The organism is Delftia sp. Cs1-4, assembly GCF_000214395.1.
Lineage (GTDB): Bacteria > Pseudomonadota > Gammaproteobacteria > Burkholderiales > Burkholderiaceae_C > Comamonas > Comamonas acidovorans.
In genome coordinates, this window is record NC_015563.1 from 6,372,822 (window position 1) to 6,429,941 (window position 57,120).

The window sequence follows — 57,120 nt, forward strand, 5'->3', positions numbered from 1 at the left end:
GGTCACTGGTCTTCTTGGCAGCCATGATGCCGGCGATGCGCGCAATGCCCAGTACGTCGCCCTTCTTGGCGGTACCGCTCTGGATGATGGCCAGGGTGGCAGGCTGCATGGTGATGCGGCCTTCGGCGACCGCGATGCGGTGGGTGGCGGGCTTGGCGCCGACATCGACCATGTGGGCCTGGCCCTGGGCGTCGAAATGGGTGAGGGAAGACATGGCACAACTCCAAAAAATGCACGGGCCGGTCTACGGCAGTCCTGACACGCTGGTCAGTCCTGCCGTGAACGTTCGGCGAACCGAGGCATCATAGTGGGGTGTTTCACCGCCCCGTGCCGATGCACGGGCCCGGCCCCTTGGTTCTTACCTGCCCATGCGCCCATCACGCCTGAAGACACGTATCGCCGTCGGCCTGCAGTTGCTGGCGACCTCTCTCACCATCGCAACGCATGCCCCCGCACAGGCCCAGTTGCGCCTGCCCACGCTGGGCGACGGCGCGGCCACGACGACCAGTGACGAGCGGCGCCTGGGTGACCGCATCATCCGCTCGCTGTACCGCGATCCGGACTACATCGACGATGCGGTACTGCAGGAATATGTGGAAGGCATCTGGCAGCACTTGGTCGATGCGGCACGCACGCGCGGCGAACTGTCTGACGAATTGGAAGAGCGCTTTGCCTGGGAGATCCTGCTGGGGCGGGACCGCTCAGTCAACGCCTTTGCGCTGCCCGGCGGCTATCTGGGGGTGCACCTGGGCCTGATCGGCGTGGTCAGCACGCGCGACGAGCTGGCATCGGTGCTGGCACACGAGCTAAGCCACGTCACGCAGCGCCATATCGCGCGACTCATTGCCCAGCAGGGCAAGCAGACGCCGCTGATGATCGGCTCGATGATTCTGGGCGCCCTGGCCGCCAGCCGCAGCCCCGATGCCGCCATGGCCATGATGATGGGCGGCCAGGCGCTGGCCGTGCAGAACCAGTTGAATTTTTCGCGCGACATGGAGCGCGAGGCAGACCGCATGGGCTACGGGCTGATGGCGCCGGCAGGGTTCGCGCCACAGGGCTTTGTGACCATGTTCGACAAGCTGCAGCAGGCCAACCGCCTGAATGACAACGGCAGCTGGCCCTATCTGCGCAGCCATCCGCTGACCACGGAACGCATGGCCGACATGCATTCGCGCCTGCCGCGTGGCGTTGCGCCTGCGCCAGCACCATCCCTGGAACACGTGATGATGGCCGCACGGGCCCGCGTGCTGTCGCGCCCCGGCGTGGATGTGCTGCGCCAGTGGGCCGAGCAGCCGCGCTCCACCAGCTTTGGCAGCCAAACCCAAACCCAGCAGGTGGCGCAGCTATATGCCGCCACGCTGAGCGCCGTGCAATTGCGCGATTGGGCCGAAGCGCGGGAAATGTCCGGGCGGCTTCAAGTGGCAACCGCCGCAGATGCCAGCGCCCAGCGGCAGGCCAGGCTGCTGCAGGCCGAAATGGAGCTGACGGCCGGCAAGCCCGGCGCCGCGTTGCAGGCGTTGCCACCGCTCTACCTGCCGGCAGCTGCGCCTGCCCAGGCCAATCCAACGGAATCCATCCCCGCCAAGACAACGGAGAGCGGCCCCAGCCTGGCCACCGTCAATGTGGTCGAAAACCGCGCCGTGCGCAGGCCGGAATTGCTGATGCGCACCCAGATCCTGCTGCGCGAGCAGGGCGCCTCCAGCATGGCAGGCCCGCTGCAGACCTGGGTGACGGACCACCCGCGTGATGCCAGCGCCTGGCAGTTGCTGGCCCAGGTGCAGCGCGCCCAGGGCCAGGAGTTGCGCGCGCTGCGCGCCGAGGCCGAGGCCCAGGTCGCGCACTACGACTACGCGGCGGCAGTGGACCGTTTCAAGGCCGCGCAGGACCTGGCCCGCAAGGGCGGGCCCAAGGTGGATTTCATTGAAGCCTCCATCGTGGACACGCGACTGCGTGCCGTGGAGGAGCTGCTAAGGGAACAGGCGCGCGAGAAGTGATTCGATGGCCAGGCCCAGCAGCGAGTAGATGAGCGCGCCCAGCATGGCCGCCCAGAAGCCCGCGACGTGAAAGCCGCTGAGCAGGCCCGAGGCTGCCCAGAACATCAGTCCGTTGACCACGAAGAGAAACAGCCCGACCGTCACGATGGTCACGGGCAGCGTCAGCACCACGAGGATGGGGCGCAGCACCGCATTGAGCAGGCCGATGACCAGCGCCGCGATCATGGCCGAGCTGAAGCTGTTGACCTGCACGCCACCATAAAGATAGGCCACGACCAGCAGGGCACCGGCGCTGAGCAGCCATTTGATCAGGATTTTCATGCGGGCAGCATAGCAGCAGCCGGCAGATCCAGGTTGAGGCGGCGCACTGGAAACCGTGGACCGGAGAGCCCCATGAAAAACGGCATCCCGTTTTCCGGGATGCCGTCCTGAAAGCGATCGCCTGACCAGAGCGGCCAGGCAGACGCCAGCCTCTAGATCATCGCTTCCTCGAACACCAGGCCCATCAGCGCGCCGATGGCCGCCAGCGTTCCCGGAAGATTCCAGCGCCGGCCCAACGGGGCGGCAGGCGCCACGGCGGGAGCCGTGGCTTCCTGCTTGGGGCGGCGTGCATCGACGATCTGGGCCGTGCCGTGCTCCTGCTGGAGCTGGGCCACCAGTTCGGCCAGCGGGCCCTTGGCCAGCACCGGCGTGATCCTGCCAGCGCTGTCACCAAACACCGGCAGCAATTGGGCGAACAGCTTGTCCGCCCACTTGCCGCGCCAGCTTTCGCGCGCGCTGTGGCTCACCCATTTGCTGACCCGGTGGGTAATGCGCGGTGCGCAGGCCACCAGCAGCCAGTGCGAGGCCTGGGCCTGCGGCGAGGCGGCCAGGGCCTGTACCAGAGGCAGAGCGTAGGAAGCGTCATCCACGTAGACGATGATGGGGTTCAAAGCAAGTCCTTGTCGAACTGGGTTTGCGGGAGTGGGAGAGGCAGGCGGCCGGGGCCGCCCTTGCCATGGATTGTCGCGAATCGGCGCGGGCGGCCCATCGGGCCAACCCGGCGCCCACCTCAACTTTTCAGCGGATCAGGCTCCGTGGGCACCGGCCTTGGGAGCAGGACGGCGCGAAGCGATGTACTTGCCCAGTGCCAGCACCAGCAGGGCTCCGAACACGCTGGCACCGTACTTGAGCATGTCGGTCTGGGGCAGCTTGACCATCCAGTCCCACTTCTCCGTATTGGCGAAGACGGGGTCGGTGACCAGCATGCCGCCGGCAATCCAGCCCAGCAGCATGCCGCCGGCCACGATGATGATGGGGAAGCGCTCCATCAGCTTGATCACGAGCTGCGAGCCCCAGACGATGATGGGGATGGAGATCAACAGGCCCAGCACGACCAGCAGCATCTGGTGCTCGCCCGAGCTCTGGGCAGCGCCAGCGATGGCGATCACGTTGTCCACGCTCATCACCAGGTCGGCAACGATGATGGTCTTGATGGCAGCCAGCAGCTTGTCGCTGCCCTGGATGTTGTCGTGGCCGTCTTCATCAGGGGCAATCAGCTTGATGCCGATCCACACCAGCAGCAGTGCGCCGACGAACTTCAGGAAGGGCAGCGCCAGCAATGTCATCGCGAAGGCGATCAGGATGACGCGCAGGATAATGGCACCCGCCGTGCCCCAGATGATGCCCTTCTTGCGTTGCTCGGGCGGCAGCTTGCGGCAGGCCAGCGCGATCACGACCGCGTTGTCGCCGCCCAGAAGGATGTCGATGATGATGATTTGGCCCAGGGCCACCCAGAACGGGGCGTGAGTCAGAAAGTCCAAGTCCATAAGGTCCTCGCTGTTGAGTAAGGCCGGCGAGAACTCCTCCCTCCTGGAGAAACACCCACCGGCACAGAAAGACCGATGCAACGCCGCAGCGCCTACCCGGGCAAGGACATGCCTGGCTCAGGGGAGAACACATTGATCGACCGTCATCAGGTCCATCAAAGGTCTTGCTCGGCTGCGGTATGCACCGCAGCCCGGAAGGCCGGAAGCTTGCGCTTCGTATTGACGACCATTCCGATGCCGGCACGGTGGCTTTGCAAAAACCACCCACGCCGGCAGAGAGCTACTCCCCTTCGAACCTGTGGATTGCAACACAAAGCCGCCACGGCACGCAAGTGAAAAAACCCTTCATTTCCACGGGAAGCACAAGTCGCGCATCCCCCAGACCATTTATCTGCCTACCTCAAACGCTTCACTATCCATAGCAACCCTTGAGCCAACGGAGTGTTGCAGCCATGCCCGGCCGTGCACGGGCAGGCGTCTTATCATCGCTGTCCCTTGCCCCTGACCGTCCATGACCGCACTGCACATCACCGACATCGAAGCCGCCATCAACTACTGGCGTGAGCGCCATCCGTCCCCGGACGGCGTGCTGCTGCAGCCCGAAGTACGGGCCTTGGCCGAGGTGTACGCGCTGATGATCTTCTGGCATGAGAGCGAAGTACAGGTTGAGGGCTTTCCCTCGCACGCCATGGCGGCCTGGCTGGCCTGGTACGACACCACGCCCGATACGCCCTGCATCGCCATCTGCTCCACCAGCCAGGGCGACGAAAGATGCAAGGGCTGCGGCCGCAGCTTTGACGAAGTGCAGCTGTGGACCGCGATGGAGCCGGCACAAAAGCGGATGGTCTGGCGCAGGATCACGGCAGAGGGCGACTCCTGGCGTTTCACCCGCTATGCAGAGCGTGCGGCCGAGCGCACGGACACATCGCGTGACTCTGGCTGATTGCTGGTTGATTGCCGGCTGATCTGCCGGATACCGCACCGGACCAGTGCGATGTTGCAGACGGCCTAACATCGGCCGCCATGCTGCAGACCGCCGCTTACCGCCACAGCCACCTCCGCCTTTGCTTGCGCCTCACGGCACGTGATGCGGGCGAGACGCGCGTGCCGGCCGGCAAGGCCTGGCCCGCCACGGCCACGCGCCTGCGCGAGCGTGATGCAGCACGGCTGAACATCGGCCCCCGACAGGCCGCACGGTCTTGATGCGCTGCCCTGCGCGGAACCGGGCAGCGTCGCTTCACTGAATCCGCTCTTCTTGCGCCGCCTTCATCCGAAAGCCTGAAGGCGGTTGGATTTTCACGCGTCTGCCCGGCCTCAAGGCCAGCCGACGGCCAGCCGACGAAGCGAGCCCTGCCGTGACCTGTCTAGCCCTTGCCCCAGCCGGGCCCTCTTTTGCCGCCCCCTCTTTTTCCACGCTCTTGCGCCATCTGCGCCATCTGAGCGATACCGTGGCGCATCGCGCCCTGCCCCGCTGCGCGCCACGCCACGTCACCGAGCTGCGCATCGACGTGATGCAGCCGCTGGTGGAGGGCGAGCTCGAAGCCATTCACGAGCGCCTGTACCAGCCCGGCAACAAGCTCCATGGCCTGGAGCGCCGCCCGTTGCACGACCCGCAGTTCCAGCTGCACTGGCGTGAAGCCGACGGCGAATGGTTTGCCTACGTGGAGGACATGGAGCGGCGCTGCCTGGCCGGCTACACAGTGTTCAATCGCCTGGTCGAGGTGGACAAGCGCACCGACCGGCGCGTGCGCTCGCCGCATTCGCGCTTTGCTCCGGACTACCAGCGGCGCGGCATTGCCAGCGCCGTGTATCGCAGCGTGCTGGACAAAGGCACCTGCCTGGTCAGCGGCGCACGCCAGTCGCCGGGCGCCCACGGCCTGTGGAACCATCTGGCGCGAAGCTATGACGGCCAATATGTGGGCATTGCGGACAGCAAGTCGCTCATCCATCTGGGCCGCAACGTGCCGGACGATGTCATGGACCGCCTGTCCACGCGCCGCATGCTGCTGGGCGCGGGCTGGACCGTGGAGTCCTTCGCCCAGGCCGTCCGGATGCAGTTGCCGGGTTGAAACGGGGGACTTGAGCGGGAGCCCGTTTACTTCCAGCGCAGCGGCTCGATGAAGACCGTGCCCAGGTTGCTGCTGAGCGTCAGCGCGCCTTCCTGGATGGTGGCCTGCAGCTGCATGCTGCGCTCGGCCAGCTCCGCCAGGGATTGGGATGTTTCGGAGGGAATGCGCCAGACCTGCAGCTTGTTCAGCCGCGCCAGCTTGCCCTCCAGGCCCTTCCACCAGACCTCGGCCGCATGGTGGAAGGCGTAGAGCACCACCGCATCGGACTTGTTGCAGGCCTTGGCGATGGGCTTTTCCTCGGGCTGGCCGACCTCGATCCACAGGCGCTTGGCGCCCGTGAAGTCGGTCAGCGAGACATCGGGGTCTTCGGGATCGGACAGGCCTGCGCCAAACGCCAGCGTGCCGTCGCCCTTGCACATGTCATTGAGCTGGTGTGCATTGAGGGCCAGGGCCACCAGGCGCACCATCATGCGTTCGTCCGTCTCGCTAGGATGGCGCGCCAGGGTCAGCGCATGGTCGGCGTAGTAGCCGTGGTCGATGTCGGCGATGGACAGGTTCGCCTTGAAGATGGTGGATTTGAGGGCCATGAGAAAACCAGGGACAGCGCATGGCCATCAGGAGGACAGATGCGCAGGAATATCGAGGGAGGAGGAGACAGTCGGCTTGCGTGGCTTGAAGGCCAGCGCCTTCTTTTCAACAAGGTGCCAGGACAGCATCGCCAATAGGCCAGCCCCCACAAGACTGCAGGCCAGCGCCGCACCAAAACCGATCCGGCCTGAAAAGTACCAGACCACTGTCTGTTGAACGGGAAAGGCGTAAATGTACAGGCCGTAAGACAAATCACCAAAGCGACCAGCTTGTCGCAGCAGGGGTGTGCTGGCGGAGCCCAGCATCACCGCGAGCACGGCCATTGCCAGCAAAGGCGCTTGCAGCACCAGGATCAGAGGTCCTTTGGCATGCAGCAGCACGCAGCCGGCCAGCAATAAGGCAAGGGCCAGCATCCGCCGGGAGATCCAGAGATGGCGCCAGCATGCCAGCGTGGCGCCGAGCGAGAACACCATCGCATACTGCAGCGCGAACGACCATTCAGGCATGGGCTCGCCGGGAGCGATGCTGTAGCGCCGCCATAGTGCCACCATCAATGCCACAAAGATCAAGGGTGCGGTATGACGCCAACGCAGCAGGCCCAGAGCGCCCGCCGCGGCCAGCGCCACATAGCAGCCGACCTCCAGAGGAATGGTCCACAGCGGGCCGTTGACTGCTGTGCGCAGCACATTCGTCTCAAATACGCCAGGCAGCTCATATCGCGTCTGCAGCCAGAGATTGCTGAAATAGCTCCAGGTCAGCGGATGCGCGAAATACGCATCCAAGGACAGCGAACTCACCAGCGGCCCCAGTGCCAGCGCACACAAGACCACGGCAGCAGTCAAGCCCGGCCAAATGCGCAACACCCTGCGCATCGCGAATCGGCCCAGGTGTGGATCTGCCAGCCAGGACAGCATCACCAGATAGCCGCTGATGGCAAAAAAAACGACAACGCCGACTGCTCCGGGCTCGTCGTAAAGCAGCTTCGGGATAGGCCACCCAAGGACCGCGAACTGGTGGCTCCAAATGACCAGCAGGGCTGCCAGCAGCCTGAAGGCATCGAAATTGTTGGAGCGCAGGGCAGTTTCGGACCCTGGGATCACCTGCATCAACTCAGACGCGGCGGGCCAGCTCGGCAGCCTTGCCCACATAGGAGGCAGGCGTCATGGCCAGCAGGCGATCCTTGTCGGCCTGGGGGATTTCCAGGCCGTTGATCAGGCGGTGCAGGTCTTCGGCCTGCACGGTCTTGCCGCGCGTGACTTCCTTGAGCTTTTCGTAGGCGCCCTGCACGCCGTAGCGGCGCATGACGGTCTGGATGGGCTCGGCCAGGACTTCCCAGGCGTGGTCCAGGTCTTCCTGCAGGCGCTCTTCGTTGAGTTCGAGCTTGTTCAGGCCCGTCATCAGCGAGCTGTAGGCCAGCGTGGCATAGCCCATGGCCACGCCGATGTTGCGCAGCACGGTGGAGTCGGTCAGGTCACGCTGCCAGCGCGAGATGGGCAGCTTTTCGGCCAGGTGCTTGAGCAGTGCGTTGGCCAGGCCCAGATTGCCTTCGGCATTCTCGAAGTCGATGGGGTTGACCTTGTGCGGCATGGTGGACGAGCCGATCTCGCCGGCCTTCAGGCGCTGCTTGAAGTAGCCCAGGGACACATAGCCCCAGACATCGCGCGAGAAGTCGATGAGGATGGTGTTGGCGCGCGCGATGGCGTCGAACAGCTCGGCCATGTAGTCATGCGGCTCGATCTGGATCGAGTAGGGCTGGAAGCTCAGGCCCAGGCCCTGGGGCTCGGGCGACTCGATCACCTTCTTGCTGAAGGCTTCCCAGTCGAACTCGGGCCAGGCCGACAGATGGGCGTTGTAGTTGCCGACGGCGCCATTCATCTTGGCCAGGAGCTTGACCTCGGCGATGCGGGCAGAGGCCTTTTCCAGACGCACCAGCACGTTGGCGATTTCCTTGCCCACGGTGGTGGGGCTGGCGGTCTGGCCGTGCGTGCGGCTGAGCATGGGCACGGCCGCGTAGGCGTGGGCCATCTCGCGCAGCTTGGCAGTGATGCCCGCCAAGGCCGGCAGCAGCACGCTGTCACGACCGGCGCGCAGTTGCAGCGCATGGCTGGTGTTGTTGATGTCTTCGCTGGTGCAGGCGAAATGCACGAATTCGGCGGCCTTGAGCAGCTCGGGACGGCCGTCGAACTTGCCCTTGATCCAATACTCCACGGCCTTGACGTCGTGGTTGGTGGTCTTTTCGATGTCCTTGATGGCTACGGCATCGGCCTCGGAGAAGTTCTTCACCAGATCCTGCAGATAGACGCGGGCGCCTTCGGTCAGGGGCTTGAACTCGGCAAAGCCGGCGTCCGACAGGGCGATGAACCAGGTCACCTCCACCTGCACGCGGCGGTGCATGTATCCCATCTCGCTCATGATCGGGCGCAGAGGAGACAGTTTGGCGGCGTAGCGGCCGTCGAGCGGGGACAGGGCGGAGATGTGCGGCAGATTCATGGGCCGTGATTGTAGGTGCGCGCGGCAAAAACGGGGGCTGTAGGGGGAGATCGCCGGGCAGCGCATAGAATCGGCTGCCCGCCCATGGGCCGCCTCTTCGCCACGGAAAACAGCCATGAAACTGATAGGTTCCTCCACCAGCGCCTACGTACGCAAGGTACGCGTCGTACTGGCCGAGAAAAGGCTCGACTATCAGTTCGTCGAGGAAAACCCCTGGAGCCGCGAGCTGTCGCCGGGCACCGGCAACCCGCTGGGCAAGGTGCCACGCCTGGTCATGGACGGCAGCGATGCCATGTTCGACTCGCGCGTGATCGTCGAATATCTGGACACACTTTCCCCGGTAGGCAAGCTGATCCCCGGCACAGGCCGCGAGCGTGCCGAGATCAAGACCTGGGAAGCCCTGGCAGATGGCGTGCTGGACGCCGGAGCCCTGGCCCGCCTCGAAGCCACCTGGGATGGCCGCAGCGAGGAGCAGCGTTGCCAGGCCTGGATAGACCGCCAGCTGGCCAAGGTGCGCGCCGCACTGAACGTGATGTCCCAGGGCCTGGGCGACAAGCCGTATTGCTGCGGCATCCACTTCACCCTGGCCGACGTGTGCGTGGGCTGTGCCCTGGGCTGGCTGGACTTTCGCTTTCCCGAACTGGACTGGCGCGCCGACCACCCCAATCTGGCCACCTTGCAGGCCAAGCTGGCGGAACGCGCCAGCTTTGCGGCCACACGCCCGCCCCAGCCCTGAAAACGGGTCACCCCCGCAACGACAACTGCAGCGGCAACAAAAAAGGCCACCCGATGGGTGGCCTTTTTGCTGGCATAAAAAAGTTGCGAAGCATCCCGAAACGAATAAAGAGAGGGAGGGAGGAGAAGCGCTTCGGGCGGAACAGTTCAGGACTGTGGCCCCAGAGGCTTCGCAACGTGAAATTCGGTCTGGATACCCTCTCTCGTCAACCTGTCCAATAGATGAGCTACTTTTGCAGAAGTTCCAGGGGTCGGGGGCGGGAAAAATGTAACATTTTGACGAGGAGCGTCATTCTGCTGTAGGCCGTGTTCGATGGATGCTGACGGGACGGCGTCGGCCAGGGCCGACCACCTTCCCTCCCCGCATCCTCACACCAGAGCGGCCCCCGTGAAAACCGCTTCCCACAGGGCCTTGACCGGCGCACTGAGCGGTTCGGCCTGGCCCGGCACCAATTGGGCCGTCCGCTCGTCCAGCCGTGCCACGTGCTGCAGGCGGCGCAGTTCACGGTAGGCCCGGGCGGCCTGCTGGCCCACGCCTGCAGGCAGCAGGCCCGCCTCTTCCGCACGCTGCAGCAGCGCGATGTTGCCAAGATTGGCCATCAGCCCCGGATGCAGGGCCGATTGCGAGAGAACCAGATACTGGACGGCGAACTCCACATCGACCATGCCACCGGGACTGTGCTTGACGTCGAAGAGGCCGCCGCGCACCGGATGCGCGCTGCGCACGCGTTCGCGCATTGCCACGATCTCGTCGCGCAGGGCCGCAGCGTCGCGCGGCGCGGTGATCACGGCCTCGCGCACGGCGTCGAAGCGGGCCTGCAGATCGTCGCTGCCCAGCACGAAGCGCGCCCGCGTCATGGCCTGGTGCTCCCAGGTCCATGCCGTGTTGCTGCCGCGCTGCTGCTGGTAGTTGGCATAGGAGGCAAAGCTGGTCACCAGCAGGCCGGAGTTGCCGTTGGGGCGCAGCGCGGTGTCGATCTCGAACAGATCGCCCTCGCCCGTCTTGACGGCCAGCCAGTTGATGAGCTTGCGCACAAAGGCGGCATAGATCTCGGAGGCGTGCTCGTCGTCGTCATCGAAGACGAAGACGATGTCCAGGTCGCTGCCGTAGCCCAGCTCCTTGCCGCCGAGCTTGCCGTAGCCAATGATGGCGAACTGCGGCGACTCGCGGTGGCGGTTCTTGAGCCGGCTCCAGCACCAGCTGGCCGTCACGCGCAGCACGCAGTCGGCCAGCGCACTGAGGTCGTCCGCCACCTGCTCGACCGTGATGCGGCCCTCGATATCACGCGCCAGCGTGCGAAAGACCTCGGCATGGTGGGCGCGGCGCAGCAAGTTCAGCAGGGTTTCGTCGTCGTCCTCGCCCGTGGTCTGCAGCGCGGCCAGGCGCAGGGCCAGCTCATGCTCGAAATCCATGGGAGAGAAGCGCTCGCCCAGCATGGCGTCGTTGGCCAGCTCGTCGATCACGCCCGGGTGCTGCTGCAGATAGCGCGCGGGCCAGCGCGCCGCGCCCAGCAGGTCCAGTAGCCGCTCGTGCACGGCAGGGCGCTCCAGCAGCAGGGCCAGATAGCTTTCGCGGCGCAGCAGCGGCTCCAGCCAGTTCAGAAAGCGCACTGCGGCGTCTTCGGGCACGCTGCGCTCGGCCACCCATTGCGCCGTGCGCTGCACAAGGCGGAAAAGCCGGCTGCGCGCCTCGTCGCGCAGGTTGGCGATGCGGGCGTTGCCGCGCCAGTCGGCCACGTGGGCGGCCAGGGCGGGAGGCAGCTGCTCCATGAGTCCATCGATCTCGCGCGGCGTTCCTCCCTGGGCAGGGCTGCGGGCGCCGTTGCAGCGGCCCGCGCTGCATTGCGGCGGGGCCGAGCCGCCGAGCAGGGTGTCGAACTCCTCGGCCACCTTTTCGCGGTGGGCGTCGAACTGGTGCAGGAAGGCGCAGGTATCGGCAAAGCCCATGGTGCGCGCAATCCATTCGAGGTCGTCATCGCGCGTGGGCAGCACATGGGTCTGCTGGTCGTCCAGGTACTGGATGCGGTGCTCGACACGGCGCAAAAAGGTATAGGCCGCGCCCAGGGCGTCGGCCACTTCCTGGCTCATGAGGCCGGCGCGCGCCAGGCGCCCCAGCGCCTCCAGCGTGGGGCGGCAGCGCAGCTCGGGGAACTGGCCGCCACGCACCACCTGCAGCAATTGCACGGTGAATTCGATCTCGCGGATACCGCCGCGCGAGAGCTTGACGTCATTGGAGCGGCCGGGATGGCCCGCGCTGCGCCGCGCCGCATGCTCGCGGATCTGGCGGTGCAGCGAACGCAGCGCATCGAAGACCGCGTAATCCAGATAGCGGCGAAAGACGAAGGGCAGGACCACGGCGCGTAGCGCCTGCACCTGCGTGGAGCGCACGCTGTCCATGGGCGCCACCACCCGGCTCTTGAGCCAGGCGAAGCGCTCCCACTCGCGGCCATGGGTCTGCAGATACTCTTCCAGCGAGGCCAGCGAGACAGCCGACGGCCCCGAGTTGCCGTTGGGCCGCAGCGCCAGGTCCACGCGGAACACGAATCCGTGCTCGGTGGTGTCGCCGATCAGGCCATAGATGCCTTTGACAACGCGCGCGAAGTACTCATGGTTGGAGAGAACGCCGCGCCCGTCAGGCAGGCCGGCCGTGTCGCCGTCCTGCTCGTAGACGTAGATCAGGTCGATGTCGCTGGAGACATTGAGCTCGCGCGCGCCCAGCTTGCCCATGCCGATGATCCACAGCTGCACGGGCCGGCCCTCGGGGCCTTGCGGTGCGCCATGGCGCGCATCGAGTTCGGCGCGCACCTGGATGCAGGCGCGCTCCAGCGCCAGCTCGGCCAGCTCGGTCACGGCCCGCGTGACCACGGCCAGCGGCGCCTGCTGCTCGCAGTCGAGCACCATGGTGCGCTCCATGACCAGCTGGCGCAGCACGCGCAGCGCGGCCGACAGGTCCAGCCCGCGCTCCAGCAGCGCCGCCAGGGCCTGCTCCATGGACGCGCGCTCGGGCGGGCCCGGCGGCAACAGGCTCAACTCGTCGCCATAGCGACGATGCAGCCGTTGGTGGAAACGGGAATAGGCGGCCTGTGCGGGGACATTCAAGGCCGTGTCTGCCATTGCGTGCTCTGAGGATTGCATACGGAACGCGAAAGAAGCGGCCACTCACGCGCAGAGGGATCGCAGCAACCCTTGGTTACCGTCCGGTCCCCGAGGGGGCCGGTCATAATTCCCGTCATAGCTGATGCCGCCGATGATCGAACCGAAACCGCACCCCACACGCCTGACCCGTTGGATGGCCGGCCTTGCGCGGTGGTCACTGGGGCTGGTCCTGGCCTTCTGGCTGGTCCTGGGCTCCGTGTGGGGGGTGCTCCATGGCTGGATTGTGCCGCGAATCGGCGAATGGCGTCCTCAGCTGGAATCCCTGGCCTCACGCACGCTGGGCCTACCCGTGCGCATAGGCAGCATCACGGCCCGCAGCGAGGGACTGGTCCCCCGGTTCGAGCTGGGCGACGTGGTGGTCGAAGACCCAGAACACACCGCGGACGCCCTGCTCCTGCCCAGCGTGGTGGTGGCCGTTTCGGCCCGCTCGCTGATGCGCCTGGGCGTGGAGCAGATCTATATCGACCGCCCCGAACTCGTGGTCCGCCGTGCGGCCGATGGCCGTGTCTTCGTGGCCGGCATCGAGATCAGCCCTTCATCGGGCGGGGACAATGCCGCCGCCGACTGGCTGTTTTCCCAGACCGAGCTGGCCCTGCGTGGCGGCAGCCTGCTGTGGGTGGACGAACTGCGCCAGGCACCGCCGCTGGCCTTGCGCGATGTGGACATGGTGCTGCGCAACAAGGGCTGGAGCCACGGAATCCGCCTGGATGCCACGCCGCCCGAAGGCTGGGGCGAGCGCTTCATGCTCGCCGGCCTGTTCCGCGAGCCGCTGCTGTCCACGCACGAGGGCAACTGGCAGCGCTGGAGCGGACAGGCCCATGCGATGTTCACGCAGATCGACCTGTCCCGGCTCGGGCAGTACATGGATACGTCCGACCTGCGCCTGCAGCAGGGCCGGGGCGCACTGCGCGCCTGGATCGACCTGCGCCAGGGCCAGCCCGTGGGCGCCATGGCCGATGTGGCGGTGAATGCGCTGCAACTGCAGTGGCGCGAAAACCTGGAGCCGCTGCAACTGCAGGCGCTGACGGGCAGGCTGAGCGTGCAACACCAGGACGGCTGGCGCTTCGCTGCGCAGAACCTGGAGTTCTCCACGGGCGACGGCCTGCACTGGCCGGCTGGCAACCTGCGTGCGCGCTACAACCCTGCGGGCGCCAGCACGCAGGGGGCGCTGGGCGAGCAGGGCGAGTTCCAGGCCGATGGCATTGACCTGGCCATCCTTGCCCAGTTGGGCCAGCGCCTGCCGCTGCCCGAGCAGCTGCAGCGCCATCTGGCCGACATGGCCCCGGCCGGCCAACTGCGCCAGTTCCAGACAAGCTGGCGCGGCCCGCTGCAGGCTGTGCAGCAGTACAAGGCCAGCGGCGAGCTGCAGCAGCTGTCGATCGACGGAGTGGCATCGTCCGAAGGCCCCACGAAGCCGGGCATGCCCGGCATCAAGGGCCTGAACGCGCGCTTCTCGCTGGACCAGGACGGCGGACAGGCGCAGCTGGAGATGGAGGGCACGGGGCAGCAGCCGGCCGCTCTGTCCTTTCCTGGCGTCTTCGAGGAACCCGAGATCCCGCTGCACCGCCTGCAGGCCAGCCTGCGCTGGCAGTTGCGCGGACAGGCCATCAGCGTGCAGGTGCCCAGCCTGCGCTTTGCCAATGACGACACCGAAGGCGAGGCCCGCGCGCAGTGGCACACCGGCGACGGCAGCGACAAGCACCCGCGCTTTCCGGGCGTGCTGGACCTGCAGGGCCAGCTGCGCAACGCAGACGGCACGCGCGTGCACCGCTACCTGCCGCTGGAAATCCCCGCCGATGCGCGCCATTACGTGCGAGAGGCCATCCACGCCGGGCGCGCAAGCACGGTGAACTTCAAGGTGCGCGGCCACCTGGACCACGTGCCGGCCGAAAAGCCCAGCCAGGGCGAGTTCCATATCGCTGCCAAGCTGCATGACGTGCACTATGAATATGTGCCGCCCCATCTGCTCACGCATGGCGAGGCGCCCTGGCCGGCCCTGGTCGATCTGTCGGGCGAGCTGGTCTTCGACCGCTCGTCGATGGCCGTGCGCAATGCACGCGGCGAGTTCGCGGGCTACCCGCAGCTGCAGATGCGCGACATCCAGGCCAGCATTCCCAACCTGGGCCACACCGAGGTGGCCGTGACCGCCAAGGGCCAGGGCCCGCTGGCCGACATGCTGGGCGTGGTCAAGACCTCGGCCCTGTCGGCGCTGACCGGGCACGTGCTGGACGGCAGCGAGGCCACGGGCGCCGCGCAACTGGCCCTGCAGCTGCAATTGCCCATCGACCATCTGGACCGCAGCAAGGTGTCTGGACAGGTCACGCTGGCGGGCAACTCCCTGCAGCTCGATGATCAGACGCCCCATCTGAGCCAGCTGCGCGGGGCCGTCAAGTTCTCCGAAACCGGCTTCTCGCTGGCCGGCCTGCAGGCGCGCGCGCTGGGCGGTGAGCTGCGCGCCGATGGCGGCATGCAGGCGCTGGCGCGCAATGCGCCGGCCACCGAATCGTCCGTCAAGGTGCGCGTGCAGGGCACGGCCACGGCACAGGGGCTGCGCGAAGCCAGGGAACTGGGCTGGGTGGCCGACCTGGCCCGCCATGCCGAGGGCCAGTCGCCCTATTCCCTGCTGCTGAAGGTGCGGCGCGGAACACCCGAAATCCAGGTCCAGTCCAGCCTGCAAGGCATGCGCATCAACCTGCCCGCCCCGCTGGGCAAGGCAGCGGAGTCCATCCAGCCACTGAACGTGAGCCACCAGCTCGCACCCGCCAGCTTCACCTCGCCCGATGCCCCGCTGCGCGACCAGATCAGCGTGCAACTGGGCGATACGGGCTCGGTGTTCTATGAGCGCGACATCAGCGGCAAGCACAGCCGTGTGCTGCACGGCAGCATCCTCATCGGCCAGGAAGCGGGCACGGCCTCCACTTCGGGCCAGGGCGTGCAGGCCCACGTGCAGCTGCCGCTCTTCAATCTCGACGACTGGCTGGCACTGGCGCCGCAGTCCAGCGGCGCCAAGCCGGAGCCCGCCGATGCCGCGGACCCTGCGCGCGAATACCTCCCCGACCGGCTGACCCTGCGCGTCAAGCAGCTGCAGGCCAAGGGGCGGCAGCTGCACGACGTGGTGGCGGGCATCTCGCGCGATGGCGGCTCGTGGCACAGCAACCTCGCCTCCCAGGAGCTTGACGGCTACGTGGGCTTTCGCGAAGGCACGGATGCCCAGCCCGAAGGGCAGTTGGTGGCCCGGCTGTCGCGCCTGACGGTGCCCGAGGCCAAATCCGACCGCGTGGACGCCCTGTTCAGCGAGGGGCCGCGCCAGCTGCCGGCCCTGCAGATCGTGGTGGACGACATGCACCTGTCAGGCCACGCCCTGGGCCGCCTGGAAGTGGAGGCCCGCAACCGCCCCGTTCCCGGCGATGCGGCGGCGCGCGAATGGCAGTTGTCGCGCTTCAACATCGCCACGCCCGAGGCCACGCTGACGGCCAGCGGCCAGTGGCGCCTGCCCCAGGGCCAGTCCGAACACCCGGGGCGCAGCCAGTTGCAGTTCCAGCTGGACCTGCGCGACGTGGGCAAGCTGCTCACGCGCTTCGATATGCCCGGCGTGGTGGGCAACGGCAAGGGCGTGCTGCAGGGATCGGCGGGCTGGACGGGCTCGCCCATCACGCCCGACTTCCGCAGCCTCTCTGGCTCCATGCACCTGGATGTGCAGACCGGCCAGTTCCTCAAGGCCGAGCCGGGCCTGGCCAAGCTGCTGAGCGTGCTCAGCCTGCAGGCGCTGCCCCGCCGGCTGACGCTGGATTTCCGCGATGTGTTCAGCAACGGCTTCGCCTTCGACTTCATGCGCGGCGACGTGCAGATCACCGACGGCGTGGCGCGCACCAACAACATGCAGATGAAGGGCGTCAACGCCGCCGTGCTGATGGAGGGCACGGCCGACCTGGTCCAGGAGACGCAGAATCTGCATGTGGTGGTGGTGCCCGAGATCAATGCCATGACGGCCTCCCTGGTGGCCACGGCCATCAACCCCGTGGTCGGCCTGGGCAGCTTCCTGGCGCAGGTGCTGCTGCGCGGCCCGCTGATCGCGGCGGCCACCAAGGAATTCCGCATCGACGGCAGCTGGGACGAGCCCCAGGTCACGGCCCTGCCGCGGCGCCGGGCCACGACACCTTCCGATCCTGCCGCCAACAGCCCCGCCAGCACGCCTCCCGGCGCCACCGAGCCCGCTTCTTCAGGAGAGAACCCATGAAAATCGCAGCCCTGCAAATGGTGTCGGAACCCGATGTGCGCGCCAACCTCGACCAGGCGCTGGCACTGCTGCGCCAGGCGCGCGACCAGGGGGCCGAACTCGCGGCCCTGCCCGAGTATTTCTGCGCCATGGGCCTGCGCGACACCGACAAACTGGCCTACCGCGAGAGCTTCGGCGCAGGCCCCATCCAGGACTTCCTGCGCCGCGCAGCACGCGAGCTGCAGCTGTGGATCGTCGGCGGCACCCTGCCCCTGGTGGCCGATGACGATGCCCATGTGCTCAACAGCTCGCTGGTGTTCTCGCCCCAGGGCGAATGCGTGGCACGCTACGACAAGATCCACCTGTTCCACTACGACAACGGACGCGAGCGCTACACGGAAGCCGCCGTGGTCCAGGCGGGTCACACGCCCGTGACCTGCGACATAACCTCGCGCGATGGCGATACCTGGCGCCTGGGTCTGAGCGTGTGCTACGACCTGCGTTTTCCCGAGCTGTACCGCCGCCTTGCCGAGCAGGGCGCCGACCTGCTGCTGGTGCCCGCCGCCTTCACCCACATCACGGGGCTGGCGCACTGGGAAGTGCTGCTGCGCGCCCGCGCCATAGAAAACCAGGCCTACCTGCTGGCACCCGCCCAGGGCGGCCACCATGAAAACGGCCGCCGTACCTGGGGCCACAGCCTGCTGGCCGATCCCTGGGGCATGGTGCTGGCGCAGCAGGCCGAGGGTGCCGGCGTGGTGCTGGGCGAGATCAAGCGCGAGCGCCTGGCGCATGTGCGCCGCCAGTTGCCGGCCCTGGAGCACCGCGTCCTGTGAATCCACCGCACCCGCCAATGCCGCCCATGCCGGCCATGTCACCGATGTCGCCCATGCCCGAAGGCCGCTGGCCCTGGCGCCGCTGGCGCACGGCCTGGCGCCGCTGGTCGCTGTGGAGCCTGCTGGTCGCCCTGGTCCTGAGCATGCTCGTCACCATGGTCTGGCTGGCCGGGCGCTACGAGGCCTCCCAGGTCCAGGACAAGCTGGAGCGCGACACGGCCAATGCCGTGGCCGACATACGCGCAGCGCTCAACCGCAACCTGCAGGACCTGCAGGCGCTGAACGCGCCCGACAACGAGCCCGCCGAATGGAAGACCCGCGCCGCCGAGCTGCTGCAGGTGCGCCGCGAGCTGATGCGCATCGAGTGGCGCGACGCGGGCCTGCAGATCCGCTCCCATGCCGAGACCCCCTATCGCAACGTGCAGTGGGAAGACCAGCTGCGCACGAACAACACCCACCCCGAGGCCGTGCTGACCTGCACCCACGCGCGCCGCCTGAACGGCCCCGCCTACTCGCCCAGCTACTTCCAGCTGCTGGCCGAGGGCCTGGGCACGGAGATGATGGAGGTCTGCCTGCCGCTGACGCAAAGCGGCCACATCATCGGCTTCGTCATCGGCACCTACAGCCTGCAAAGCCTGCTGATCACCCAGGTCAGCAAGAACCTGCCGCGCACCCAGGAAGTGTCCTTCACCGAGCCCGACGGCACGCGCCTGGCCCTGCTGGGCGCCTCCTGGCGCGGCACGCGCATGTTCACGGCGCAGCAGCTGCTGGACCTGCCCGGCAGCACCCTGGTGCTGCGCATGGACAGCTGGCACCGCGCGCCCAGCGTGTTTCCCAACGTGCTCACGGCCCTGGTGACGCTGATGTCCATCGCCCTGGTCTCCGTGGTTGCCGTGCTGGTGCGCGACAACCGCCGCCGCCTGCGTGCCGAGCGTGACCTGGGCGATGCACTGGCCTTTCGCAAGGCCATGGAGGACTCGCTGGTCACGGGCCTGCGCGCGCGCGACCTGCAGGGCCGCATCAGCTATGTGAATCCGGCCTTCTGCAACATGGTGGGCTTTACGGCCGAGGAGCTGCTGGGCCTGAGCATCGCGCCCTACTGGCCGCCCGAGCGCGCCGAAATCTACGCGCGCCGGCGCGACAACCGCCTGTCCGGCAACGCACCGCCGCCGCGCGAGGGCCACGAAAGCATCTTCATGCGCAAGGACGGCACACGCATTCCGGTGCTGATCTTCGAGGCGCCGCTGATCAACGCCCAGGGCCAGCACACGGGCTGGATGAGCGCCTTCATCGACATCAGCGAGCAAAAGCGCATGGAAGAGATCTCGCGCGCCTCGCAGGAGCGCCTGCAGGCCACGGCCCGCCTGGCCACCGTGGGCGAAATGGCGTCGCTGCTCAGCCATGAACTCACCCAGCCGCTGGTGGCCATCTCCAGCTACGCCACAGGATCGCTGAACATGCTGGGCAGCGACGACGGTGCGGCAGGCAGCGCCGGCAACGAAGCCCATCTGCGCCAGCAGTTGCAGGACTTGCGCATGGCCATGGAGCGCATCAGCTTCCAGGCCGACCGTGCAGGCCGCGTGATCAAGAGCGTGCGCGACTTCGTGCGGCGGCGCGACCAATCACGCGAAGTCATAGGTGCCGCCGAACTTATAGACGCCGTGCTGCCGCTGGTCAGCCTGCAGGCGCGCAACCTGGGCGTGCGCGTGACCACCGATATCGAGCCCGGCCTGTCGCCCGTGCTCTGCGATCCGACCATGATCGAGCAGGTGCTGCTCAACCTGGCGCGCAACGGCATGCAGGCCATGGACTCGCCCGAGACCGTGGACCGCGAACTGCAGTTGCGCGTGCGGCGTGCGGCCGCCAGCACGCGCCGCAGCTGGGTGGAATTCGCCGTCATCGACTGCGGCAGCGGCATCCCCAAGCATGTGGCGGAGCAGTTGTTCACGCCCTTCTTCACCACGCGCAACGAGGGCATGGGCCTGGGCCTGAGCCTGTGCCGCACCGTGGTCGAACAGCATGGCGGCCACCTGCAGCACAGCCCGCACAGCCCGCGCGGAACCGTCTTCGCCTTCACGCTGCCGACCCACAACCCGGCACAGGTGGAACCATAGATGGAACAATAGGCCCATGGAACCTGTACCCGACGCCACCGTCTACATCGTCGATGACGACACCGATGTACGCGAAGCGCTGGCCTGGCTGCTGCGCTCGCGCCGCCTGCTCAGCGAATGCTATGACAGCGCAGAGGCCTTCGACGCCATGCTGCAGTCGCGCCCGCCACCACGCAATCCCTGCTGCCTGCTGCTGGACATGCGCATGGGCGGCATGAGCGGGCTGGCGCTGTTCAACCTCATGCTGGAGCGCAACCAGATCGCGGGCATGCCCGTGATCTTCCTGACCGGCCATGCCGACGTGCCCACGGCCGTGGACACGGTCAAGCGCGGCGCCTTCGATTTCTGCGAGAAGCCCTTTTCGGACAACGCGCTCGTGGACCGCATCGAGCAGGCGCTGGAACTGTCAGCCCAGCACCAGGCCGAGACCCGCGCTCGCGAGGCCGTGCGTGCACGCTTCAACGAACTGACGGAGCGCGAGCGCGACGTGATGCGGCTGGTGGTGGAAGGCATTCCCAACAAGCTCATCGCCGACCAGTTGGACATCAGCGTGCGCACAGTCGAAGTCCACCGCGCGCGCGTCTTCGACAAGATGCAGGTCAAGTCGGCCGTGGAACTGGCCAACCTGCTGCGCACGCACGGCTGACATCCTCAGAAATACGTGGCGATCACGTCCACCACGTCATAGCGGTCATTGACGACGGCCATCTGCCGCCATTTGTCGAAGGTCAGGCAGGGGTGGGAGATATCGAATGCCAGCATGTCGCCGACGCGCAGGCCATCGTCCTCAGCCACCTTCAGGAAAGCATGCTGGTCCATCATGGCCGTGACCTCCCAATGGGGCGGTGCGGCCACCGGCGCGGCATCACCGGGGCGGTAGCGCAGCGCGGGCCGGGGCGGCACGGCCTCGAAGGCGGTATCGCGCTTGCCCAGCGCCACGATGGCGCGACCAGGCTCGGGCAGCGACTGCACATAGGCCCAGACCTGCAGCGCAGGCAGCAGGCTGGCACGCATCTGCTGCGCCACGGGGTTGGTCTGGTCGATGCGCTGCTGCGCTGCCTGGTAGATGCCCGCGTCATGCGTGAGATAGCAGCCGGGGCGCAGCACCAGATCCAGCGCTCCCCCTATATCGGCCTTGCCGAATTCCTGGGCCACCACGTCGTACCAGGCCGAGCCGGCCCCCGTGAGCACGGCCGGGCTGCGCTGCAATCGTCCATCGCTTGCGAGCCGCTCAAGCCAGTGAACGGCGCGCCGCAGCAGGGTGCGGATGGCATCCTCTTCCTTGAGCACGCCTTCGTAGACCTCGATGCCGGCAAGCCGCACGGCCGCGCCAGCCCTTGCCAGCGCGTCCAGCAGCGGCTGCATCTGCGCATCGGAACGCACACCCGTGCGCCCGCCGGGCGGGCCCAGCTCGATCAGCACCTGCACGGACTGGCCCGCCGCGCCAAAGAAGGCCGCCAGTTGCTCGACCTGCTCGGCGCAGTCCACCAGGCAGAAGAACTCGAAACCGGGATCGGCCAGCAGCTCGGCCACGGCGGCCATATTGCGCCGACCGATCAGCTGGTTGGCCATGAGCACGCGGCGCACGCCGTGGGCATGGGCCACGCGTGTCTGCTGGGCAGTCGCCAAGGTGATGCCCCAGGCGCCCGCATCGATCTGCTGGCGGAACAGGCGGGGCGCCATGGTCGTCTTGCCGTGGGGCGCGAGCTTGGCGCCGTAGGCGTCCACAAAGCGCTGCATCCAGGCCAGGTTGTGCGCCAGGCGCGACTGCGAGAGCACGGCGGCCGGCAGGCCCAGATCCTCGCGCAGCAGGTTCCAGCCCTGCGCTGCGGCGTCCTGCGGCGCGCAGGGCGCCGACAGTGCACCCAGGCCCTTGTCGAGCGGGCTGACCACGTCGGCCATGCCTGCTGTGCTTGCTTCACTCATACGACTCCCCATTGATGGATGGATGCCAGCATAGGGCAAGGCAGGTGGCTGCCCACGCAAAAACGCCCCGCGTTGCGGGGCGTTGCATCCGGGCCAGAGCCGGGATCAGCGGGGCTGCTGGTACTGGGGCTGGTACTGGGGCTGGTATTGCGGCTGCTGGTACTGCGGCTGCTGTTGATACTGGGGCTGCTGCTGTTGCTGCGGGATCTCGCCCACGAAGATTTCAACGCGGCGGTTCATGGCACGGCCGCTGGCCGAGTCGTTGGAAGCCACCGGCTGGTGCGAGCCACGGCCTTCGGTGGCGATGCGAGCGCCCGAGACGCCGCGCATGGTCAGGTAGTTGCGCGTGCTGTTGGCGCGGTCCAGCGACAGCGGGTTGTTGATGGCGTCCGAGCCCGTGCTGTCCGTGTGGCCGATGATGCGCACCTCGGCATTGGGGTTGTTGCGCAGGCCTTCTGCGAAGCGGTCCAGGATGGGGGCGAAGTTGCCCTTGATGTCGGAACGGTTGGTGTCGAACGAGATGTCGCTGGGAATGTCGAGCTTGAGCTGGTTGTCGGCCGTCTGGCTCACGTTCACGCCCGTGCCCTGGGTGGCCTGCTCCATCTCGCGCTTTTGTTTTTCCATGTTCTGCGACCAGATGTAGGTGCCCAGTGCACCCACGCCGGCACCGATCACGGCGCCCGTGCCGGCTCTGCCGCCGGTGACCGCGCCCAGCACGGCGCCGGCTGCAGCGCCCACGCCAGCGCCCGTGGCCGTTCGGCGCTGGGTGTCGCTCATGTTCGCGCAGCCGGAGATGAACAGTGCGGCAGCCGTTGCGGCGGCCAGAACGATGTGCTTGCGCATGGGAAACTCCTTTTTGAATCTTGGGAACGCACCGTGCGGTAGCGCCAGGGTCCCCATTGTGGAAAGCAGGCTGAGCACAGCCTATCAGTGCGGGCAGGGCATACCCGTAGGACGGCGCCCGCTCCGCGAGGCTGCCTCCACGGCCGTCACGGGCCGCTGCGATCCTGCCCGGGAGAGGGTTTGTCTGGAGACGGATGCGAATCCCGTGGCGTGTCCACGGGCAACTCGCCCTTGCGGCGCCCGGAGAACATGGTCCACCACACAATAGCGACCAGAATCACCAAGGCCAGCAGTGCTTCGAGCAAAATCAACCCCATGAATTTCCACCTCCTGCGCCATGCCGCGATGGCGCTGATTGTAGGGACGCTGGTCGCCTGCACGACCACCACCAAGCCGGTCTATGACCCTTCGCCCGTGCCCGACCTGCAGCCGGGAGGCCCGGTCACCGTGACACCCAGGCCCCCGCTGGTCACCAGCACCCCCACCAAGAGCCGCTGGATCGCAGCCGACTGGAGCGAATTGCCCGGCCTGCAGGAAGACGCGCTGCACGAAGCCTGGAATGCCTGGCTCAAGAACTGCGAGCGGCCCAGCTCGGTCTTCGCGGGCCTGTGCCGGGACGTGCGCCAGCTGAGCATTGCCACGGGCGACGAGCAGCGCGCCTGGCTCATGGCCAATCTGCAGCCCTACCGCATCGAAGCGCTGGGCGGTGGCCCGGACGGCATGCTGACCGCCTACTACGAGCCGCTGTTCGAGGCACGGCGCCTGCCGGGCGATGGCTTCAACGTGCCGCTGTACAAGACGCCGGCCGGCGCCGGCTTCGGCAGCCGCAAGCCCTGGTTCTCGCGCCAGCAGATCGAGACGATGCCCGAGGCCCAGGCGGCCCTGGCAGGCCGCGCCATCGCCTGGCTGCGCGACCCCGTCGATGCGATGGTGCTGCACATCCAGGGATCGGGGCGCCTGAACATCACCGAGCCCACAGGCGCGCAACGCACCATCCGCGTCGCCTTTGCGGGCACCAATGACCAGCCCTACAAGAGCGTGGGCCGCTGGCTGCTGGACCAGGGACTGGTGCGCGATGCCACCTGGCCCGGCATCAGCGCCTGGGTGGCCGCCAACCCCGGCCGCGTCAATGAAATGCTGTGGAGCAACCCGCGCTATGTCTTCTTCCGCGAGGAGCCGCTGGAAGGCCTGGACCTGCAATTCGGCCCCAAGGGCGCCCAGGGCGTGGCCCTGACCCCGGGCCGCTCCATCGCCGTGGACAAACAGAGCATTCCCTACGGCACGCCGGTCTGGCTGTCCACATCCGGGCCCACCGTGGCCCTGAACCGCCTGGTCTTTGCCCAGGACACCGGCAGCGCCATCGTCGGCGCCGTGCGCGCCGACTACTTCATGGGCTGGGGCCCCGAAGCCGGCGACCTGGCCGGCCGTATCAAGCAGAACCTGCGCCTGTGGGCCTTCTGGCCGCGCAGCCTTGCCAGCCAGGCGCCGCACTTGAGGTGACCCCCTGAGCGGCTACGCCGCTTCTCCTCTCTACTCGCTCCGCGAGGGAGGGGGACGACAGCCTCGCTTTGGGGTGCGCCGGTTTTATCCTTTGCGCCAAGGCTCGCCCCGCATGGCACAAGACCAGCGCAGACACACCTCTATCCACTGTCCCTCGCTCTGGCGCGGCCCAACGCCAGGGGCGCCGAGCAAGAGCCGCCTCGCTGCGAGGGCGCCGTCCCCCTCAGGGGGAAGGCGCGCAGCGCCTCAGGGGGTATCAAAATACCTCGTGACGCGCGGCGGTTCCTTGCCCTTGTGATAGGCCAGCTTGCGGTCGCGCAGGGCCACGTCGGCGGCGGTGACGCGGTCGAAGCGGCGCAGGTGCTCGGTCCAGGACTCGTCGATGATCTGCTCCACATAGCGCTCAGGGTGGCTCATGCTGTGCAGCAGGCTCCAGCCCAGCGCGCCCTGGCGCATGCGGCTGCGGCGGCTTTCCTGCATGAGGGCGCGGAAGGCCTCGGCCTGGGTGGGGTCGATCTGGTACTCGATGGTGACGACCACGCGGCCGGCTTCGGGGATGTTGACCTCGGGGCGCTGGAAGGCCTTGGAGGGACTCAAATCCTCCTCGATCTGGCGGTCGCGCACCAGGCGCTGGACCAGCAGCATGCAGACCACGCCGCTGGCGGCGGCCACCATGAGGCTGCCCCGCACGCCCACCATGCTGGCCACCTGTCCCCAGAGCGCGGCGCCTGTCGCCGTACCGCCCATGATGGACATCTGGTAGATGGACATGCCGCGCGCCCGCACCCAGTTGGGCAAGGCCATCTGGGCCGAGACGCCCAGCACGTTGGCGGTGGAGATCAGCGCCATGCCGGCCAGCATCATGGCCGGCACGGCCATGTAGACATTGGGCGACAGGGCCACGGCCAGCGTGGCCAGCGCATGCACGGCAGAGCCCGACCGGATCAGGCTTTCCTTGGACATGGCCTGGCGCAGGCGCGGCAGGAACATGGCGCCCACGATGGCGCCCGCACCCATGGAGGCCAGCAGCAGCGTGAAGGTCTCGGCGCCGCCCCCGCCCTCGGTGGGGCCGTGCAGGCGCTGGGCCACCAGGGGCAGCAAGGCCATCACGGCCGTGCACTGCAGGAAGAAACACACCGTGCGCGCCAGCACCGCATGCATGCGGGGCGACTCGCGCACGAACTGCAGGCCCACGCGCATGGCCGAGGGCAGGCGCTCGCGGCCCAGCGGGTTGGCCACATGGCGGCGCTTCCAGCGGATCAGCACGATGCCCGAGAGGATGGACAGCACGGCGTTCAGCACGAACACCCAGGCGCTGCCCAGGCTGGCGATGATGGCGCCGGCCACCAGCGGGCCGATGATGCGCGAGGCGTTCATGGCCACGGCATTGAGCGCCATGGCAGAGGGCAGGTGGTGCTTGGGCACGAGTTCGGGGATTAGCGCCGAGAACACGGGCCAGCGCATGGCCAGGCCGATGCCGTTGGCAAAGGTCAGCACCAGCAGCCAGTGCGCCGTCATCTGGCCGGACAGCACGAACAGGCACAGCACCAGGGCCACGGCCGCCACCCAGAACTGGGTGACGATGAAGTAGCGGCGCCGGTCCAGGATGTCGGCCAGCGCGCCGCTGGGCAGGCCCAGCAGGAAGACGGGCAGCGTGGAGGCCGATTGCACCAGGGCCACGAGCACGGGCGAGGTGGTCAGCGAGGTCATGAGCCAGGCCGCCGCCACATCGTTCATCCACATGCAGGTATTGGCCGCCATCCAGATCAGCCAGAGCATGCGGAAGGTGGGGCCGGACAGCGGCGCCCAGACGCCCTGCTGGGCCTGGGCCGCCTTCTGGCCTTCGGCCTCGGCAGCCGCCTTGTCGGCGGCCGTCATGCCTGACGGGTCTTCGATCAGGGTGCCCGGCGCCCCCATGCCCGAAGGCTCGGCCGGAGGCTGGGTGGAAGGCTCGGATTCAGAGGCAGGCGGCTGGGCGGGGACTGGTGTTGTTTGTTCTGCGGCCATGTGCCCCTGATTCTCGGCCCAAACGCGGGGGTGGCGCCAGAAATGGTTGTTGCACTAAGAACCACGATCACCGCCTTGCACGGCAGGCGTTTTTTGCTCCTTTTGCAGGAGCACACTGTCGCTTCGGCGCGACCTTCATAGACCAGTCCGCCGGCCTGCGGCTACTGGTCCGGCAGGCCCTTGCCCGCCATGGGCCCCAGCTGGGACAGGGGCAGCGCATGGCTGGACTTGATCTCGCCCAGCGAGAAACTGGTCTGCATGTCCTTCACATTGGGCAGGTTCAGCAGCGTGTTGCGCGCGAACTGCGCAAAGCTGTCCAGGTCGCGCGCCACCACCTGCAGCTCGAAGGTGCCGGTGCCGCTGATGTAGTGGCAGGTCACGACCTCGGGCAGCTTGCGGATGGCGTCCTCCATCTCCAGCGTCAGCGTGCCGGCCGTGCGCACGGCATCCAGCCGCACGAAGGCCAGCACGCCCAGGCCGATCTTGTGGCGGTCGATGTCGGCGTGGTAGCCGCGGATGAAGCCCGCCTCCTCCAGCGCCCGCACACGGCGCCAGCAGGGCGCGGCCGACAGGCCCACGCGCTGGGCCAGCTCGGCATTGGTCAGGCGCGCATCGGCCTGCAGGTGGCCGAGGATGGCAATATCGAATTTGTCCAAAGTTTGCACAAAACACCGTTTTCAAGAAAGATTCTTGCTCAGAATACTTGAAACAGCGCAAAGAAAGCAAAGACCTATCAGACGAGCACGAATACACTGAAAAAAGGCGATTTGGTTCAGACAACGAGTGCCGTGCATGCCTCTTTCCCGTTCCGGGCAGGACATGACAGGGCGCCGACCATCGATGGAGACAAGCCATGAATGCCCCACTGCCCGAAGACGTGCGCCGCGCCCTGGAGACGGTCACTCTCGACGACAAATACGCTCTGCAGCACGGCCGTGCGTTCATGAGCGGAGTACAGGCCCTTGTGCGCCTGCCCATGCTGCAGCGCCAGCGCGACGCTGCAGCGGGCCTGAACACCGCAGGCTTCATCAGCGGCTACCGGGGCTCCCCGCTGGGCGGCTATGACCAGGCGCTATGGGCCGCGAAAAAGCACCTCGAATCCAACAACATCGTCTTCCAGCCCGGCGTCAATGAAGAGCTGGGCGCCACGGCCGTCTGGGGCACGCAGCAGCTGGATCTCTATCCCGAGACCAAGAAGTTCGACGGCGTCTTCGGCCTGTGGTACGGCAAGGGCCCGGGCGTGGACCGCTGCTCCGACGTGTTCAAGCACGCCAACATGGCGGGCACGGCCAGGCACGGCGGCGTGATCGCGCTGGCCGGCGACGACCACATCAGCAAGAGCAGCACGGCCGCCCACCAGAGCGACCACATCTTCAAGGCCTGCGGCACGCCGGTGTTCTTTCCCAGCAATGTGCAGGACATCCTGGACATGGGGCTGCACGCCTTTGCCATGAGCCGCTTCTCGGGCCTGTGGTCGGGCATGAAGACCATCCAGGAGGTGGTGGAGTCCTCGGCCAGCGTGTCGGTGGAGCCGGACCGCGTGAACATCATCCTGCCCGAGGACTTCCAGATGCCGCCCGGTGGCCTGCACATCCGCTGGCCCGATGCGCCGCTGGAGCAGGAGCAGCGGCTGATGAACTACAAGTGGTATGCGGCCCTGGCCTATGTGCGCGCCAACCGGCTCAACCACAACGTGATCGACGGCCCCAACGACCGCTTCGGCCTGATCGCCAGCGGAAAGGCCTACAACGACATGCGCCAGGCCCTGGCCGACTTGGGCCTGGACGACGACACCTGCCGCCAGCTGGGCATACGCGTGCACAAGGTCAACGTGGTCTGGCCGCTGGAGGCCACCATCACGCGCGACTTCGCGCGCGGCCTGCAGGAAATCCTGGTGGTGGAGGAAAAGCGCCAGGTCATCGAATACCAGATCAAGGAAGAGCTGTACAACTGGCGCTCCGACGTGCGGCCCAACGTGGTCGGCAAGTTCAGCGATGAGCACGGCGGCGAATGGTCGGTGCCCAATCCCAGCCAGGACTGGCTGCTGCGCCCCAATGCGGACCTGACGCCGGCCCTCATCGCGCGCGCCATCGTCCAGCGCCTGACCAAGATCGGCGTGCCCGAACACATCGCCCAGCGCATGCACGAGCGCATTGCCGTGCTGGACGCCCGCGAGGCCGCGCTCAAGGTGGCCCAGAGCCAGCCCACGGGCGACCGCGTGCCATGGTTTTGCAGCGGCTGCCCGCACAACACCAGCACCCGCGTGCCCGAGGGCAGCCGCGCCGTGGCCGGTATCGGCTGCCACTACATGACGGTGTGGATGGACCGCTCCACCAGCACCTTCACGCAGATGGGTGGCGAGGGCGTGACCTGGGTGGGCCAGGCGCCCTTCACCAAGGACGCCCATGTCTTCGCCAACCTGGGCGACGGCACCTACTTCCACAGCGGCCTGCTGGCGATACGCCAGAGCATCGCGGCCGGCGTGAACATCACCTACAAGCTGCTGTACAACGACGCCGTCGCCATGACGGGCGGCCAGCGCGTGGGCGAGCGGCCCGAGGGCCACTCGGTGCTGCAGATCATGAACAGCCTCAAGTCCGAGGGCGTGGCCAAACTGGTCATCGTCACCGACGAGCCCGCCAAGTACGACGGCGTGCCGCTGGCCGAGGGCGTGACCGTGCACCACCGCGACGAGCTGGACCGCATCCAGCGCGAGTTCCGCACCCTCAAGGGCTGCACGGCCATCATCTACGACCAGACCTGCGCCACCGAAAAGCGCCGCCGCCGCAAACGCGGCACGCTGGCCACGCCCGACAAGACCGTGGTCATCAACGAATTGGTCTGCGAAGGCTGCGGCGACTGCTCGGTGCAGTCCAACTGCCTGTCGGTCGAGCCGGTGGAGACCGAGTTCGGCCGCAAGCGCCGCATCAACCAGAACACCTGCAACAAGGACTACTCCTGCGTGAAGGGCTTTTGCCCCAGCTTCGTCACTATCGAAGGCGGCCAGCTCAAGAAGCCCAAGAAGGAGAAGAAGGGCGACCTGTCCATGCTGCCCGCCATCCCGGAGCCCGTGCTGCCCGTGGCCGAGCAGGCCTGGGGCATCGTCGTGGCCGGTGTCGGCGGCACGGGCGTGATCACCATCGGCTCGCTGTTGGGCATGGCCGCCCACCTGGAGGGCAAGGGCGTGATCACCCAGGATGCGGCCGGCCTGGCGCAAAAGGGCGGCTCCACCTGGAGCCACATCCAGATCGCCAACCGTCCCGAGGCCATCTACACCACCAAGGTGGACATGGCCAAGGCCGACCTGGTGATCGGCTGCGACCCCATCGTCACGGCCACGCCGACCACCATGTCCGTAATGCAGCCAGGCCGCACCTTCGTGGCGCTCAACAGCCACGGCTCGCCCACGGCAGCCTTCGTCACAAACCCTGACTGGCAGGCGCCGGACGACCGCTGCGCCAGCGCCCTGGCCCAGGCCGTGGGCCCGGAGCTGCTGGGCAGCTTCGACGCCGAGCAGGTGGCCGTGCAACTGCTGGGCGACAGCATCTACACCAACCCGCTGATCCTGGGCTACGCCTGGCAAAAGGGCCGCGTGCCGCTGTCGCATGCGGCGCTGATGCGCGCCATCGAACTCAACGGCGTGCAGGCCGACAACAACAAGGCCGCCTTCGAGTGGGGCCGCCGCTGCGCCCATGACCTGGCTGCCGTGCGCGCCCTGTTCCAGACAGCCCAGGTGATCCAGTTCGTCAAGAAGCCTTCGCTGACCGAGATGGTGGCCAAGCGCGTGGACTTCCTCACGGGCTACCAGAACGCCGCCTATGCGGCCGAGTACCAGACCTTCGTGGACAAGATCCATGCCGCCGAGCGCGGCGTGGCGGGCTCCGGCACGCGCCTGTCGGAGGCCGTGGCCCGCTATCTGTTCAAACTCATGGCCTACAAGGATGAGTACGAGGTCGCGCGCCTGCACACCGATGCGGCCTTCAGCCAGCGCATCGCCGGCATGTTCGAGGGCGACTACCGCGTGGTCCACCACCTGGCGCCGCCGTCGTCGGCCGGCAAGGATGAGCACGGCCATCTGGTCAAGAAGTCCTACGGTCCCTGGATGCGCAAGGCCATGGAAGTGCTGGCGAAGATGAAGGGCCTGCGCGGCACAGCGCTGGACCCCTTCGGCCGCACGCAGGAGCGCCGCACCGAGCGCGCCCTGATCCAGGAATACCGCCAGTGCATCGAAGGCCTGCTGACCGAACTCACGCCAGAGCGCCTGGCGCTGGCCGTGGAGATCGCCAGCATTCCCGAGGACATCCGCGGCTACGGCCATGTGAAGGAGCGCAACCTGGCAGCGGCCCGCATCAAGTGGAAGGCGCTGATGGCACGCTGGAGCGCACCTTCACGGGGTGCCGGCAGCACGGGCAAGCCCGCCGTCGGCGTCGCCTGAAACCACACGGACCGCCCCGCTCCAGGGGCCTCCTGTAAGATCGCTGCCGCCGCCCGCACCGCAAGGTGTGGGCGGCGCGGCTCCGTCAGGGTCCGTTCCATGGACCGTCAAGCCGGGCGCAAAAATCACGAAAAACCGCGCTCCACCCCTTTAAAAACGGCAGATGGCAGCCAGTTGCAGCCATCGTCGCCGAAAAACCCGCAGCCGCCAGATCCTGGCAGCCCATGTGGGTCAGGGCTGACGCATACAATGCTCCGTTCTCCTGCGCGGGCCCGTGCATACGGCGTGCGCAGCGACCCTTTTTCGACCTTCCAATCCTGGAGTCTTGCCCGTGTTTATTTCTTCCGCTTTTGCCCAGACCGCACCCGCAGCAGCAGCCTCCGGTGGCGACTTCATGTCGCAGCTGTACGGCATGGCACCGCTGGCACTGATGTTCGTGGTGCTGTACTTCGTGATGATCCGCCCCCAGATGAAGCGCCAGAAGGAGCACCGCTCCATGATCGAGGCGCTGGCCAAGGGCGACGAAGTGGCAACGTCCGGCGGCATCATCGGCCGCGTGACACGCATGTCCGAGCAATTCCTGCACATCGAGATCGCCTCGGGTGTGGAAGTCCAGATCCAGCGCAGCGCCGTCGTACAGGTGCTGCCCAAGGACACGCTGAAGTAAGCGCTGTCCCTGTCTTGCGGGTGTGCGGACCGCGCAGGCGGCAGCACACCCTTTTGTGCGTTGCTGTCTACAAAGAGCGAAGAGCGCGATCATGAACCGATATCCGGTCTGGAAGTACGCGATCATCGTGATCGCGCTGCTGGTGGGGGTGCTCTACACCCTGCCCAATTTTTTCGGTGAGGCGCCTGCGGTGCAGGTCTCCTCGGCCAAGGCCACCGTCAAGGTGGACAACGCGGTGCTGCACAGGGTCGAAGAGGCCTTGAAGGCTGCCGATGTCAAGCCCGATGTGCTGACCATCGAGGGCACCTCGGTGCGGGCGCGCTTCAACACGCCCGACGAGCAGCTCAAGGCCAAGGACGTGATCCAGAAGGCCCTGATCCCCGATGCCAACGATCCGGCCTACATCGTGGCGCTGAACCTGGTGTCGCGCTCGCCGCAATGGCTCACGGCCGTCGGCGCCAAGCCCATGTACCTGGGCCTGGACCTGCGCGGTGGCGTGCACTTCATGCTGCAGGTGGACATGGCTGCGGCCCTGACCAAGAAGGCCGACTCCTTTGCCGGCGACCTGCGCACCTCGCTGCGCGACAAGAACATCCGCCACGGCGGCGTCTCGCGCAACGGCAACACCGTCGAGATCCGCGTGCGCGACGAGGCCATGCTCACGGCCGCACGCAATCTGGTCACCGACCAGTTCCCCGATCTGGCGGCCACCTCCGAGCCTGATGGCGCCGGCTTCAAGCTGCTGGCCTCCATCAAGCCCGAAGCCCTGCGCAAGGTGCAGGAGCAGGCGCTCAAGCAGAACATCGTCACCCTGCACAACCGTATCAACGAGCTGGGCGTGGCCGAGCCCGTGATCCAGCAGCAGGGTCTGGACCGCATCATCGTCCAGCTGCCCGGCGTGCAGGACACGGCCAAGGCCAAGGACATCCTGGGCCGCACGGCCACGCTGGAAGTGCGCCTGGTCGACGAATCCTCCGAGGCGCGCGGCGCCGAGCTGGGCTCGGGCCCCGTGCCCTTCGGCTCCGAGCGCTACCTGGACCGCAACGCCCAGGCCGTGATCGTGCAAAAGCAGGTCGTGCTGACCGGCGAGAACCTCACCGACGCACAGCCCGGCTTCGACAGCCAGACCCAGGAACCCACGGTCAACCTGGTGCTCGATGCCAAGGGCGCGCGCATCTTCAAGGACATCACGCGTGAGAACGTGGGCAAGCGCATGGCCATCATCCTGTTCGAAAAGGGCAAGGGCGAGGTCGTGACGGCTCCCGTGATCCGTACCGAGATCGGTGGCGGACGCGTGCAGATCTCGGGCCGCATGACCACGGCGGAAGCCAACGACACGGCCCTGCTGCTGCGTGCCGGCTCGCTGGCCGCGCCCATGGAGATCATCGAGGAATACACCATCGGCCCCAGCCTGGGCGCCGACAACATCAACCGCGGCATCCACTCCGTGGTCTGGGGCCTGGTGGCCATCGCGGCCTTCATGTGCGTGTACTACATGCTGTTCGGCGTGATCTCCACGGTGGCCCTGTCGGTCAACGTGCTGCTGCTGCTGGCCATCCTGTCCATGCTGCAGGCCACGCTGACCCTGCCCGGCATCGCCGCCATGGCGCTGGCGCTGGGCGTGGCCATCGACTCCAACGTGCTGATCAACGAGCGCATCCGCGAAGAACTGCGCGGCGGCGTCTCGCCGCAGGCCGCCATCCATGCGGGCTACGAGAACGCATGGCACACCATCCTGGACTCGAACGTGACCACGCTGATCGCGGGCCTGGCGCTGCTGGCCTTCGGCTCCGGCCCGGTGCGCGGCTTCGCCGTGGTGCACTGCATCGGCATCCTGACCAGCATGTTCTCGGCCGTGTTCTTCTCGCGCGGCCTGGTCAACCTCTGGTACGGCCGCCGCAAGAAGCTCAAGAGCATCTCCATCGGCCAGGTCTGGAAGCCGGAAGACACCAGCCAGCTGCGCTCCGTGGCTGCCAAGGGTTCCAGCGTCGCCGATTCCGGCGCCAACAACTGAAAGGGGGAAGACCATGGAGTTCTTCCGCATCCGCAAAGACATCCCCTTCATGAAGTACGCGTTGGTCCTCAACGCGATCTCCTTCATCACCTTCGCGCTGGCCGTGTTCTTCCTGCTCACGCGCGGCCTGCACCTGTCCGTGGAGTTCACGGGCGGCACCGTGATGGAGGTGGCCTATACCCAGACCGCCGACATCGCCAAGGTGCGCGATACCGTCTCCAAGCTGGGCTACAGCGACGTCACGGTGCAGAACTTCGGCACGTCGCGCGACGTGATGATCCGCCTGCCCGTGCAAAAGGACGTGTCCTCCGCGCAGCAAAGCGAGCAGGTGCTCACGGCGCTCAAGAAGGAAGACGCCGAAGTCACGCTGCGCCGCACCGAGTTCGTGGGCCCGCAGGTGGGTGACGAGCTCATGCACAACGGCCTGATGGCACTGGGCTTCGTGGTGCTGGGCATCGTGATCTACCTGGCCATGCGCTTCGAATGGAAGTTCGGCGTGGCCGCCGTGATCGCCAACCTGCACGACGTGGTCATCATCCTGGGCTTCTTCGCGTTCTTCCAGTGGGAGTTCTCGCTGTCCGTGCTGGCCGGCGTGCTGGCCGTGCTGGGCTACTCGGTCAACGAGTCGGTCGTGATCTTTGACCGTATCCGCGAAGCCTTCCGCAAGTTCCGCAAGCTCAGCACCACCGAGGTGATCGACCACGCCATCACCAGCACGATGAGCCGCACCATCATCACCCACGCCTCCACCGAGGCCATGGTGCTGTCCATGTTCTTCTTCGGCGGTCCCAGCCTGCATTACTTCGCGCTGGCGCTGACCATCGGCATCCTTTTCGGCATCTATTCCTCGGTCTTCGTGGCCGCCGCCATCGCCATGTGGCTGGGCGTCAAGCGCGAGGATCTGATCAAGGCGCCCAAGGCTTCCACGGACCCCAACGATCCCAACGCCGGCGCCACTGTGTAAGCGAATGTTCTAGCTCCAGACCGGCTTACACTCGCGGGCATGCCCTCCCTGCCCACCCCTTCCAACGCGCCTGCTGGCACCCAGTCTTCACTGGGCCAGCAGGCGCGTTTGCATTGGGTGCGTGGACTGTGCAAGGGCCTGCCCGGCGTGGCCCAGCAGCTGCTGGCCCAGATGGAACAACAGGCCCAGGCTGTGGGCACCGCACGTGAAATGCAGGAGCGTCGCGAGGCCTGGTCCAGCTACCGCCAGCATCAGGCGGCCTGGCTGAATGCCTGCATGCAGGCGCTGCAGGGCGCACTGCAGCCGGGCAGGGCCACACCGGCCTCCGTGCCACAGCGCGGGGCGCTGCAGTTCGAACTGCTCAGCGACGATGTGGTGGAGAACAAGATCCTGGCCTCCCGCATGGCGCTGGCCATGGGGGAAACCACGGCACCCGTCTTCGATACGCTGCGCCTGCGCATGCAGGCCATCGAAAACCAGGAACTGCCATCCGACGACATTCTGCGCAGCGAGTCCGTGTGCCGCCATCTGGTCGAGCAATGGCTCGCCAGCGGCCTGCAGCGCGGCGATCTGCAGCGCGTGAACGATCTGCTGCAGACAGCCCTGGCACCGCTGCTGGTGGCCGGATACCAGGCGGCCCACCAGCTGCTGGACGGCCAGGGCGTCACCCGTTCGCAGGACGTGGCCATGCGGGTGCGGCGCACCGAGGGCGGCCACTCCACGCGCGCCATGGGCCTGGGCCCGGCCACGGCGCCTGTCTCGACCTCGCAGCCTTCCTCGGCCTATGCGCCCACGCAGATGGGCGGCGTGCCGGGCGCTGCCGCCTCCTATCCGCCCAACGGAGCACTGCCCCAGGGCCAGATGCCCGTGGGCCTGACAACACTTTCGCGCGCACGCCACCGCGCCCATGAAGTCGTGGGCCAACTGCGCCGCCTGCTCATGCAGCCTGGCGTGGGCGTGCCGGGCCTGGTGCCCGGCGTGGGCGGCGTGGGCGGTGGCCTGCAGCAGGCCCCCGCATCGGCCGCGCTGACCCAGGCCCTGCTGGAGCAGCGCGTCGTGGCCCAGACGCAGTACCAGCAGATGCTGGCCCGGGGACTGACCACGCTGCAAATCGATGCCAGCCCGGCCGCCATCGGCCAATTGGTGGGCCAGGTGCGCGAGCGCTCGGCCGAGCTCAAGCGCAAGGCCACCACCTCGGGTGAAAAGGCCACCATCGAGATCGTGGCCCTGATGTTCCAGGCCATCCTGACCGAGGACCGCATCCCGCCCTCGGTGCGCGTCTGGTTTGCCCGGCTGCAGGTGCCCGTGCTGCGCGTGGCCCTGGCCGAGCCGGAATTCTTCAGCAACCTGCGCCACCCGGCCCGGCTGCTGATCGACCGCCTGGGTTCGTGCGTGATGGGGTTCGACGCCTCCAGCATCAGCGGCAGCGCGCTGGAGTCGGAGATCCGGCGCATCGTCCAGGTCATCGAGCAGTACCCGGAGACCGGCCAGAAGGTCTTCGTGCTGGTGCTGCGCGAGTTCGAGGACTTCCTGGCACGCTACCTGACCCAGTCGCAGGACAAGGCCAAGATCGTGAGCGTGGCCCAGCAGGTGGAGCAAAAGGAAACCCTGGCCATCCAGTACACGATCGAGCTGCGCCACCTGCTCACCGACATGCCGGTGCGCGAAGAGATCCGCGAGTTCCTGTTCAAGACCTGGACCGAGGTGCTGGCCCTGGCCGCCGTGCGCCACGGCGCCAAGGACGCGCGCACCATGCGCTTCAAGCAGGCCGCCAGCGAACTGGTCTGGGCCGCCAGCGCCAAGCCCACGCGCCAGGAACGCTCGCGCGTGATCCAGACGTTGCCGACGCTGCTGCAGACGTTGCGCGAAGGGCTGGCCCTGATCGGCGTCACGGGCGAGGGGCAGTCCGCACGCATCAAGCTGGTCACCGACACGCTGGCCGAAGCCTTCGTCTCCAAGACAGCGACCATCGCACCGGCCCGCATCGAGGCCATGGCCCAGCGGCTGTCCCATCTGGAGCAGTACATCAGCGAAGACGGCATGCTCGACGAGGACATGCCGCTGTCGCCCGAGAACATCGAGATGATCCTGGGCGTGGACACGGCCGGGCTCAACGTCATCCCGAGCACCAACACCGCCGTGGACCCGGTGATGCTGGAGTGGGCCACCTCGCTGGAGCCGGGCCGCTGGTTCACGCTGGACCACAACGGCGCGCGCATCCAGGTGCAATACACCTGGCGCAGCCGCCGCAAGCAGCTGCACCTGTTCGCCGCGCTCGATGGCACCTGCCACCTGCTGCAGCTGCGGCGCATGGCCTCCTACCTGCAGTCCGGCCTGCTGTCCGTGCATGACGAAGAGGCGCTCACGGTGCGCGCGACGCGCGATGCGCTGGAGAAGATTCAGGCGAACCCTGAAAGGCTAAGCTCCCCCTGAGGCGCTACGCGCCTTCCCCCCGTGGCACGGCGCCTCTCTACCCGCTTCGCGGGGTAGGGGGACGATGCCATCGGCTAGGCGCCCCCACCGCGAGGCGGCTCTTGCTCGGCATCTCCCGCTTGGGGACGCGCCAGTTTTTGAGATCAGGCCTGGGCCAGGCGCTGGAACAGGCCGCCGGGCAGGCGCTCCACGCGGCCTTCCAGTTCCAGCTCCAGCAGGTGGGCCTGCAGGGCTGCGGCGTCCATGCCTGTGCGGTCCATGAGCTCGTCCAGCGACAACGGGTCGTGGGCCAGGGCGCGCAGGGTGGCGTCGTTCTCATGGTCCTGTGCGGACTGAACAGCTGCCGCTGCCGCCGCTGCTGCCGGTACGGGCTTGGAAAGCGGCAGGCGCACGACCGTTCCCTGCAGCTCATCGAGCACGTCCTGCGCCGTTTCCACGAGCTTGGCGCCCTGGCGCAGCAGCGCATGGCAGCCGCGCGACTGGGGCGCGTGGATGGAGCCAGGGATGGCAAAGACCTCGCGGCCCTGTTCGCTGGCCAGCCTGGCCGTGATCAGCGAGCCCGATTGCAGGGCCGCCTCGACCACCAGCGTGCCCTGCGACAGGCCCGCAATGATGCGGTTGCGCTGCGGAAAGTGCGCGGCCATGGGGCCGGTGCCCAGCGGATATTCGCTGACGATCAGCCCATGGCTGGCCACTTCGCGGGCCAGGCCGATGTGGCGCCGTGGATAGACCTGGTCCAGGCCCGTGCCCACGACGGCAATGGTGACGGGTGCCGCCTGGGCGCCCGTGCGCAGCACCGCTCGCAGTGCGCCCTCATGGGCAGCGCCATCCACGCCCTGCGCCAGTCCGGAGACGATGCACAGGCCGGCCTCGGCCAGCGCCTGCGCCATGGCGCGCGCATTGGCCGCGCCCTGGACCGTCGGCCCGCGGCTGCCGACCATGGCCAGGGACTGTGGATAGGGGAACCAGGGACCAGAACCTGCCATGCAGCGCTCGCTGCCCTGCACATGCAGCAGCAGCGGCGGATCTTCGGTCTGCAGCAGCGCCTGCGGATACTGGGGATGGCCCAGCGCAAGCACGGCATGCAACTGCCCGGAAGCGGGCTGGTCCAGCCATTGCGCCGTGGCCGCCACAAGCTGCTCCAGGCGCTGGGGCACGGTCTGCAGCGAATGGGCCTGTGCCGCCGTCACCAGGCCTTGCCAGGCGGCTGGAGGGCCGCTCCAGATGTTCTGCGCGCCACCGCAGGCCGCCAGCAGGCGCCGCGCCGTGGTGCGGCCCACGCCGGGCGTCAGCAGCAGCCGAAGCCAGGCGGACAGCTCCTCGGGAGCGAGCCGGTCGGTGGACTGCAAGGCGGCCGCCATGGCGTTGCCGGCAGGCCGCTGGGGGTCAGGGAGCCGGCGAGGTCAGGCTGTCGCCCACCTCGACGCCGCGCCGTGCCTCCAGGATCAGCGCGTAGGAGACGCGATCGAAGGTGCGGAACACCATGGCGTAACCATTGCGTTCGTCGGGCAGCTGCACTTCTTCCTTCTTGTCGCCCGTCTTGTCCACGATGCGCACGCCACGGCGGATCAGCTCCAGCACCGTGCCCACGTCCATGCCGTCCTGCGTGCCCTTGTTGATGGCAATGACCTGGTTGTTGGCCGCCCAGCGCACGGCCTGGTCGCCGTACAGGGACACCACATGGGCCTTCACGGCAGCCTGCGGCGCATGCGGCGCATAGTTCATGTAGGTTCGTTCCGGTGCGGGCAGCAGGCGGTCGCCAGCACGCATCTCGGTCTTGGCGCGCGACAGGTCCACCGTGGCGGGAGAGGCCTGCTCGTGCTTTTCGCCCTTGCTGTCCACGATCTCCAGCGAGGTCTCGCCCTCGATGAGATCGGCCAGGCCCAGGTACTTGGCCTCGTAGCCCAGCACCTCGCCGGAGATGGGGTCCTTGAGCGCCACCGCATCGCGGAAGACACGGTACTGGCGCGGCAGGCCGTCGCCCTTGCGCAGCGGCGCCTCGGCGGTGCCACGCGCATAGGCGCGGTCACCGCTGGCCATGAGCACGCGCTCGTCCGTGGTGGCGATGAGGCGGGGTGCGCGCAGCAGCGTTTCGGCATCCACCACCAGCGGCTCGGCCAGGAAGGGCTCGATCAGATGGGGCTGCAGCGTGGGCAGGGCCGCCTGCGCCAGCGACTCGCTGCGCGTGCTCGGAGACACGCGCACCACACCGGGCTCGCCGCCGCCGTCGCCCATGGGCCGCGCCGTGCTCAGGCGGGCATAGCCATCACGCTTGTCCAGGTACAGCACCTGGCCCGGATAGATGAGGTGGGGATTGGCGATGGCCTGCATGTTCATGCCCCACAGCTCGGGCCAGCGCCAGGGACGGCGCAGGTACATGCCGGAGATGCCCCACAGCGTGTCGCCGCGCTTGACGGTGTAGCTGTCGGGCGCATCGGGCGCCAGCTCGCCCACGGGAACGCCCTGCTGGGCCACCTGCTGGGCGGCCGAGCGCTGCGATGCCGTCACCGGAAGCTGCTGCGCATGGGCCGCTGCGAACGCAGCGATCAGGGCCGTTGCGACAGTCCAGGTACGAGCTGTGGCGAATGCAGTCATGGAATTCCTCTTCTTGTGGCTGACGCAGCGTCCCTCCTAGGCACTGCGGCACGGCCGATCTTGTCATGAACGGCCATACAGGTCTTACAAATCAGCAAAGATTCTGCGTGCAAGGCCATGAGAGGGCAACGCTTATTGCGTCGTCCCGCTGCGCCCAGGCAGAAAAGTGGCGAAAATAACGACATTCACCGACCACGCCATGTCCATTCTGCCCATTCTTTGCTATCCCGACCCCCGCCTGCACACCGTTGCCAAGCCGGTTGCCAAGGTCGATGACCGCATTCGCCAGCTGGTCCAGGATATGTACGCCACCATGTATGACGCCCAGGGCGTGGGCCTGGCAGCCACCCAGGTGAACGTGCACGAGCGCGTGGTCGTGGTCGATGTCTCCGAAGGCCGTGACGAGCCCTTTGCGCTGATCAACCCGGAGCTGCTCTGGGCCAGCGAGGAAACGCAGCTGGGCGAAGAAGGCTGCCTGTCGGTGCCCGGCATCTACGACGGCGTCGAGCGCTCCACCGCCATCAAGGTCAAGGCGCTGGACGAGAACGGCAACGAACGCATCATCGAGGCCGAAGGCTTCAAGGCCATCTGCATCCAGCACGAGATGGACCACCTGATGGGCAAGGTCTTCGTCGAGTACCTGTCGCCGCTCAAGCGCAACCGCATCAAGACCAAGCTGCTCAAGCAGCAGAAACAGGCAGAACGCGCATGACCTACCTGCCAGCGCTTCGCTTCATGCCGCGCTGGAAGATGGACGGCGCGGGCCTCGTTGCCTGGGCGCTGCTTGCCCTGGCCTTGTCCCTGCTGCTTGCCGGCTGCGCCGTGCCCGAGTGGCAAAAGCCCGGCACGCCGCGCTCCGAGATCGAGCGCTCCATGGGCCGCCCGACCCTGAGCCTGCCGCTGGACGGCGGCGGCACGCGCCTGGTCTACAGCCGGCAGCCTGCGGGCCAGCAGGTCTACCACATGGATTTCGACGCCAGCCAGCGCCTGGTGCGCGTGGAGCAGGCGCTCACCATCGAACGCTTCCACGCCCTGCGCAACGGCGAGGACACCCGCGAAAGCGTGCGTCAGCTCTTCGGCCCGCCTGCGCTGATCGAGAGGGTCTACAGTTTCAACGGCGACATCTGGACCTACCGTATTCTGGAAAATGGCATTCGCCGCCAGGCCCATGTGCATATCGACCCCGCCGGCGTGGTGCGCCGCGTGATGTTCACCGACGAAGTGTTCAACGACGACGACCGTCGCTGAGCCTGCACACCGTCCCACTGTCCCTACTGGATTGCATGAGAGTCATTTTTGCCGGCACGCCCGAGTTCGCGCGCGTTGCCCTTGAACGCCTGCTCGCCGCGGGCTTTACCGTCCCCCTGGTGCTGACCCAGCCCGACCGTCCCGCCGGGCGCGGCATGAAGCTGCAGGCCTCGCCCGTCAAGCAGTGCGCGCTGGAGCATGGCATTGCCGTGGCCCAGCCGCGCAGCCTGCGCCTGGACGGCAAATACCCCGAAGAGGCCGCCGCCGCCCGCGCCGCCATCGAAGCGGCCCAGGCCGATGTCATGGTCGTGGCCGCCTACGGGCTGATCCTGCCGCAGTGGGTGCTCGATACGCCCCCGCGCGGCTGCCTGAACATCCACGCCAGCCTGCTGCCGCGCTGGCGCGGCGCCGCCCCCATCCACCGTGCCATCGAGGCCGGCGATGCCGAGACCGGCGTCACCATCATGCAGATGGACGCGGGCCTGGACACGGGCGACATGTGCCTCATCGAGCGCCTGCCCATCACCGCCGACGACACCACGGCCAGCCTGCACGACAAGCTGGCCGACCTGGGCGGGCGCCTCATCGTCGAGGCGCTGGAGATGAGCGCCTGCGGCGGCCTGCCGCGCACGCCCCAGCCCGCCGAGGGCGTGAACTACGCGCACAAGATCGAAAAGGCCGAAAGCCAGATCGACTGGCGCCAGGATGCCGAGGCCATTGCCCGGCGCCTGCGCGCCTTCAACCCCTTCCCGGGCGGCGCCACGCAGTACGGCGATGAAGCCATCAAGGTCTGGGAGGCTCACGCAGACCCCGCCGACCCCGCCGTCGCCGTGGCGGCGGCAGCGCCCGGCACCGTGCTGTCCGCAGGCGCCGACGGCGTGCGCGTGGCCTGCGGCCATGGCGTGCTGTGCATGACGCTGCTGCAGCGCGCGGGCGGCAAGCGGCTGGCGGCGGGCGATTTCCTGCGCGGTTTCGATCTGCCTGAAGGAGCCATCCTGGACGGTGCTGCCAGCGGCGGCACGCCATGAACCTGCAGCCCCTGGTGGAACGCGCACGCGGCATTGCGCGCGATCCCGCCTTCATGACCGGCGTGCGCGACATGTCGGGCACGGCGCTGGGCATAGGCGCCTGGGGCCTGGTCACGGGCGTGGCCATGATCAAGAGCGGCATGTCCCTGCCCCTGGCGCTGTTCATGGGCCTGCTGGTCTATGCCGGCAGTGCCCAGCTGGCCGTGCTGCCGCTGATGGCCGTGGGCGCGCCCATGTGGGTGGTCTGGTTCACGGCCATCTGCGTGAACCTGCGCTTCGTCATCCTCAGCAGCATGTGGCGCAGCTACTTTGCCCACCTGCGCCTGCGCCACCGCCTGGCCATCGCCTATTTCAGCGGCGACGTGATCTTCGTGGGCTTCATGAAGCGCTACCCCGATGCCCGGCCCCAGCCCGAGCAACTGCCCTATTTCTGGGGTGCCGCCTCGACCAACTGGCTGGCCTGGCAGATCCCGTCCACGCTGGGCATCCTGCTGGCCGACCAGGTACCCCTGTCCTGGGGCCTGGGCTTTGCGGGCGTGCTGGCCCTGATGGGCGTGCTGCTGTCCATGCTCAACGACCGTGCCACCTGGGTGGCAGGCGTGGTTGCGGCCAGCGCGGCCGTGGCGGCCTTTGCGCTGCCGCTCAAGCTCAATATCCTCGTGGCCATTGCGGCAGCCGTGGCCGCAGGCCTGCTGGCGGAAACGCTGCAGCAGCGCCTGCGCGCCCTGCAGGCGCCTGAAAAAGGGGAGTCGGGCCCGGTGATTCTCCCGCCCGATACAGCCCATGGCGAGCGCCATGCCCGGCTGCCGCTGGACGAAGACGTCCGACCCGTGGAAATCAAGGAAAAGGAAACGCTCTGATGGATCTGTCCTGGCTGTGGCCCTGGCTGGCCTGCGTGGGCCTGGCGGCCATCACGCTGTTCACACGCGCCTTCTTCCTGATTCCAGAGCGCGAGGTGCCCCTGCCGCAATGGCTCAAGCGCGGCCTCAAGTACGCGCCGCTGGCGGCCCTGGCGGCCGTGATTGCGCCCGAGATCGTGATGACCAACGGCCGGCTGATCTCCACCGTGGTCGATGCGCGCCTGCCGGCCCTGGCTTGCGCGGTCATGTATTTTTTTTACAAGCGCAGCATCATGGGAACGATCGCGCTCGGCATGGCGGTCTATCTGCCACTGCATATCGGCCTGGGCTGGTAGGCGCAGCGCGGGCGAGAGCGCCCGGCTCCCCGGCTGAAACCGGATTACAGGCGCTCCCGATGCCCCGGATCGCCGGTGCGCACGCCCGCTGCCGGGGCGGGCACGCCGCCTACAATGGCCGCGCTTTACCTCTTTTTCGTTTCAATTCCATGGCGATCGCCACCGATCGCAACGCCGCCGTCATGAACATTCTCCGTTTCTCCGATCTGTGCGCCCAGGGCAAGGCCCAGGGCCAGCGCGTCTTCATCCGCGCCGACCTCAACGTGCCCCTGAACGATGCCGGCGAGATCACCGAGGACACGCGCGTGCGCGCCTCCGTGCCCGCCATCGAGATGGCACTGAAGGCCGGCGCCGCCGTGATGGTGACCAGCCACCTGGGCCGCCCCACCGAAGGCGAGTTCAAGCCCGCCGATTCGCTGGCGCCCGTGGCCCGCCGCCTGGGCGAGCTGCTGGGCCGCGAAGTGCCGCTGGTCGCCGACTGGGTGGACGGCGTGCAGGTGGCGCCCGGCCAGGTCGTGCTGCTGGAGAACTGCCGCGTGAACGTGGGCGAGAAGAAGAACAAGGAAGAACTGGCCCGCAAGCTGGCCGCGCTGTGCGACATCTTCGTGCACGACGCCTTCGGCACTGCACACCGTGCCGAGGGAACCACCTACGGCATCGCCCAGTTCGCGCCCATTGCCTGCGCGGGTCCCCTGCTGTCGGCCGAGATCGACGCCATCACCAAGGCCCTGGCCAACCCGCGCCGCCCGCTGGCCGCCATCGTGGCCGGCTCCAAGGTGTCGACCAAGCTGACCATCCTGCAGTCGCTGGCCAAGAACGTGGATCAGCTCATCGTGGGCGGCGGCATTGCCAACACCTTCATGCTGGCCGCGGGCCTGAACATCGGCAAGAGCCTGGCCGAGGCCGATCTGGTCGGCGAGGCCCGTGCCGTGATCGACGCCATGGCCGCACGCGGCGCCGAGGTGCCGATTCCCACCGACGTGGTGGTCTCCAAGACCTTTGCGGCCGACGCGCCCGCCACCGTCAAGAAAGCCACCGAAGTGGCTGACGACGACATGATCCTGGACATCGGCCCCGAGACCGCCGCCCGCCTGGCCGAGCAACTGCGCAAGGCCGGCACCATCGTCTGGAACGGCCCCATGGGCGTGTTCGAGTTCGACCAGTTCGCCAACGGCACCAAGGTCGTGGCACAGGCGATTGCCGAGTCCGACGCCTTCAGCATCGCCGGTGGCGGCGACACCCTGGCCGCCATCGCCAAGTACGGCATCGAGGACAAGGTCGGCTACATCTCCACGGGCGGCGGCGCCTTCCTGGAGGTGCTGGAAGGCAAGACCCTGCCTGCCTTCGAGATCCTGCAAAAGCGCGCCAACGGCTGAGCACGGCAACATCCGGATACGGGGCACTTTCTTGTCAGTGCCTCGCGGCGAAGCCACAATCGACACTTTGCGCAGCTGCAGCAATCCGCCGCAGCGCGCTCCGCACCGAGGAGAAATCCATGCGATCGTTCAAATCCGCTGGCGGCCTGGCCCTGGCGGGCCTCTGCCTGGCCCTAGCGGGCTGCGTCAATGCACCGATGACCAGCTACTTCGAAGCCACGGCCCAGCCCAAGATCGGCGCTGCCGGCCACTGGGACTCCGTGGCCAACGATGTCGTCGCCAAGACGCTGGAAACACTGCAAAAGACTGGCATCGAGCGCACCACGCCGGTCCACGTGGCCCTGCCGGCCGAGCCCAGCCAGTTCGACAAGGGTTTTCGTGAGCTGATCATCACCAAGCTCGTGCAAAGCGGCGTGACCGTCATGCAGCAGCCGGCCCAGGCCCAGCTGCAGGTGAGCTACGGCGCCCAGGTCGTGCGCCACGGCAAGCGCCTGCCCAACCCCGAACTCGTGCTGACGACGACGGTGGTGCGCAACAACCAATACCTGGCGCGCAAGACCGACGTCTACTACCTCGAAAAGAGCGACGCCGTGCTGTTCACGGCCGAGGACGAGCGCCCCGAATTCCCCGCCAAGAACCTGAAGGTGGTGGGCCAATGACACTGCGCACGCCCCTCCTGCCTGCCGCACTGGCTGCGGCGGCCCTGCTGTCCGCCTGCGCCGTGCCCGCTCCCGCGACCACGCCCGAATCGTCGGCCGCGCGCCGCGGCGAGCCCACCTACCAGTCGGCCGCAGCCAACCCCTTCATCGCCAGCAGCCGCGCTGCCGTGGACGAGCTGGTCAAGGGCCTGAACACCGAGGAACTGGGCGAGGCGCCCGTGCTCGTGGCCACCGTGGTCAACGTCAACGACCTGACGCGCTCGGCCCCCCTGGGCCGCACGCTCAGCGAGCTGTACGCCTCCCAGCTGTCCGCCAAGGGCTACAACGTCAAGGAGCTGAAGCTGCGCGGCGATGTGTACGTCAAGGAAGGCACGGGCGAGCTGCTGCTGTCGCGCGAGATCAAGGACATCGCCCGCAACCACAATGCGGCCCTGGTCCTGGTGGGCACGTACTCGGCGGCTGCCAAGTACACCTATGTGAGCCTGAAGCTGGTTCGCACCGACGACAGCCGCATCGTGCGCAGCCACGACTACGCGCTGCCCAACAACATCGACATCCAGCGCCTGCTGGGCGCCCCGGCCACGGCGCAACGCTGAGGCCCTGCGGCCTGACTGCGCCCGTGTGCGCAGTCAGGCTGCGTCTTCTTCTCCTGACCTTCCCCTGCTTGCCCTCAGCGGCCGCGCGCCGGCCACAGCACCGAGGCGATGGCCACCACCATCAGCGCCACGGCCGTCCAGTCCTGCCAGTGCAGCACCTCGCCCAGCCACCAGGCGCCGCTGAACACGCCCAGCACGGGGATCATCATCACGCTCAGCGTGGACGCCACGGGCGGCAGGCTGCGCGCCAGGAAGAACCAGACCGTCTGGCCAAAGCCCAGCACCAGCACGCCGTTGAAGACGATGGCGCCCGTGGCCTGGGCGTCGGGCCAGTGCCACAGGTGGCGCTCGAAGACGAAGGCCAGCACCGTGAGCGTCAGCGCGGTCAGCGCCACCATCCACAGCGTCATCGTCAGCAGGGGCACGGGCACCTCGGCGCGGCGCAGCTTCTGCGTGCCGAAGGCCCAGCTCAGCGCGGCGGCCAGCATCAGGCCCACGCCGATGGGGCGGCTGCCCAGGGCGCCGACCTCGTGCCACAGCAGCAGGAGCACGCCCGCCAAGGCCGCCGCCACACCCGCCCAGGCACGCGGCGCCAGCCGGTCATGGAAGAACAGGCTGCCCAGCACGACCGAGAAGATGGGCATGGTGTAGCCCAGGATGGCCGCCCGCCCGCTGGACAGCATGGGGATGGCAATGATGATCAGGCTGTTCCACAGCACCATGTTGAACAGCGTCAGCTGCGCCAGCCGGGGCCAATAGGCGCGCGGCACGGCAAGCGGCAGGCGGCGCCAGACCACGAAGGCCGCCAGAATGGGCAGCCCCACCCACATCGAGGCCATGCGGAAACTCAGCGGCGGGAAATGCTGCACGCCCAGCTTCATCACCGGCCAGTTGATGCCCCAGATCAGGGTCAGCGCGATCAGCAAAAGGATTTGTCGGGCGGTGAAGGCAGGCATAGGCCGCCGATTGTGCCCGCGGGCCGCCAGGCCCGCTGGATGCCCGGCGACAGGCCCCGGGAAGGGCCGATCGCTAAAATCGCGCCCCATGACCTTTCTCGACATGCTGCGCAATGCCACCGCCCAGAACCAATCCATGCTGTGCGTGGGCCTGGACCCCGAACCCAGCCGCTTTCCTGCGGCCATGCGCGGCGATGCAAGCAAAATCTACGACTTCTGTGCCGCCATCGTCGACGCCACGGCCGACCTGGTGAACTCCTTCAAGCCCCAGATCGCCTACTTCGCGGCCCACCGCGCCGAAGACCAGCTGGAAAAGCTCATGGCCCACATGCGCGCCGTCGCTCCCCATGTGCCCATCATCCTGGACGCCAAGCGCGGCGACATCGGCTCCACCGCCGAGCAATACGCCAAGGAAGCCTTCGAGCGCTACGGCGCCGACGCCGTGACCCTGTCGCCCTTCATGGGCTTCGACTCCATCACGCCCTACCTGCAGTACGAGGGCAAGGGCGCCTTCCTGCTGTGCCGCACCTCCAACCCCGGCGGTGACGACCTGCAGGCGCAGCGCCTGGCCGATCTGCCGGGCCAGCCCCACCTGTTCGAGCATGTGGCGCGCCTGGCGCAAGGCCCCTGGAACACCAACGGCCAGCTCGGCCTGGTGGTGGGCGCCACGCGCCCGCAGGAGATCGAGCGCGTGCGTGAATTCGCGCCCTCGCTGCCGCTGCTGATTCCCGGCGTGGGCGCCCAGGGGGGCGATGCCGTGGCCACGGTCAAGGCAGCGCGCATCGGCGGCGGCCCCATCATCATCAATTCCTCGCGTGCGGTGCTCTATGCCTCGCAGGGCGACGACTTCGCTGCCGCCGCGCGCACCGCCGCCCAGGCCACGCGCCAGACGCTGCAAGACGCAGCCGCCGCCTGAGACGGCAGGGAAGCCCGGCCATGCAAGGCAAATGGCTGGAAGACTTCCTGCTGCTGGCCCAGGAGCGCAGCTTCACGCGCGCGGCCGAGCTGCGCCATGTCACCCATCCGGCCTTCGGGCGGCGCATCCGCGCGCTGGAGGCCTGGGCCGGCACGCCCCTGGTCGAGCCCGGCGGCGGCCCCGTGCGGCTGACGCCGGCCGGCGAAGCCTTCCGCGACACGGCCGAGCAACTGGTGCGCACGCTGGCCCAGTCGCACGATGAACTGCAGGCCGTGGCCGGGCGCCAGGCCCGCGTGATCACCCTGGCCACGGGGCGCACGCTGGCGCGCACCATCGTGGCCGACTGGCTGACGCGCCACGGCAGCGTGCTGCAGACGGCCGAGCTGCGCGTGGTCACGCGCACGCTGGACGAGACCGTGGCCATGCTGCAGCGCGGCGAAGTCAGCTTCACGCTGGTCTACCACCACGCCGCCATTGGCGTGCGCCTGGACGGTCGCCAGTTCAGCTACCTGACGGTGATGCAGGACAGGCTGGTGCCCGTGGCCCGCGCCGATGCCCAGGGCCGCCCGCTGTACGAGCTGTCGGCCAGCCACCAGCCCGTCGCTCCCGTGCCCTACCTGGCCTTCTCCCACAGCATGGCCCTGGGCCGCCTGGTGGAAGACCACCTGGCCCGGCATCCGCTGGCGCCGCGCCTGCGCCGCTGCGTGGACTGCGACTCGGCCGACGCCCACTACGAATACGTGCTGCGCGGCCTGGGCCTGGCCTGGATGCCTTGGTCCATGGTGCGCGGCGACTGCCAGGCCGGCCGCCTGGCCGTGGCCGGCGACCCGGGCCTGGAAGTGCACTTCGACGTGCGCCTGTACCGTCCCAAGCGCCACCTGGGACCCGCGGCCGAGCAGTTCTGGAGCGACATCACGGGCGCCTGACGGGTGCATGCATGCGCCCTCCTGGTGCAAACCCGCACCGCGCTGTGGAACAAGCGGGTTTTGGTGCTGCAATGGCTCCACCTCGTGCCGAATCAGCACCAAATGCCTGGGTAGTCCTTCGCACAATCAATCTCATACATTTCAGGAATAACCCCATGCCCAGCAACTCCCTCCTGCGCCGCACCGCCCTGGCCTGCGGCCTGCTGATCGCCGCCACCGGCAGCGCCTTGGCCGACGACGCCGCCAGCTACCCCAACCGCGCCATCACCATGATCGTGGGCTACCCCGCCGGCGGCAGCACCGACCTGGTGGGCCGCTTCGTGGCCGATGGCCTGGCCTCGCGCCTGGGCCAGCCCGTGGTGGTGGAGAACCTGGGAGGCGCCGGCGGCGCCATCGGCGCGCAAAAGGCCGTCAAGGCCACGCCCGACGGCTACACGCTGTTCGTGGGCGCCAACAACGAGCTGGCCATCGCACGGCTGATCAACAAGAGCATCAAGTACTCCATCGGCGACTTCACGCCCATCGGCATGATCGGCTCCCAGCCCATGGTGCTGGTGGCCTCGCAGAAGGCCGGCGTCAAGACCGCCGCCGAGTTCAGCGCCCTGGTGGCCAAGAACCCGGGCAAGTTCAGCTACGGCAGCTCGGGCGTGGGCACGGCACTGCACCTGGCCGGTGAAATGATCAAGGAGCAGGGCAAGCTGCACATGACCCACATCCCCTACCGGGGCGTGGCGCCCCTGACCACGGACCTGGTGGGCAACAACATCGAGTTCGGCATGTTCGTGCTGTCCTCGGGCCTGCCCCAGATCCGCGCGGGCAAGGTCATCGCCCTGGGCACGACGGAGGCCAAGCGCTCGGCCATCACGCCCGACATCCCGGCCCTGTCCGAGCTGCCCCAGTACAAGAACGTGGACATCAACGTCTGGTTCGCGCTGATGGCACCCAAGGGCCTGCCCGCACCCGTGGCCGCCAAGGTCAAGAAGGCGCTGGACGAGACCATGGCCTCGCCAGAGTTCCGCAAGAAGATGGAAGAGGCAGGCTCGGTGGTGGCCGATCCCAAGACGGATGCCGGCAAGCACATCAACGCCGAGATCGCCAAGTACACAAAAATCGTCCAGTTTGCCCACATCGAGAACTGAGCCAGCCATGGAAACTTTGCGATTTGATCTTCCCCTGCCCGACCTGAGCGCCTGGCGCGCGGGCAATACCGGTACCGAGGGCGTGTGGCAATTCGACTCGGGACGCCCGGGCCGCCACGTGATGATTTCCGCGCTGGTGCACGGCAACGAGATCTGCGGCGCCTGGGCCGTGTCCGGGCTGCTTCAGGCCCTGAGCAACGGCCTGGCGCTGGACAACGGCCGCCTGACCCTGGTGCTGGCCAACCTCGATGCCTTCGACCGCTTCGACGCGGCCAGCCACGATGCCTCGCGCTTCGTGGACGAGGACATGAACCGCCAGTGGATAGACGCACGCATCGACGAGGGCAGCACCCGCGAACGCCGCCGCGCCGCCGCGCTGCGTCCCTTCGTGCAGCAGGCCGACTGGCTGCTGGACCTGCATTCCATGCACGAGCCCTCGGCCCCGCTGCTGCTGACCGGCATGCAGCCGCGCAACCGCGATCTGGCACGCCAGATGGGCGCGCCGGCGAACATCGTCGTGGATGCCGGCCACAAGGACGGCACGCGGCTGCGCGACTACGGACGCTTCGGCCTGCCCGACGCCGAGGCCGGCGACTCGCGCTCGCTGCTGATCGAATGCGGCTTCCACGGCGATCTGGCCAGCCGCGACGTGGCGCACGACCAGTGTCTGCGTTTCCTCGAAGTGGCCGCCATCTTCGACAACAGCGCGCTGCACGCCGCCCTGCCCGGCTGGAAGCAGGCCGACGCACCGGCCCAGTGGGCGCTGGAAGTCACGGCGCCCGTGGTGGCCAAGAGCAGCGGCTTTCGCTTCACGGCGCCGTTCACGGGGCTGGAGCGCTTCGAGAAGGCCGGCACGGTGATCGGCGACAACGATGGCGAGCCGGTGATCACGCCCTATGGCGACTGCGTGCTGGTCATGCCCTCGGTGCGCCAGGCGCGCGCGGGCGTGACCGTGGTGCGCTTTGCGCGGCGCTCGCCGCTCTGAGCCTCAGCCGCGCTGGCAGCGCGCGGGCGACAGCCGTTCAGGCTGCACGCCCTGCGCGGCCAGGCGCGCATCCAGCGGCTCGCCGCGCAGCAGGTTGCGCGCCAGCAGGCTGTAGCCGAAGGCGCTCTGTATGCCGTAGCCGCCCTGGGCGGCCACCCAGAAAAAGCCCGGCAGCGGCGCAGGCGAGGCATCCCAGCCCACGGCCATCTCGCCGTCGGCCACAAAGCTGCGCAGACCGGCCCAGGTGTGGGAAGGGCGGCGGATCTGCAGCGTGGTCACTTCCTCGATGCGCCAGATGCCCGTGGCCACGTCCAGCTCCTCGGGCGCCACGTCCTGCGGCGCCACGGGGTCGGCGTTGGCGGGCGAGCCCAGCAGCTGGCCTGCATCGGGCTTGAAGTAAAAGCCCTCGTCGGCGCTGATCACGGCGGGCCAGTGCGCGGCATCCATGCCTTCGGGCACGGCAAAGGTGAAGGCACTGCGCCGCTTGGGCACCAGGCCTATGGGCGCTGCTCCCGCCAGCGCACCCAGCGCATCGGCCCAGGCGCCGGCTGCGTTGACCACGCAGCGCGCGCGCACCTGGCTGCCGTCGGCCAGGTCCAGGGTCCAAACACCGCCGTCCTGCGCCAGCGCGCGGACCTCGGCGCTGCAGCGCAGCTCGCCGCCGCACTGGCGCAGGCCGCGCAGGAAGCCCTGGTGCAGGCCATGCACGTCGATGTCGCGCGCGCCGTCGTCCGCAAAGCCATCGACCAGCAGCGTGGTGTTCAGGCAGGGCACCAGGGCCTTGAGTTCATCGGGGCCCAGGCGCCGCGCCTGGGGCGAGTGCAGGAGCGCCTCGGCATGGGCGGCATCGAGCAGGCCCTTCTGCGCGGCCGTGCCCACATAGAGCACGCCGCGCGGCGCCAGGATGGGCGCCTGCACAAAGCCTTGCGGCGGCTGCTCGTAGAAGGCGCGGCTGGCCCGCGTCAGCGCCTGGACCTGCAGCGGGCCATAGTGCTCCTCATACAGAGCGGCCGAGCGGCCCGTGCTGTGGTAGCCAGGCTGGGATTCGCGCTCCAGCACCAGCACCGAGGCGCCGCCATCGCGCGCCAGCTGCCAGGCCACCGAGGCACCGGCCATGCCCGCGCCCACCACCACGAAATCACGGATGCTGCTGTCCATGGCCGGCCTCACTTTGCGTTCTTGCGGCCTGGCTTGGCCTGCGCGGGAGCCGACGCTGCCTCCAGATAGGGCCGCAGATAGCGCCCCGTGTGGCTGGCCGGGTTGGCCGCCACGTCCTCGGGCGTGCCCGTGGCCACCACCTGACCGCCGCCCGAGCCACCTTCGGGGCCCATGTCGATGATCCAGTCGGCCGTCTTGATCACGTCCAGGTTGTGCTCGATGACCACGATGGTGTTGCCCGCATCGCGCAGCTGCTGCAGCACTTTGAGCAGCAGGGCGATGTCGGCGAAGTGCAGGCCCGTCGTGGGCTCGTCCAGGATGTAGAGCGTGCGCCCCGTGTCGCGCTTGGACAGCTCCTGGGCCAGCTTGACGCGCTGCGCCTCGCCGCCCGACAGCGTGGTCGCGCTCTGGCCCAGCCGGATATAGGACAGGCCCACGTCCAGCAGGGTCTGCAGCTTGCGGGCGATGGTGGGCACGTCCTTGAAGAAGGCATGGGCGTCCTCCACCGTCATCTCCAGGATCTGGGAGATGTTGCGGCCCTTCCACTGCACCTCCAGCGTCTCGCGGTTGTAGCGCTGGCCGTTGCAGATGTCGCAGGGCACGTAGACATCGGGCAGGAAGTGCATCTCCACCTTGACCACGCCATCGCCCTGGCAGGCCTCGCAGCGGCCGCCGGCCACGTTGAACGAGAAGCGCCCGGGGCCGTAGCCGCGCTCCTTGGCGGTGTTGGTCTCGGCCATCAGGTCGCGGATGGGCGTGAACAGGCCCGTGTAGGTGGCCGGGTTGCTGCGCGGCGTGCGGCCTATGGGCGACTGGTCCACATTGATGACCTTGTCGAAATGGCCCATGCCGATGATGTCGTCGTGCGGCGCAGCCTCGCCGCCGGCACGGTGGATCTGGCGCGCGGCCTCGGTATAGAGCGTGTCGTTGACCAGGGTGCTCTTGCCCGAGCCCGAGACCCCGGTCACGCAGGTCAGCAGGCCCACGGGAAAGTCCGCCGTCACGCCCTTGAGGTTGTGGCCACGTGCGCCCACCACGCGCAGGGCCTGCAGTTGCGGCGCGCCGGGGGCGGTTGCGTTGTCGGGATTGGCGGGGGGCTGCTGGGTTCGGGCCGGGAAGCCCTTGGCCGCTGGCCGGGCCTCGCCCTCGGCCGTTGCCTCCAGCACCGGTTGCCAGGGCGTGCGCCGCGCAGGCACTTCGATGCGCTGGGTGCCCGCCAGGTAGCGGCCCGTGGGTGAATCGGGATTGGCGCGCACCTCTTCGTAGCTGCCCTGGGCCATGACGCGGCCGCCATGCACGCCAGCGCCGGGCCCCAGGTCGATGATCTGGTCGGCCGCGCGCATCATGTCCTCGTCGTGCTCGACCACGATGACGCTGTTGCCGATATCGCGCAGGTGCTGCAGCGTGCCGATGAGCTTGTCGTTGTCGCGCTGGTGCAGGCCGATGCTGGGCTCGTCCAGCACATACATCACACCCGTCAGGCCGCTGCCGATCTGGCTGGCCAGGCGGATGCGCTGGGCCTCGCCGCCGGACAGGGTGTCCGCGCCGCGCTCCAGGCTCAGGTAGCTCAGGCCCACGTCGTTGAGGAACAGCAGGCGCGAGGCGATCTCGCGCACCACCTTGCCCGCGATCTCGGCCTTGGCGCCCGACAGCTGCAGGGACGCGCACCAGGCATGGGCCTCGGCCAGCGTGGCGTGGCCCACCTCGTAGATGGCGCGGGCCTGCTCGCCCTCGCCGATGCGCACGAAGCGCGCCTCGCGGCGCAGCCGCGTGCCGCCGCAGTCGGGGCAGACGGCGACGCTGCGCAGCCGCGCCAGATCGTCGCGCACTACGCTGGACTCGGTCTCGCGCCAGCGCCGCGTGATGTTGGGAATGATGCCCTCGAAGGGATGGCTCTTGACCATGGACTCGCCCTTGCGCGCGCCGCTGTCGAAGACGTAGCTGAAGGGCATTTCCTCTTCGCCCGAGCCCCAGAGCACCACATGGCGCACCTTCTCGGGCAGCTCCTCGAAGGGCAGCTCCACATCGGTGCCGTAGTGGCGCGCCACGCTCTCCAGCATGGAGAAGTAGTAGCCGTTGCGCCGGTCCCAGCCCTTGACGGCGCCGCTGGCCAGGCTCAGCGTGGGGAAGGCGACCACGCGCTCGGGGTCGAAGGACTCCGTGCAGCCCAGGCCGTCGCAGCCCGGGCAGGCGCCCATGGGCGAGTTGAACGAGAACAGGCGCGGCTCCAGCTCGGGCAGCGAATAGCTGCACAGCGGGCAGGCGAACTTGGCGCTGAAGAGGTGTTCCTTGCCGCTGTCCATCTCCAGGGCGATCACGCGGCCGCCGGCGTCGGCGCCACCCGCGCGCAGGGCGGCCTCGAAACTCTCGGCCAGGCGCTGCTGGGCGTCGGCGCGCACCTTGAGGCGGTCGATCACCACGTCGATGTCGTGGCGCTCGTTCTTCTCCAGCGCGGGCAGGGAATGGGACTCGTGGATCTTGCCGTCGATGCGAAAGCGAACATAGCCCTGGGCCTGCATCTGCGCGAACAGCTCGGCGAACTCGCCCTTCTTGTTGCGCGCCAGCGGCCCCAGCACCATGAGGCGCGTGTCCTCGGGCAGGGCCAGGGCCGCATCCACCATCTGGCTGATGGTCTGGGACTGCAGCGGCAGGTTGTGGTCGGGGCAGTAGGGCGTGCCGGCGCGTGCGAACAGCAGGCGCAGGTAGTCGTTGATCTCGGTCACCGTGCCCACGGTGGAGCGCGGGTTGTGGCTGGTGGCCTTCTGCTCGATGCTGATGGCGGGCGACAGGCCCTCGATCAGGTCCACATCGGGCTTGTCCAGCCGCCCCAGGAACTGGCGCGCATAGGCCGACAGGCTCTCCACATAGCGGCGCTGGCCCTCGGCATACAGCGTGTCGAAGGCCAGGCTGGACTTGCCCGAGCCCGACAGCCCGGTGATCACCACCAGCCGGTTGCGCGGAATGTCCAGGTCGATGTTCTTGAGGTTGTGCGTGCGCGCACCGCGGATGGCGATGCGTGACTGCGCCAGCGCCAGCGCCAGGCCAAGGTAGCGGCCGTCGGGCTGGGAGCGGGAGTCGGCGGCCCGGTCCAGGCCGCCGTCTTCGGAAATCGTGTGGGAACCAGGCATCGGGAAAACCCCTGCGAAGGCGAACCCGCCATGATAGGTCAGAACCCGTGCCACCGCATGGCGGCTCGGTCTGCGGGGCGGCAGGGTCTGCCGCGGCGCCCCTTCACAAAACTGTCTTGCACTGCCTTGCATAACCCAGCCACCCCGCAGCGCCGGCCTATGGGCGAGAATGGCGGATTGCTTGCCCCCACAACAGTGCACCCCGTGCTCGATTCCCCCACACCCGTCCACGGCGCCCAGGCGCCAGCCCCCTCCTCGGCCGCATCGGGCCGCATGACCCCGCAGGAACGCCGATCCAGCGCCAGCCTGGCGCTGATCTTTGCGCTGCGCATGCTGGGCCTGTTCCTGGTGCTGCCGGTGTTCGCGCTGGAGGCCCGCAAATACCCGGGCGGTGACGATCCGGCCATGATCGGCCTGGCCATGGGCCTGTACGGGCTCACCCAGGCCGTGTTCCAGCTGCCGCTGGGCCTGGCTTCGGACCGGTTCGGGCGCAAGCGCGTCATCGTCGCCGGGCTGCTGGTCTTTGCCGCGGGCAGCCTGCTGGCGGCCACGGCCGACTCGCTGCTGGGCCTGATGTGGGGCCGGGGCCTGCAGGGCGCGGGCGCCGTCTCAGCTGCCGTGACCGCGCTGCTGGCCGACCTCACGCGCGACAGCGTGCGCACCAAGGCCATGGCCATGGTGGGCGGCAGCATCGGCCTCATGTTCGCGCTGGCCCTGGTGCTCAGTCCCCTGCTGGCGGCCTGGGGCGGGCTGCCCGGCATCTTCGGCCTGACCTGCGCCCTGGCGCTGGCGGGCATTGCCGTCGTGCTCTGGGTCGTCCCGCCCGAGCCCGCGCGCCACGCTGACCAGCCGCGCGGCCGCATGGCCGAGCTGTGGCGCCATGGCGACCTGGTGCGCCTGAACCTGGGCGTGTTCGTGCTGCACACCGTGCAGATGTCCATGTGGGTGGCCGTGCCCGCCATGCTGGTGCAGGCAGGCCTGGACAAGCAGGCGCACTGGCATGTCTACCTGCCGGCCGTGGTGCTGTCCTTCGCCGCCATGGGCGGCCTGTTCGCCATGGAGCGGCGCGGGCGCCTGCGCGCGGCCCTGCTGGGCGCCATCGCCCTGATCACCCTCGTGCAGATCGGCCTGGGCCTGCTGGCGGCCGGCGGCGCGCAGCCGCCGCTGTGGGCCATGGCCGTGCTGATGTTCGTGTTCTTCTGCGGCTTCAACGCGCTGGAGGCCACCCAGCCCAGCCTGGTCTCTCGCATGGCCCCGGCCCCGCTGCGCGGCGCGGCGCTGGGCGCCTACAACACGCTGCAATCGCTGGGCCTGTTCGCAGGCGGCGCGCTGGGCGGCGCCGTCGCCAAATGGGCCGGCATGCCGGGCCTGTTCACCCTGACGAGCGTCCTGGCCGTGCTGTGGCTGGTCGTCACCTGGCCGCTGCGCCCCGTGGGCCGCCACGGCTGAACGGCGGATTTTCAGACGGTTACAAGCCGCCGCCACAGGCGGTTGCAACGGGATATCCGCCCCCTGCCATCGGCGGACGGCTTGCGGCACAATGGCGCGTCTGGCCCGGGATCCATCCCTCTATGCCCGGGCCACTTCCCTATGTAAAGGTATTTCACTCATGGCATCCGTCAACAAAGTCATCATCGTCGGCAACCTCGGACGCGACCCCGAAATGCGCACCTTCCCGAGTGGCGATCAGGTGGCCAACGTGACCATCGCCACCACCGACCGCTGGCGCGACAAGAACACCGGCGAGAACAAGGAAGCCACCGAGTGGCACCGCGTGGTCTTCAACGGCCGTTTGGCCGAAATCGTGGGCCAGTACCTGCGCAAGGGCAGCCAGGTCTATGTCGAAGGCAGCCTGCGCACGCGCAAGTGGACCGACCAGGCCAGCGGCCAGGAACGCTACGCCACCGAAATCCGTGCCGACAGCATGCAGATGCTGGGCAGCCGCCAGGGCGGCGGCGGTGGCCAACAAGGCGGCGGCTACGGCGATGAAGGCTACGGCGACAGCGGCTACGACGCCCCTCCCCAGCAGCAGCAACAGCGCCGCCCGGCCCCTGCCCCCATGGCAGCGCCCGCACCGCGCCAGGCTCCTCCCCAGCGCCCCGCTCCCGCACCCATGGCACCCCCGCCCCAGCGCGCGGCCTCGGGCTTTGACGACATGGATGACGACATTCCGTTCTAAATCCGAAGAGGATTGTTTTTGTTGATTCGGGCCCGCCTGCTCTTCGGAGAGGCGGGCTTTTTCTTTGCCTGTCGAATGCTGACCCCGCTGAAGCGAACCGAGGCCCAGACCCCAGCGGATGTGCCGCAGCTGTGCAAGCCAGCCAGACCTTGATCATCTTCCACATAAAGAATAAAATATTTATCTTTGTATGAGTCTTTAATATTTAAAGACAAAAATAATGAATCTTGGGCTTTACTCTTCC

At 67.8% G+C, this 57,120-nt stretch carries 48 protein-coding genes (2 of these 48 running past the window's edge); 30 read left to right on the top strand and 18 right to left on the bottom strand.

Translation table 11 applies throughout. The features are described 5' to 3' along the window. Nucleotides 1-214: the start of a cyclic pyranopterin monophosphate synthase MoaC gene (moaC, locus tag DELCS14_RS28020; RefSeq protein WP_013804592.1), read on the bottom strand. Its footprint begins 275 nt before the window's first position; 214 of the gene's 489 nt are visible here — the first part of the coding sequence; it begins with the start codon at nucleotides 212-214; its stop codon lies beyond the left edge, outside the window. Between the two features lie 154 nt (nucleotides 215-368). Between moaC and DELCS14_RS28025 the strand changes: the two genes are divergently transcribed. Continuing rightward, a complete protein-coding gene (locus DELCS14_RS28025; protein WP_013804593.1) occupies nucleotides 369-1,994 on the top strand; it encodes a M48 family metalloprotease in 1,626 nt (541 codons plus the stop codon). Here DELCS14_RS28025 and DELCS14_RS28030 read toward each other — a convergent pair. The 3 genes from DELCS14_RS28030 to DELCS14_RS28040 form a co-directional block, all read right to left on the bottom strand. After that, nucleotides 1,968-2,315, bottom strand: a complete 348-nt coding sequence (locus DELCS14_RS28030) for a phage holin family protein (RefSeq protein WP_012202791.1) — start codon at nucleotides 2,313-2,315, stop codon at nucleotides 1,968-1,970. The two genes, DELCS14_RS28025 and DELCS14_RS28030, sit on opposite strands and share 27 nt — an antisense overlap. Before the next feature lie 152 nt (nucleotides 2,316-2,467). Then, a complete protein-coding gene (locus tag DELCS14_RS28035) occupies nucleotides 2,468-2,926 on the bottom strand; it encodes a hypothetical protein (RefSeq protein ID WP_013804594.1) in 459 nt (152 codons plus the stop codon). A 135-nt stretch (nucleotides 2,927-3,061) separates the two neighbouring features. Beyond that, complete coding sequence (locus DELCS14_RS28040; protein WP_012202789.1) at nucleotides 3,062-3,802, bottom strand: TerC family protein; 741 nt, start codon at nucleotides 3,800-3,802, stop codon at nucleotides 3,062-3,064. 511 nt (nucleotides 3,803-4,313) lie between these two features. On the opposite strand from DELCS14_RS28040, the gene DELCS14_RS28045 reads away from it, so the two are divergent. The 3 genes from DELCS14_RS28045 (at nucleotide 4,314) to DELCS14_RS28055 (ending at nucleotide 5,871) form a co-directional block, all read left to right on the top strand. Next, the gene (locus tag DELCS14_RS28045) at nucleotides 4,314-4,745 is read left to right on the top strand and encodes a DUF3717 domain-containing protein (RefSeq protein WP_012202788.1); all 432 of its coding nucleotides are present in this window, start codon (nucleotides 4,314-4,316) and stop codon (nucleotides 4,743-4,745) included. Nucleotides 4,746-4,825: 80 nt separating this feature from the next. Then, nucleotides 4,826-5,005 (top strand): hypothetical protein, encoded by a 180-nt coding sequence (locus DELCS14_RS28050; RefSeq protein WP_013804595.1) that lies wholly within the window; start codon nucleotides 4,826-4,828, stop codon nucleotides 5,003-5,005. Between the two features lie 152 nt (nucleotides 5,006-5,157). Next, the gene (locus DELCS14_RS28055; protein WP_013804596.1) at nucleotides 5,158-5,871 is read left to right on the top strand and encodes a hypothetical protein; all 714 of its coding nucleotides are present in this window, start codon (nucleotides 5,158-5,160) and stop codon (nucleotides 5,869-5,871) included. 26 nt (nucleotides 5,872-5,897) lie between these two features. On the opposite strand, the gene DELCS14_RS28060 is transcribed toward DELCS14_RS28055, so the two are convergent. Genes DELCS14_RS28060 through purB form a run of 3 tightly spaced genes read right to left on the bottom strand, consistent with a single transcriptional unit; the run spans nucleotide 5,898 to nucleotide 8,949 of the window. After that, the gene (locus DELCS14_RS28060; protein WP_012202786.1) at nucleotides 5,898-6,458 is read right to left on the bottom strand and encodes a YaeQ family protein; all 561 of its coding nucleotides are present in this window, start codon (nucleotides 6,456-6,458) and stop codon (nucleotides 5,898-5,900) included. A gap of 27 nt (nucleotides 6,459-6,485) precedes the next feature. After that, entirely contained in the window at nucleotides 6,486-7,565 is a 1,080-nt protein-coding gene (locus tag DELCS14_RS28065; protein ID WP_013804597.1) for an acyltransferase, read from the bottom strand. Nucleotides 7,566-7,569: 4 nt separating this feature from the next. After that, on the bottom strand, nucleotides 7,570-8,949 hold the full coding sequence (gene purB / locus DELCS14_RS28070) for an adenylosuccinate lyase (RefSeq protein ID WP_013804598.1): 1,380 nt from the start codon (nucleotides 8,947-8,949) through the stop codon (nucleotides 7,570-7,572). A gap of 115 nt (nucleotides 8,950-9,064) precedes the next feature. Between purB and DELCS14_RS28075 the strand changes: the two genes are divergently transcribed. Further along, on the top strand, nucleotides 9,065-9,685 hold the full coding sequence (locus DELCS14_RS28075) for a glutathione S-transferase C-terminal domain-containing protein (RefSeq protein ID WP_013804599.1): 621 nt from the start codon (nucleotides 9,065-9,067) through the stop codon (nucleotides 9,683-9,685). 368 nt (nucleotides 9,686-10,053) lie between these two features. On the opposite strand, the gene glnE is transcribed toward DELCS14_RS28075, so the two are convergent. Next, the gene (gene glnE, locus DELCS14_RS28080) at nucleotides 10,054-12,798 is read right to left on the bottom strand and encodes a bifunctional [glutamate--ammonia ligase]-adenylyl-L-tyrosine phosphorylase/[glutamate--ammonia-ligase] adenylyltransferase (RefSeq protein WP_013804600.1); all 2,745 of its coding nucleotides are present in this window, start codon (nucleotides 12,796-12,798) and stop codon (nucleotides 10,054-10,056) included. Between the two features lie 133 nt (nucleotides 12,799-12,931). On the opposite strand from glnE, the gene DELCS14_RS28085 reads away from it, so the two are divergent. Genes DELCS14_RS28085 through DELCS14_RS28100 form a run of 4 tightly spaced genes read left to right on the top strand, consistent with a single transcriptional unit; the run spans nucleotide 12,932 to nucleotide 20,649 of the window. Continuing rightward, nucleotides 12,932-17,077: a YhdP family protein gene (locus DELCS14_RS28085; protein ID WP_013804601.1), complete on the top strand. Its 4,146-nt coding sequence runs from the start codon at nucleotides 12,932-12,934 to the stop codon at nucleotides 17,075-17,077. Further along, nucleotides 17,074-17,889, top strand: coding sequence for a carbon-nitrogen hydrolase family protein (locus DELCS14_RS28090; protein ID WP_013804602.1), 816 nt, complete (start codon nucleotides 17,074-17,076; stop codon nucleotides 17,887-17,889). Before DELCS14_RS28085 ends, DELCS14_RS28090 begins: the two co-directional genes overlap by 4 nt. 35 nt (nucleotides 17,890-17,924) lie before the next feature. Continuing rightward, nucleotides 17,925-20,003 (top strand): PAS domain S-box protein, encoded by a 2,079-nt coding sequence (locus DELCS14_RS28095; protein WP_043796955.1) that lies wholly within the window; start codon nucleotides 17,925-17,927, stop codon nucleotides 20,001-20,003. 16 nt (nucleotides 20,004-20,019) lie between these two features. Then, nucleotides 20,020-20,649 carry a response regulator gene (locus DELCS14_RS28100; protein ID WP_012202778.1) on the top strand — a complete coding sequence of 210 codons (630 nt, stop codon included), beginning with the start codon at nucleotides 20,020-20,022 and terminating at the stop codon, nucleotides 20,647-20,649. A 5-nt stretch (nucleotides 20,650-20,654) separates the two neighbouring features. Here DELCS14_RS28100 and DELCS14_RS28105 read toward each other — a convergent pair whose 3' ends face one another. The 3 genes from DELCS14_RS28105 to DELCS14_RS31065 form a co-directional block, all read right to left on the bottom strand. Continuing rightward, nucleotides 20,655-21,929 (bottom strand): amino acid deaminase, encoded by a 1,275-nt coding sequence (locus DELCS14_RS28105; RefSeq protein WP_013804604.1) that lies wholly within the window; start codon nucleotides 21,927-21,929, stop codon nucleotides 20,655-20,657. 105 nt (nucleotides 21,930-22,034) lie between these two features. Next, entirely contained in the window at nucleotides 22,035-22,772 is a 738-nt protein-coding gene (locus DELCS14_RS28110) for an OmpA family protein (protein ID WP_013804605.1), read from the bottom strand. Between the two features lie 146 nt (nucleotides 22,773-22,918). Further along, nucleotides 22,919-23,089 (bottom strand): hypothetical protein, encoded by a 171-nt coding sequence (locus DELCS14_RS31065; RefSeq protein WP_016449371.1) that lies wholly within the window; start codon nucleotides 23,087-23,089, stop codon nucleotides 22,919-22,921. On the opposite strand from DELCS14_RS31065, the gene DELCS14_RS28115 reads away from it, so the two are divergent. Then, nucleotides 23,088-24,272, top strand: coding sequence for an MltA domain-containing protein (locus tag DELCS14_RS28115; protein ID WP_034389752.1), 1,185 nt, complete (start codon nucleotides 23,088-23,090; stop codon nucleotides 24,270-24,272). The genes DELCS14_RS31065 and DELCS14_RS28115 overlap by 2 nt on opposite strands. A 246-nt stretch (nucleotides 24,273-24,518) precedes the next feature. Here DELCS14_RS28115 and DELCS14_RS28120 read toward each other — a convergent pair whose 3' ends face one another. Both DELCS14_RS28120 and DELCS14_RS28125 read right to left on the bottom strand, forming a co-directional pair. Next, complete coding sequence (locus DELCS14_RS28120; RefSeq protein ID WP_043796510.1) at nucleotides 24,519-26,279, bottom strand: MFS transporter; 1,761 nt, start codon at nucleotides 26,277-26,279, stop codon at nucleotides 24,519-24,521. 161 nt (nucleotides 26,280-26,440) lie between these two features. Then, nucleotides 26,441-26,944 (bottom strand): Lrp/AsnC family transcriptional regulator, encoded by a 504-nt coding sequence (locus DELCS14_RS28125; RefSeq protein WP_012202773.1) that lies wholly within the window; start codon nucleotides 26,942-26,944, stop codon nucleotides 26,441-26,443. A gap of 188 nt (nucleotides 26,945-27,132) precedes the next feature. Between DELCS14_RS28125 and DELCS14_RS28130 the strand changes: the two genes are divergently transcribed. The 5 genes from DELCS14_RS28130 (at nucleotide 27,133) to DELCS14_RS28150 (ending at nucleotide 36,792) form a co-directional block, all read left to right on the top strand. Beyond that, entirely contained in the window at nucleotides 27,133-30,714 is a 3,582-nt protein-coding gene (locus DELCS14_RS28130) for an indolepyruvate ferredoxin oxidoreductase family protein (RefSeq protein ID WP_013804607.1), read from the top strand. Between the two features lie 331 nt (nucleotides 30,715-31,045). After that, nucleotides 31,046-31,381, top strand: coding sequence for a preprotein translocase subunit YajC (yajC, locus tag DELCS14_RS28135; RefSeq protein WP_012202771.1), 336 nt, complete (start codon nucleotides 31,046-31,048; stop codon nucleotides 31,379-31,381). Nucleotides 31,382-31,472: 91 nt separating this feature from the next. Next, nucleotides 31,473-33,395: a protein translocase subunit SecD gene (gene secD, locus DELCS14_RS28140; RefSeq protein WP_013804608.1), complete on the top strand. Its 1,923-nt coding sequence runs from the start codon at nucleotides 31,473-31,475 to the stop codon at nucleotides 33,393-33,395. A gap of 13 nt (nucleotides 33,396-33,408) precedes the next feature. Further along, entirely contained in the window at nucleotides 33,409-34,359 is a 951-nt protein-coding gene (secF, locus tag DELCS14_RS28145) for a protein translocase subunit SecF (RefSeq protein WP_012202769.1), read from the top strand. Nucleotides 34,360-34,398: 39 nt separating this feature from the next. Then, complete coding sequence (locus tag DELCS14_RS28150; protein ID WP_013804609.1) at nucleotides 34,399-36,792, top strand: DUF1631 family protein; 2,394 nt, start codon at nucleotides 34,399-34,401, stop codon at nucleotides 36,790-36,792. Between the two features lie 143 nt (nucleotides 36,793-36,935). On the opposite strand, the gene dprA is transcribed toward DELCS14_RS28150, so the two are convergent. Both dprA and DELCS14_RS28160 read right to left on the bottom strand, forming a co-directional pair. Continuing rightward, the gene (gene dprA, locus DELCS14_RS28155) at nucleotides 36,936-38,153 is read right to left on the bottom strand and encodes a DNA-processing protein DprA (protein ID WP_013804610.1); all 1,218 of its coding nucleotides are present in this window, start codon (nucleotides 38,151-38,153) and stop codon (nucleotides 36,936-36,938) included. Between the two features lie 25 nt (nucleotides 38,154-38,178). Then, nucleotides 38,179-39,387 (bottom strand): LysM domain-containing protein, encoded by a 1,209-nt coding sequence (locus DELCS14_RS28160; protein ID WP_013804611.1) that lies wholly within the window; start codon nucleotides 39,385-39,387, stop codon nucleotides 38,179-38,181. 199 nt (nucleotides 39,388-39,586) lie between these two features. Between DELCS14_RS28160 and def the strand changes: the two genes are divergently transcribed. From def to DELCS14_RS28200, 8 genes are all read left to right on the top strand, one after another. Continuing rightward, entirely contained in the window at nucleotides 39,587-40,099 is a 513-nt protein-coding gene (gene def / locus DELCS14_RS28165) for a peptide deformylase (RefSeq protein WP_012202765.1), read from the top strand. Next, the gene (locus tag DELCS14_RS28170; protein WP_013804612.1) at nucleotides 40,096-40,635 is read left to right on the top strand and encodes a membrane protein; all 540 of its coding nucleotides are present in this window, start codon (nucleotides 40,096-40,098) and stop codon (nucleotides 40,633-40,635) included. Before def ends, DELCS14_RS28170 begins: the two co-directional genes overlap by 4 nt. Before the next feature lie 35 nt (nucleotides 40,636-40,670). Beyond that, entirely contained in the window at nucleotides 40,671-41,663 is a 993-nt protein-coding gene (fmt, locus tag DELCS14_RS28175) for a methionyl-tRNA formyltransferase (RefSeq protein ID WP_013804613.1), read from the top strand. After that, on the top strand, nucleotides 41,660-42,523 hold the full coding sequence (locus tag DELCS14_RS28180; RefSeq protein WP_013804614.1) for an AzlC family ABC transporter permease: 864 nt from the start codon (nucleotides 41,660-41,662) through the stop codon (nucleotides 42,521-42,523). The genes fmt and DELCS14_RS28180 overlap by 4 nt, the downstream gene beginning before the upstream one ends. Beyond that, a complete protein-coding gene (locus tag DELCS14_RS28185) occupies nucleotides 42,523-42,858 on the top strand; it encodes an AzlD domain-containing protein (protein ID WP_012202761.1) in 336 nt (111 codons plus the stop codon). Before DELCS14_RS28180 ends, DELCS14_RS28185 begins: the two co-directional genes overlap by 1 nt. A 182-nt stretch (nucleotides 42,859-43,040) precedes the next feature. Then, nucleotides 43,041-44,234 carry a phosphoglycerate kinase gene (locus tag DELCS14_RS28190; protein ID WP_043783159.1) on the top strand — a complete coding sequence of 398 codons (1,194 nt, stop codon included), beginning with the start codon at nucleotides 43,041-43,043 and terminating at the stop codon, nucleotides 44,232-44,234. A 119-nt stretch (nucleotides 44,235-44,353) separates the two neighbouring features. Then, complete coding sequence (locus tag DELCS14_RS28195; protein WP_012202759.1) at nucleotides 44,354-44,893, top strand: hypothetical protein; 540 nt, start codon at nucleotides 44,354-44,356, stop codon at nucleotides 44,891-44,893. Beyond that, nucleotides 44,890-45,489 (top strand): FlgO family outer membrane protein, encoded by a 600-nt coding sequence (locus DELCS14_RS28200; RefSeq protein ID WP_012202758.1) that lies wholly within the window; start codon nucleotides 44,890-44,892, stop codon nucleotides 45,487-45,489. Before DELCS14_RS28195 ends, DELCS14_RS28200 begins: the two co-directional genes overlap by 4 nt. 74 nt (nucleotides 45,490-45,563) lie before the next feature. Here the strand turns inward: DELCS14_RS28200 and DELCS14_RS28205 are convergent, their stop codons facing one another. Continuing rightward, entirely contained in the window at nucleotides 45,564-46,445 is an 882-nt protein-coding gene (locus DELCS14_RS28205) for a DMT family transporter (RefSeq protein ID WP_013804616.1), read from the bottom strand. Nucleotides 46,446-46,533: 88 nt separating this feature from the next. Here DELCS14_RS28205 and pyrF point away from each other — a divergent pair, with 88 nt between their 5' ends. From pyrF to DELCS14_RS28225, 4 genes are all read left to right on the top strand, one after another. Then, nucleotides 46,534-47,361: an orotidine-5'-phosphate decarboxylase gene (gene pyrF, locus DELCS14_RS28210; protein WP_012202756.1), complete on the top strand. Its 828-nt coding sequence runs from the start codon at nucleotides 46,534-46,536 to the stop codon at nucleotides 47,359-47,361. A gap of 20 nt (nucleotides 47,362-47,381) precedes the next feature. Then, entirely contained in the window at nucleotides 47,382-48,287 is a 906-nt protein-coding gene (locus tag DELCS14_RS28215; protein ID WP_012202755.1) for a LysR substrate-binding domain-containing protein, read from the top strand. A 155-nt stretch (nucleotides 48,288-48,442) separates the two neighbouring features. Beyond that, the gene (locus tag DELCS14_RS28220; RefSeq protein ID WP_013804617.1) at nucleotides 48,443-49,426 is read left to right on the top strand and encodes a tripartite tricarboxylate transporter substrate binding protein; all 984 of its coding nucleotides are present in this window, start codon (nucleotides 48,443-48,445) and stop codon (nucleotides 49,424-49,426) included. A gap of 7 nt (nucleotides 49,427-49,433) precedes the next feature. Beyond that, nucleotides 49,434-50,411 (top strand): succinylglutamate desuccinylase/aspartoacylase family protein, encoded by a 978-nt coding sequence (locus tag DELCS14_RS28225; RefSeq protein WP_013804618.1) that lies wholly within the window; start codon nucleotides 49,434-49,436, stop codon nucleotides 50,409-50,411. Nucleotides 50,412-50,414: 3 nt separating this feature from the next. On the opposite strand, the gene DELCS14_RS28230 is transcribed toward DELCS14_RS28225, so the two are convergent. Continuing rightward, entirely contained in the window at nucleotides 50,415-51,569 is a 1,155-nt protein-coding gene (locus DELCS14_RS28230) for an FAD-dependent oxidoreductase (protein WP_013804619.1), read from the bottom strand. 8 nt (nucleotides 51,570-51,577) lie between these two features. Beyond that, a complete protein-coding gene (gene uvrA, locus DELCS14_RS28235; protein WP_013804620.1) occupies nucleotides 51,578-54,697 on the bottom strand; it encodes an excinuclease ABC subunit UvrA in 3,120 nt (1,039 codons plus the stop codon). A gap of 273 nt (nucleotides 54,698-54,970) precedes the next feature. Between uvrA and DELCS14_RS28240 the strand changes: the two genes are divergently transcribed. From DELCS14_RS28240 to DELCS14_RS30285, 3 genes are all read left to right on the top strand, one after another. Beyond that, the gene (locus tag DELCS14_RS28240; protein ID WP_043796511.1) at nucleotides 54,971-56,146 is read left to right on the top strand and encodes an MFS transporter; all 1,176 of its coding nucleotides are present in this window, start codon (nucleotides 54,971-54,973) and stop codon (nucleotides 56,144-56,146) included. A 160-nt stretch (nucleotides 56,147-56,306) separates the two neighbouring features. Then, nucleotides 56,307-56,876 carry a single-stranded DNA-binding protein gene (gene ssb / locus DELCS14_RS28245; protein WP_013804622.1) on the top strand — a complete coding sequence of 190 codons (570 nt, stop codon included), beginning with the start codon at nucleotides 56,307-56,309 and terminating at the stop codon, nucleotides 56,874-56,876. 220 nt (nucleotides 56,877-57,096) lie between these two features. Continuing rightward, nucleotides 57,097-57,120, top strand: the 5' portion of a protein-coding gene (locus DELCS14_RS30285) for a helix-turn-helix transcriptional regulator (protein WP_013804623.1). Its footprint extends 297 nt past the window's final position; only the first 24 of its 321 coding nucleotides appear in the window; it begins with the start codon at nucleotides 57,097-57,099; its stop codon lies off the right edge, out of view.

Coding starts and splice junctions, on each gene's coding strand:
- DELCS14_RS28025 (WP_013804593.1), top strand. CDS start 369: ATGCGCCCATCACGCCTGAAGACACGTATCGCCGTCGGCCTGCAGTTG.
- DELCS14_RS28030 (WP_012202791.1), bottom strand. CDS start 2,315: ATGAAAATCCTGATCAAATGGCTGCTCAGCGCCGGTGCCCTGCTGGTC.
- DELCS14_RS28040 (WP_012202789.1), bottom strand. CDS start 3,802: ATGGACTTGGACTTTCTGACTCACGCCCCGTTCTGGGTGGCCCTGGGC.
- DELCS14_RS28045 (WP_012202788.1), top strand. CDS start 4,314: ATGACCGCACTGCACATCACCGACATCGAAGCCGCCATCAACTACTGG.
- DELCS14_RS28050 (WP_013804595.1), top strand. CDS start 4,826: ATGCTGCAGACCGCCGCTTACCGCCACAGCCACCTCCGCCTTTGCTTG.
- DELCS14_RS28060 (WP_012202786.1), bottom strand. CDS start 6,458: ATGGCCCTCAAATCCACCATCTTCAAGGCGAACCTGTCCATCGCCGAC.
- DELCS14_RS28065 (WP_013804597.1), bottom strand. CDS start 7,565: ATGCAGGTGATCCCAGGGTCCGAAACTGCCCTGCGCTCCAACAATTTC.
- purB (WP_013804598.1), bottom strand. CDS start 8,949: ATGAATCTGCCGCACATCTCCGCCCTGTCCCCGCTCGACGGCCGCTAC.
- DELCS14_RS28075 (WP_013804599.1), top strand. CDS start 9,065: ATGAAACTGATAGGTTCCTCCACCAGCGCCTACGTACGCAAGGTACGC.
- glnE (WP_013804600.1), bottom strand. CDS start 12,798: ATGGCAGACACGGCCTTGAATGTCCCCGCACAGGCCGCCTATTCCCGT.
- DELCS14_RS28085 (WP_013804601.1), top strand. CDS start 12,932: ATGATCGAACCGAAACCGCACCCCACACGCCTGACCCGTTGGATGGCC.
- DELCS14_RS28090 (WP_013804602.1), top strand. CDS start 17,074: ATGAAAATCGCAGCCCTGCAAATGGTGTCGGAACCCGATGTGCGCGCC.
- DELCS14_RS28095 (WP_043796955.1), top strand. CDS start 17,925: ATGTCACCGATGTCGCCCATGCCCGAAGGCCGCTGGCCCTGGCGCCGC.
- DELCS14_RS28100 (WP_012202778.1), top strand. CDS start 20,020: ATGGAACCTGTACCCGACGCCACCGTCTACATCGTCGATGACGACACC.
- DELCS14_RS28105 (WP_013804604.1), bottom strand. CDS start 21,929: ATGAGTGAAGCAAGCACAGCAGGCATGGCCGACGTGGTCAGCCCGCTC.
- DELCS14_RS28110 (WP_013804605.1), bottom strand. CDS start 22,772: ATGCGCAAGCACATCGTTCTGGCCGCCGCAACGGCTGCCGCACTGTTC.
- DELCS14_RS28115 (WP_034389752.1), top strand. CDS start 23,088: ATGAATTTCCACCTCCTGCGCCATGCCGCGATGGCGCTGATTGTAGGG.
- DELCS14_RS31065 (WP_016449371.1), bottom strand. CDS start 23,089: ATGGGGTTGATTTTGCTCGAAGCACTGCTGGCCTTGGTGATTCTGGTC.
- DELCS14_RS28120 (WP_043796510.1), bottom strand. CDS start 26,279: ATGGCCGCAGAACAAACAACACCAGTCCCCGCCCAGCCGCCTGCCTCT.
- DELCS14_RS28130 (WP_013804607.1), top strand. CDS start 27,133: ATGAATGCCCCACTGCCCGAAGACGTGCGCCGCGCCCTGGAGACGGTC.
- secD (WP_013804608.1), top strand. CDS start 31,473: ATGAACCGATATCCGGTCTGGAAGTACGCGATCATCGTGATCGCGCTG.
- secF (WP_012202769.1), top strand. CDS start 33,409: ATGGAGTTCTTCCGCATCCGCAAAGACATCCCCTTCATGAAGTACGCG.
- DELCS14_RS28150 (WP_013804609.1), top strand. CDS start 34,399: ATGCCCTCCCTGCCCACCCCTTCCAACGCGCCTGCTGGCACCCAGTCT.
- dprA (WP_013804610.1), bottom strand. CDS start 38,153: ATGGCGGCCGCCTTGCAGTCCACCGACCGGCTCGCTCCCGAGGAGCTG.
- DELCS14_RS28160 (WP_013804611.1), bottom strand. CDS start 39,387: ATGACTGCATTCGCCACAGCTCGTACCTGGACTGTCGCAACGGCCCTG.
- def (WP_012202765.1), top strand. CDS start 39,587: ATGTCCATTCTGCCCATTCTTTGCTATCCCGACCCCCGCCTGCACACC.
- DELCS14_RS28170 (WP_013804612.1), top strand. CDS start 40,096: ATGACCTACCTGCCAGCGCTTCGCTTCATGCCGCGCTGGAAGATGGAC.
- fmt (WP_013804613.1), top strand. CDS start 40,671: ATGAGAGTCATTTTTGCCGGCACGCCCGAGTTCGCGCGCGTTGCCCTT.
- DELCS14_RS28180 (WP_013804614.1), top strand. CDS start 41,660: ATGAACCTGCAGCCCCTGGTGGAACGCGCACGCGGCATTGCGCGCGAT.
- DELCS14_RS28185 (WP_012202761.1), top strand. CDS start 42,523: ATGGATCTGTCCTGGCTGTGGCCCTGGCTGGCCTGCGTGGGCCTGGCG.
- DELCS14_RS28190 (WP_043783159.1), top strand. CDS start 43,041: ATGAACATTCTCCGTTTCTCCGATCTGTGCGCCCAGGGCAAGGCCCAG.
- DELCS14_RS28195 (WP_012202759.1), top strand. CDS start 44,354: ATGCGATCGTTCAAATCCGCTGGCGGCCTGGCCCTGGCGGGCCTCTGC.
- DELCS14_RS28200 (WP_012202758.1), top strand. CDS start 44,890: ATGACACTGCGCACGCCCCTCCTGCCTGCCGCACTGGCTGCGGCGGCC.
- DELCS14_RS28205 (WP_013804616.1), bottom strand. CDS start 46,445: ATGCCTGCCTTCACCGCCCGACAAATCCTTTTGCTGATCGCGCTGACC.
- pyrF (WP_012202756.1), top strand. CDS start 46,534: ATGACCTTTCTCGACATGCTGCGCAATGCCACCGCCCAGAACCAATCC.
- DELCS14_RS28215 (WP_012202755.1), top strand. CDS start 47,382: ATGCAAGGCAAATGGCTGGAAGACTTCCTGCTGCTGGCCCAGGAGCGC.
- DELCS14_RS28220 (WP_013804617.1), top strand. CDS start 48,443: ATGCCCAGCAACTCCCTCCTGCGCCGCACCGCCCTGGCCTGCGGCCTG.
- DELCS14_RS28225 (WP_013804618.1), top strand. CDS start 49,434: ATGGAAACTTTGCGATTTGATCTTCCCCTGCCCGACCTGAGCGCCTGG.
- DELCS14_RS28230 (WP_013804619.1), bottom strand. CDS start 51,569: ATGGACAGCAGCATCCGTGATTTCGTGGTGGTGGGCGCGGGCATGGCC.
- uvrA (WP_013804620.1), bottom strand. CDS start 54,697: ATGCCTGGTTCCCACACGATTTCCGAAGACGGCGGCCTGGACCGGGCC.
- DELCS14_RS28240 (WP_043796511.1), top strand. CDS start 54,971: ATGACCCCGCAGGAACGCCGATCCAGCGCCAGCCTGGCGCTGATCTTT.
- ssb (WP_013804622.1), top strand. CDS start 56,307: ATGGCATCCGTCAACAAAGTCATCATCGTCGGCAACCTCGGACGCGAC.